General features: G+C 45.8%; 50 protein-coding genes (2 of these 50 running past the window's edge). 30 read left to right on the top strand and 20 right to left on the bottom strand.

Annotation, left to right across the window (positions count from 1 at the left end; translation table 11 throughout):
- A protein-coding gene (locus tag A8C56_RS03700; RefSeq protein WP_067752209.1) for a LysR family transcriptional regulator crosses the window boundary here: on the bottom strand, positions 1 to 484 show its 5' portion. The gene continues 413 nt to the left of window position 1, outside the view; only the first 484 of its 897 coding nucleotides appear in the window; it begins with the start codon at positions 482 to 484; its stop codon lies beyond the left edge, outside the window.
- A gap of 115 nt (positions 485 to 599) precedes the next feature.
- Between A8C56_RS03700 and hutH the strand changes: the two genes are divergently transcribed.
- The 4 genes from hutH to hutG are packed head-to-tail and all read left to right on the top strand — an operon-like array spanning position 600 to position 6,457.
- Positions 600 to 2,174 (top strand): histidine ammonia-lyase, encoded by a 1,575-nt coding sequence (gene hutH / locus A8C56_RS03705; RefSeq protein ID WP_067752212.1) that lies wholly within the window; start codon positions 600 to 602, stop codon positions 2,172 to 2,174.
- 1 nt (position 2,175) lies between these two features.
- Positions 2,176 to 3,423 (top strand): imidazolonepropionase, encoded by a 1,248-nt coding sequence (gene hutI, locus A8C56_RS03710; protein WP_067752215.1) that lies wholly within the window; start codon positions 2,176 to 2,178, stop codon positions 3,421 to 3,423.
- 6 nt (positions 3,424 to 3,429) lie between these two features.
- Complete coding sequence (locus A8C56_RS03715; RefSeq protein ID WP_067752218.1) at positions 3,430 to 5,430, top strand: urocanate hydratase; 2,001 nt, start codon at positions 3,430 to 3,432, stop codon at positions 5,428 to 5,430.
- A 43-nt stretch (positions 5,431 to 5,473) separates the two neighbouring features.
- Positions 5,474 to 6,457, top strand: coding sequence for a formimidoylglutamase (gene hutG, locus A8C56_RS03720; protein ID WP_067752221.1), 984 nt, complete (start codon positions 5,474 to 5,476; stop codon positions 6,455 to 6,457).
- A 31-nt stretch (positions 6,458 to 6,488) separates the two neighbouring features.
- On the opposite strand, the gene A8C56_RS03725 is transcribed toward hutG, so the two are convergent.
- The gene (locus A8C56_RS03725) at positions 6,489 to 8,171 is read right to left on the bottom strand and encodes a PNGase F N-terminal domain-containing protein (RefSeq protein ID WP_084490395.1); all 1,683 of its coding nucleotides are present in this window, start codon (positions 8,169 to 8,171) and stop codon (positions 6,489 to 6,491) included.
- Positions 8,172 to 8,343: 172 nt separating this feature from the next.
- On the opposite strand from A8C56_RS03725, the gene A8C56_RS03730 reads away from it, so the two are divergent.
- The gene (locus tag A8C56_RS03730; RefSeq protein ID WP_067761566.1) at positions 8,344 to 9,909 is read left to right on the top strand and encodes a Na+/H+ antiporter; all 1,566 of its coding nucleotides are present in this window, start codon (positions 8,344 to 8,346) and stop codon (positions 9,907 to 9,909) included.
- 30 nt (positions 9,910 to 9,939) lie between these two features.
- Here the strand turns inward: A8C56_RS03730 and A8C56_RS03735 are convergent, their stop codons facing one another.
- Complete coding sequence (locus A8C56_RS03735) at positions 9,940 to 11,127, bottom strand: dipeptidase (RefSeq protein ID WP_067752227.1); 1,188 nt, start codon at positions 11,125 to 11,127, stop codon at positions 9,940 to 9,942.
- A 159-nt stretch (positions 11,128 to 11,286) separates the two neighbouring features.
- Between A8C56_RS03735 and A8C56_RS03740 the strand changes: the two genes are divergently transcribed.
- Genes A8C56_RS03740 through A8C56_RS03750 form a run of 3 tightly spaced genes read left to right on the top strand, consistent with a single transcriptional unit; the run spans position 11,287 to position 13,139 of the window.
- Positions 11,287 to 11,787: a methylated-DNA--[protein]-cysteine S-methyltransferase gene (locus tag A8C56_RS03740; protein WP_067752230.1), complete on the top strand. Its 501-nt coding sequence runs from the start codon at positions 11,287 to 11,289 to the stop codon at positions 11,785 to 11,787.
- 13 nt (positions 11,788 to 11,800) lie between these two features.
- Positions 11,801 to 12,445 carry a DNA-3-methyladenine glycosylase family protein gene (locus A8C56_RS03745; protein WP_067752233.1) on the top strand — a complete coding sequence of 215 codons (645 nt, stop codon included), beginning with the start codon at positions 11,801 to 11,803 and terminating at the stop codon, positions 12,443 to 12,445.
- A gap of 49 nt (positions 12,446 to 12,494) precedes the next feature.
- Positions 12,495 to 13,139 (top strand): dihydrofolate reductase family protein, encoded by a 645-nt coding sequence (locus A8C56_RS03750; protein WP_067752236.1) that lies wholly within the window; start codon positions 12,495 to 12,497, stop codon positions 13,137 to 13,139.
- 76 nt (positions 13,140 to 13,215) lie between these two features.
- On the opposite strand, the gene A8C56_RS03755 is transcribed toward A8C56_RS03750, so the two are convergent.
- Positions 13,216 to 13,770 (bottom strand): NADPH-dependent FMN reductase, encoded by a 555-nt coding sequence (locus A8C56_RS03755; protein ID WP_067752240.1) that lies wholly within the window; start codon positions 13,768 to 13,770, stop codon positions 13,216 to 13,218.
- Between the two features lie 328 nt (positions 13,771 to 14,098).
- On the opposite strand from A8C56_RS03755, the gene A8C56_RS03760 reads away from it, so the two are divergent.
- Both A8C56_RS03760 and A8C56_RS03765 read left to right on the top strand, forming a co-directional pair.
- Positions 14,099 to 14,557, top strand: a complete 459-nt coding sequence (locus A8C56_RS03760) for a mobile mystery protein A (protein WP_067752243.1) — start codon at positions 14,099 to 14,101, stop codon at positions 14,555 to 14,557.
- On the top strand, positions 14,548 to 15,165 hold the full coding sequence (locus tag A8C56_RS03765; RefSeq protein WP_067752246.1) for a mobile mystery protein B: 618 nt from the start codon (positions 14,548 to 14,550) through the stop codon (positions 15,163 to 15,165). The genes A8C56_RS03760 and A8C56_RS03765 overlap by 10 nt, the downstream gene beginning before the upstream one ends.
- 148 nt (positions 15,166 to 15,313) lie before the next feature.
- On the opposite strand, the gene A8C56_RS03770 is transcribed toward A8C56_RS03765, so the two are convergent.
- Both A8C56_RS03770 and A8C56_RS03775 read right to left on the bottom strand, forming a co-directional pair.
- Positions 15,314 to 15,790 (bottom strand): DinB family protein, encoded by a 477-nt coding sequence (locus tag A8C56_RS03770; protein WP_067752250.1) that lies wholly within the window; start codon positions 15,788 to 15,790, stop codon positions 15,314 to 15,316.
- Positions 15,791 to 15,903: 113 nt separating this feature from the next.
- Positions 15,904 to 17,496 carry an ABC-F family ATP-binding cassette domain-containing protein gene (locus A8C56_RS03775; RefSeq protein ID WP_245645738.1) on the bottom strand — a complete coding sequence of 531 codons (1,593 nt, stop codon included), beginning with the start codon at positions 17,494 to 17,496 and terminating at the stop codon, positions 15,904 to 15,906.
- A 241-nt stretch (positions 17,497 to 17,737) separates the two neighbouring features.
- On the opposite strand from A8C56_RS03775, the gene bla reads away from it, so the two are divergent.
- Positions 17,738 to 18,646 (top strand): class A beta-lactamase, encoded by a 909-nt coding sequence (gene bla / locus A8C56_RS03780; RefSeq protein WP_071609314.1) that lies wholly within the window; start codon positions 17,738 to 17,740, stop codon positions 18,644 to 18,646.
- Between the two features lie 31 nt (positions 18,647 to 18,677).
- Here bla and A8C56_RS03785 read toward each other — a convergent pair whose 3' ends face one another.
- From A8C56_RS03785 to A8C56_RS03840, 11 genes are all read right to left on the bottom strand, one after another.
- The gene (locus tag A8C56_RS03785) at positions 18,678 to 19,337 is read right to left on the bottom strand and encodes a CoA transferase subunit B (protein ID WP_067752256.1); all 660 of its coding nucleotides are present in this window, start codon (positions 19,335 to 19,337) and stop codon (positions 18,678 to 18,680) included.
- Between the two features lie 98 nt (positions 19,338 to 19,435).
- Positions 19,436 to 19,807 (bottom strand): four helix bundle protein, encoded by a 372-nt coding sequence (locus A8C56_RS03790; protein ID WP_067752259.1) that lies wholly within the window; start codon positions 19,805 to 19,807, stop codon positions 19,436 to 19,438.
- Between the two features lie 52 nt (positions 19,808 to 19,859).
- Positions 19,860 to 20,549: a CoA transferase subunit A gene (locus tag A8C56_RS03795; protein ID WP_067752262.1), complete on the bottom strand. Its 690-nt coding sequence runs from the start codon at positions 20,547 to 20,549 to the stop codon at positions 19,860 to 19,862.
- A 461-nt stretch (positions 20,550 to 21,010) separates the two neighbouring features.
- Complete coding sequence (locus tag A8C56_RS03805; protein WP_067752269.1) at positions 21,011 to 21,607, bottom strand: DUF6992 family protein; 597 nt, start codon at positions 21,605 to 21,607, stop codon at positions 21,011 to 21,013.
- Positions 21,608 to 21,641: 34 nt separating this feature from the next.
- Positions 21,642 to 22,481: a beta/alpha barrel domain-containing protein gene (locus A8C56_RS03810; RefSeq protein ID WP_245645741.1), complete on the bottom strand. Its 840-nt coding sequence runs from the start codon at positions 22,479 to 22,481 to the stop codon at positions 21,642 to 21,644.
- A gap of 94 nt (positions 22,482 to 22,575) precedes the next feature.
- Positions 22,576 to 22,926, bottom strand: coding sequence for a four helix bundle protein (locus A8C56_RS03815; RefSeq protein WP_067752273.1), 351 nt, complete (start codon positions 22,924 to 22,926; stop codon positions 22,576 to 22,578).
- A gap of 85 nt (positions 22,927 to 23,011) precedes the next feature.
- Positions 23,012 to 24,157 (bottom strand): acyl-CoA dehydrogenase family protein, encoded by a 1,146-nt coding sequence (locus tag A8C56_RS03820; RefSeq protein WP_067752276.1) that lies wholly within the window; start codon positions 24,155 to 24,157, stop codon positions 23,012 to 23,014.
- Positions 24,158 to 24,389: 232 nt separating this feature from the next.
- Complete coding sequence (locus tag A8C56_RS25390) at positions 24,390 to 26,363, bottom strand: acetyl/propionyl/methylcrotonyl-CoA carboxylase subunit alpha (protein ID WP_067752279.1); 1,974 nt, start codon at positions 26,361 to 26,363, stop codon at positions 24,390 to 24,392.
- A gap of 44 nt (positions 26,364 to 26,407) precedes the next feature.
- Entirely contained in the window at positions 26,408 to 27,241 is an 834-nt protein-coding gene (locus A8C56_RS03830; protein ID WP_084489993.1) for an enoyl-CoA hydratase/isomerase family protein, read from the bottom strand.
- A 48-nt stretch (positions 27,242 to 27,289) separates the two neighbouring features.
- Complete coding sequence (locus tag A8C56_RS03835; RefSeq protein ID WP_067752284.1) at positions 27,290 to 28,897, bottom strand: carboxyl transferase domain-containing protein; 1,608 nt, start codon at positions 28,895 to 28,897, stop codon at positions 27,290 to 27,292.
- A 725-nt stretch (positions 28,898 to 29,622) separates the two neighbouring features.
- Entirely contained in the window at positions 29,623 to 30,090 is a 468-nt protein-coding gene (locus tag A8C56_RS03840; RefSeq protein WP_067752286.1) for a cytochrome d ubiquinol oxidase subunit II, read from the bottom strand.
- Between the two features lie 400 nt (positions 30,091 to 30,490).
- Here A8C56_RS03840 and A8C56_RS03845 point away from each other — a divergent pair, with 400 nt between their 5' ends.
- The 8 genes from A8C56_RS03845 to A8C56_RS03885 all read left to right on the top strand — a co-directional run bounded on the left by A8C56_RS03845 (position 30,491) and on the right by A8C56_RS03885 (position 40,730).
- Positions 30,491 to 30,823 (top strand): hypothetical protein, encoded by a 333-nt coding sequence (locus A8C56_RS03845; RefSeq protein ID WP_067752287.1) that lies wholly within the window; start codon positions 30,491 to 30,493, stop codon positions 30,821 to 30,823.
- A gap of 379 nt (positions 30,824 to 31,202) precedes the next feature.
- Entirely contained in the window at positions 31,203 to 33,578 is a 2,376-nt protein-coding gene (locus tag A8C56_RS03850) for a phosphocholine-specific phospholipase C (protein WP_067752289.1), read from the top strand.
- A 1,074-nt stretch (positions 33,579 to 34,652) separates the two neighbouring features.
- Positions 34,653 to 35,417 carry a type I methionyl aminopeptidase gene (map, locus tag A8C56_RS03860; RefSeq protein ID WP_067752294.1) on the top strand — a complete coding sequence of 255 codons (765 nt, stop codon included), beginning with the start codon at positions 34,653 to 34,655 and terminating at the stop codon, positions 35,415 to 35,417.
- A gap of 683 nt (positions 35,418 to 36,100) precedes the next feature.
- Complete coding sequence (locus tag A8C56_RS24630) at positions 36,101 to 36,253, top strand: hypothetical protein (protein ID WP_169818744.1); 153 nt, start codon at positions 36,101 to 36,103, stop codon at positions 36,251 to 36,253.
- Positions 36,254 to 37,322: 1,069 nt separating this feature from the next.
- Positions 37,323 to 37,730 carry a YcxB family protein gene (locus tag A8C56_RS03870; protein WP_157097870.1) on the top strand — a complete coding sequence of 136 codons (408 nt, stop codon included), beginning with the start codon at positions 37,323 to 37,325 and terminating at the stop codon, positions 37,728 to 37,730.
- Positions 37,731 to 37,901: 171 nt separating this feature from the next.
- Positions 37,902 to 38,834: a hypothetical protein gene (locus A8C56_RS03875; RefSeq protein ID WP_067752300.1), complete on the top strand. Its 933-nt coding sequence runs from the start codon at positions 37,902 to 37,904 to the stop codon at positions 38,832 to 38,834.
- A gap of 378 nt (positions 38,835 to 39,212) precedes the next feature.
- Complete coding sequence (locus A8C56_RS03880; RefSeq protein ID WP_067752303.1) at positions 39,213 to 40,067, top strand: TIR domain-containing protein; 855 nt, start codon at positions 39,213 to 39,215, stop codon at positions 40,065 to 40,067.
- A gap of 120 nt (positions 40,068 to 40,187) precedes the next feature.
- Positions 40,188 to 40,730, top strand: coding sequence for an exodeoxyribonuclease X C-terminal domain-containing protein (locus A8C56_RS03885; RefSeq protein ID WP_067752307.1), 543 nt, complete (start codon positions 40,188 to 40,190; stop codon positions 40,728 to 40,730).
- Positions 40,731 to 40,802: 72 nt separating this feature from the next.
- Here the strand turns inward: A8C56_RS03885 and A8C56_RS03890 are convergent, their stop codons facing one another.
- Positions 40,803 to 41,042, bottom strand: a complete 240-nt coding sequence (locus A8C56_RS03890) for a helix-turn-helix domain-containing protein (protein ID WP_067752310.1) — start codon at positions 41,040 to 41,042, stop codon at positions 40,803 to 40,805.
- Between the two features lie 303 nt (positions 41,043 to 41,345).
- Between A8C56_RS03890 and A8C56_RS03895 the strand changes: the two genes are divergently transcribed.
- Both A8C56_RS03895 and A8C56_RS03900 read left to right on the top strand, forming a co-directional pair.
- Complete coding sequence (locus A8C56_RS03895) at positions 41,346 to 41,846, top strand: hypothetical protein (RefSeq protein WP_067752312.1); 501 nt, start codon at positions 41,346 to 41,348, stop codon at positions 41,844 to 41,846.
- A gap of 606 nt (positions 41,847 to 42,452) precedes the next feature.
- A complete protein-coding gene (locus A8C56_RS03900) occupies positions 42,453 to 43,061 on the top strand; it encodes a hypothetical protein (protein WP_067752315.1) in 609 nt (202 codons plus the stop codon).
- Positions 43,062 to 43,499: 438 nt separating this feature from the next.
- Here the strand turns inward: A8C56_RS03900 and A8C56_RS03905 are convergent, their stop codons facing one another.
- Both A8C56_RS03905 and A8C56_RS03910 read right to left on the bottom strand, forming a co-directional pair.
- A complete protein-coding gene (locus A8C56_RS03905; protein WP_067752318.1) occupies positions 43,500 to 43,817 on the bottom strand; it encodes a GIY-YIG nuclease family protein in 318 nt (105 codons plus the stop codon).
- Positions 43,818 to 43,990: 173 nt separating this feature from the next.
- Positions 43,991 to 44,923 (bottom strand): OmpA/MotB family protein, encoded by a 933-nt coding sequence (locus tag A8C56_RS03910; RefSeq protein ID WP_067752321.1) that lies wholly within the window; start codon positions 44,921 to 44,923, stop codon positions 43,991 to 43,993.
- Positions 44,924 to 45,382: 459 nt separating this feature from the next.
- Here A8C56_RS03910 and thrA point away from each other — a divergent pair, with 459 nt between their 5' ends.
- The 9 genes from thrA to A8C56_RS03965 all read left to right on the top strand — a co-directional run.
- Positions 45,383 to 47,839, top strand: coding sequence for a bifunctional aspartate kinase/homoserine dehydrogenase I (gene thrA, locus A8C56_RS03915; protein WP_067752324.1), 2,457 nt, complete (start codon positions 45,383 to 45,385; stop codon positions 47,837 to 47,839).
- Between the two features lie 16 nt (positions 47,840 to 47,855).
- Positions 47,856 to 48,800: a homoserine kinase gene (locus A8C56_RS03920; protein WP_067752327.1), complete on the top strand. Its 945-nt coding sequence runs from the start codon at positions 47,856 to 47,858 to the stop codon at positions 48,798 to 48,800.
- 121 nt (positions 48,801 to 48,921) lie between these two features.
- Positions 48,922 to 50,220, top strand: coding sequence for a threonine synthase (gene thrC / locus A8C56_RS03925; protein WP_067752329.1), 1,299 nt, complete (start codon positions 48,922 to 48,924; stop codon positions 50,218 to 50,220).
- A gap of 1,577 nt (positions 50,221 to 51,797) precedes the next feature.
- A complete protein-coding gene (locus A8C56_RS03940) occupies positions 51,798 to 52,259 on the top strand; it encodes a MaoC family dehydratase (protein ID WP_067752338.1) in 462 nt (153 codons plus the stop codon).
- The gene (locus A8C56_RS03945) at positions 52,240 to 53,400 is read left to right on the top strand and encodes an extracellular solute-binding protein (protein WP_067752342.1); all 1,161 of its coding nucleotides are present in this window, start codon (positions 52,240 to 52,242) and stop codon (positions 53,398 to 53,400) included. The genes A8C56_RS03940 and A8C56_RS03945 overlap by 20 nt, the downstream gene beginning before the upstream one ends.
- The gene (locus tag A8C56_RS03950) at positions 53,397 to 54,539 is read left to right on the top strand and encodes a CaiB/BaiF CoA transferase family protein (protein ID WP_067752346.1); all 1,143 of its coding nucleotides are present in this window, start codon (positions 53,397 to 53,399) and stop codon (positions 54,537 to 54,539) included. The genes A8C56_RS03945 and A8C56_RS03950 overlap by 4 nt, the downstream gene beginning before the upstream one ends.
- A 1-nt stretch (position 54,540) precedes the next feature.
- Complete coding sequence (locus tag A8C56_RS03955; RefSeq protein ID WP_067752349.1) at positions 54,541 to 55,716, top strand: CaiB/BaiF CoA transferase family protein; 1,176 nt, start codon at positions 54,541 to 54,543, stop codon at positions 55,714 to 55,716.
- Positions 55,717 to 55,813: 97 nt separating this feature from the next.
- Entirely contained in the window at positions 55,814 to 56,665 is an 852-nt protein-coding gene (locus A8C56_RS03960; protein WP_067752352.1) for an amidohydrolase family protein, read from the top strand.
- 1 nt (position 56,666) lies between these two features.
- Positions 56,667 to 57,671: the 5' portion of an L-rhamnose/proton symporter RhaT gene (locus tag A8C56_RS03965; RefSeq protein WP_067752355.1), read on the top strand. Its footprint extends 30 nt past the window's final position; only the first 1,005 of its 1,035 coding nucleotides appear in the window; its start codon is at positions 56,667 to 56,669; the stop codon falls past the right edge of the window.

Genomic DNA, 57,671 nt, shown 5'->3' on the forward strand with positions numbered 1-57,671 from the left:
GCATCGACAATCCCGGGGGTGCTATATGAGAACGCACAAAACCAAAGTCCAGCTTGTTTTCCAGCAAGTATTCGATCTGCGTTTCATTGGGTAGTTCATTGAGGCTGACCTCAATGGTAGGATATTTTTTATTCAGCCGGAAAAGTAGATCAGGGATCACTGTTTGTGCTGCAGATCCGATGAAGCCGATCCTTAGTTCTGCAATTTTCCCTTCGCCGATTCTTTTTAGTTGTAATTGTATATTTTCCAGCTGGTTTAACAGGATCGATACTTCATTCTTTAGAAAATGACCCGCTTCCGTCAGCTCCACAAAACGCTTGCCCCGTTCAAACAGCTTTGTTCCATAAATGGCTTCCATTTGCCGGATCTGCCGGGTCAGCCCGGGCTGGGAAATATACAGGCGCTCTGCGGCTTTGCGAAAATGCAATTCTTCTGCCAGTATGCTAAAATACATTAGGTGCCTCAATTCTATCTGATAACTCATAGTTATTAATTATTGATAAAGTTAGTATTAATAATTATTAAACATCTGTGCTAATTTTGAAGGATGGTATATGGCTGTAATGATCGGTGATCATTACCCCTAAACCCGGTAATTTATGAGTAAACAGGTATTCAGGTATGGAGAAGACTTTTTAAAGGTTTCTGTTGCAATGGCCATTGTAAGCGGCGCAATAAAAGGGATATTGTCTGAAGCAGGGAGGGAGCGGATCCGGAAAAGCGCCGCTATAGTAGAACGGGTTGTTACGTCGGGAGAGGTGGTGTATGGTATCAATACAGGATTTGGTCCGCTGTGCACTACTCCTGTAAATGAAGAAGATACAAGACAATTACAGGAAAATATCCTGAAGAGCCATGCTGCCGGTGTAGGGCAACCCATTGATCAAAGGCTTTCAAAACTAATGCTGGTGTTAAAGGTTCATTCATTGGCAAAAGGGTTTTCCGGTATCTGTGAAGCAACCATCGATCGTATCATCTGGCATATAGAGCAGGAGGTGATTCCCGTTGTTCCGGAACAGGGCTCTGTGGGTGCTTCGGGAGATCTGGCGCCTTTATCGCATTTGTTCCTTCCATTGATCGGTTTGGGAAAAGTATTTTATAAAGATGCGGTAAAACCAGCTGCAGAAGTGCTCAGGGAGCTGGGTATGGCGCCCCTGCAGTTAGAAGCAAAAGAAGGGCTGGCATTGATCAATGGTACGCAATTTATAGCGGCGCATGCAGTAACCGGTATTGTTGGGTTTCATAAAGTGCTGACGCAGGCAGACCTGAATGCCGTGCTGATGCTGGAGGGGTTAAGTGCATCCATTAAGCCCTTTTATCCGGAGCTGCACGCATTACGCCCCTTTAAGGGCAATCAGTTTGTAGCATCAACCATTTATAATCTTTTAAAAGATTCAGCCATTGTACATGCCCATGCCAATTGCTCCAGGGTACAGGATCCTTATTCCTTGCGTTGTGTTCCGCAGGTTCACGGCGCATCAAGAAATGCCTGGCTGCATTTAAAAGAGCTGGTAGAAACGGAGATCAACTCCGTAACAGACAACCCCTTGTTGATAAATGAGCGGCTGACCATCAGCGGAGGCAATTTTCATGGTCAGCCTTTGGCCATGGCCCTGGATTATGCCTGCCTGGCTGCTGCCGAGATCGGAAATATTGCAGACCGGCGGGTTTATCTTTCACTGGAAGGAGACACTCCGGGAGTTCCCAGGTTATTGCTGCCATCAACAGGGTTGAATTCCGGGTTTATGATCCTGCAATACACAACCGCTGCACTGGCAAGCGAGAACAAGACCCTGTGCTTTCCTTCAAGTGCAGACAGCATCCCCACTTCGCTGGGGCAGGAAGATCATGTAAGCATGGGCTCCATCAGCGGAAGAAAATTATTGCAGGTACTGGGAAACGTGGAAAAGATACAGGCTATTGAGCTGATCTGTGCGGCACAGGCACTGGATTTTCATGCTCCTTTAAAGCCTACGCCAATAGTGGAGGCCGTTCACCAGGCAATAAGGAACCAAGTGCCCCATATAGAAACGGATACCGTGATGACCACTCATTTAGAGGCTGCCATGGAACTGGTGGGCTCAGGCGCATTGATCCATACAGCAAAAAAAACAGCGGAAGAAACGGGTTTATCTTATATGACGGAACTACAGGAACTTTTTGACCGATATTGATATGAATACAAAACAACCGTACAGGCTTTTAGGCCCTTTTAAAGAAATTGTTACCATGGAGGGGCTCCCATTAAAGGGCGCATTGAAGGACGAACAATTGCGTGTAATAAAAAACGGTGGTATTCTTTTAAACGGAGATATCATTGAAGCGGTTGATAGTTTTGAAAAACTGGCGCTGCTTAACAGTGCTGTTGTGGGGCCGGTTGTTAATAGCGTAGTGCTTCCCGGTTTTGTGGACATGCACACCCATATTGCTTTTGGAGGAAGCAGGGCCAACGATTTTGCATTAAGAAATTCAGGAAGCCATTACCTGGAAATTGCGGAAAAAGGCGGAGGCATCTGGAGCACGGTGGAAGCTACCCGGGAGCTTTCTCTCTTACAGCTGGCGGCAGTAACTGCCCAAAGAGCTGCTGAACTATTGCAGCAGGGTATTACAACCATTGAAGTAAAAAGCGGCTATGGGTTAAATGTGGAACAGGAATTAAAAACCCTGCGGGCGATCAGGGACGCGCAGCAGCTTGCAAAGGCAGACCTGGTGGCCACCTGCCTGGCTGCGCATATTTTACCAAAGGATTTTAACGGATCGCACCAGGCATACCTGCAATGGATTATCCATGAATTATTACCGCTGATCCGGGAGGAACAGTTAGCAACGCGGGTGGATGCATTTGTAGAAAAAGGGGCATTTGCTGCGGAGGATATCCTGCCCTACTACCAAAAGGCAAAAGCAATGGGGTTTGATATTACGGTGCATGCCGACCAGTTCACCCCTTCCGGAAGCGCTGTTGCAGCGCAGGCAGGAGCATTAAGCGCAGACCACCTGGAAAGCTCCACTCAAAAAGAAATAGACCGGTTAGCAAAGTCTGGTGTAATTGCAACGGCTTTGCCGGGTGCCTCAATGGGCCTTGGGTGCGCATTTGCACCGGCACGCAAGCTGCTGGATGCGGGCAATGCAGTTACCATTGCTACAGACTGGAATCCCGGTTCTGCACCGATGGGGTGTTTGATGACGCAGGCTTCCGTACTGGCCTGTTATGAACGGTTGACAAATGCTGAAGTGCTGGCGGCTATTACTTTTCGCGCAGCAGCAGGTCTGGGATTAAAAGACAGAGGTATCCTTGCAAGAGGCTACCTAGCGGATTTTGTGATTTATGCAACGGATAGCTATAAAGAAATTACTTACCAACAGGGCCGTTTGCAGCCTTTGGCAGTCTGGAAGAAAGGAGTATCCGTTTATACAGCTAAATAATTTGCAATGACATTTCAGGAAGAAATAGTACAGGGCATTCCTGGTGAAATGCCCCCCAAAAAAAGGCCGGATCCTGAGCTGAGCCACGCTCCCAAAAGAAAAGCGATACTGAACCGGCAGGAACAACAACTGGCTGTTCGCAATGCCCTGCGTTATTTTCCCCGGGAATGGCACGGAGAGCTGGCAAAAGAATTTTTTGAAGAATTGCAGGAGTATGGGCGTATATACATGTATCGTTTTATGCCGGAGCATCCGGTATATGCCCGGCCGATAAATGAATATCCTGCAAGAATAACGCAGGCTGCAGCCATCATGTTAATGATCCAGAACAACCTGGATCCGGCTATAGCGCAGCATCCGCAGGAGCTGATCACCTATGGCGGTAATGGCGCCGTGTTTCAGAACTGGGCGCAATACCGGTTAACCATGCAATACCTGGCGTTGATAACGGAAACTCAGACGCTGCATATGTACAGTGGTCATCCCATGGGTTTGTTTCCATCTTCCGCTGCAGCCCCACGCGTAGTGATCACCAATGGAATGATGATCCCCAATTACTCAAAACCGGATGATTGGGAACGGTACAATGCCCTGGGTGTAACGCAATACGGGCAAATGACCGCAGGGTCCTATATGTATATTGGTCCACAGGGAATTGTACATGGAACAACGATCACCGTAATGAATGCCTTCCGGAAAAAGCTGGAAAAGGGTGCCACACCGCAAGGCAGGATATTCCTTACATCCGGCTTGGGCGGCATGAGTGGTGCACAGCCAAAGGCAGGCAGTATTGCCGGGTGCATTACTGTTTGCGCAGAAGTAAACCCTGCCGCTGCGCATAAACGGCACCAACAGGGTTGGGTGGATGAATTGTTTGAAGACATCAGTGCAATAGTAGCCCGGACAAAAAAAGCAGTCAGGGAAAAAGAGATCGTTTCACTGGCCTATATAGGCAATGTAGTGCACCTGTGGGAACGTTTTTATGAGGAGGAGCTGTTTGTAACTGTTGGCAGCGATCAGACCTCACTGCATAATCCCTGGTCGGGCGGCTATTATCCCGCCGGCATCTCATTTGATGAAGCCAATCAGCTCATTGCAAATGACCCGGAACAGTTCCGGCAAAAAGTGCAGGTATCCCTGGTGCGGCAGGTAGATGCAATTAACAAACATGTGGCAAGAGGAACCTATTTTTTTGATTATGGCAATGCCTTCCTGTTAGAAGCAGGCCGGGCAGGCGCTGATGTTTTTGCAGATAATCAAACGAATTTTAAATATCCTTCCTATGTACAGGATATTTTGGGACCTATGTGTTTTGACTACGGGTTCGGACCATTCCGATGGGTATGCACTTCCGGAAAGGAGGAAGACCTGGCACTAACGGATCAGCTGGCATTGGAGGTGCTGCAGGCGATCCGGCAAACAGCGCCTGAGGAAATTCAGCAGCAGTTAGAGGATAATATTCAATGGATTGCTGAGGCTGCAAAAAACAGGCTGGTGGTGGGCTCACAGGCGCGCATTCTTTATGCGGATGCGGAAGGGCGTATAAAGATTGCCCGTGCATTTAATGAAGCAGTAAGAGACGGCCGTTTGCAGGCTCCTGTTGTATTAGGCCGGGATCATCATGATGTAAGTGGTACTGATTCTCCTTACCGGGAAACCAGCAATATTTACGACGGCAGCAGGTTCACCGCAGATATGGCGGTGCATAACGTGATCGGGGATAGCTTCCGGGGAGCTAGCTGGGTATCTGTTCACAATGGTGGCGGTGTTGGCTGGGGCGAAGTGATCAACGGTGGCTTTGGAATGGTACTGGATGGTACAGATGCGGCTGAACAAAAACTGGGATCTCTGCTGTTTTATGATGTCAATAACGGCATTGCCCGGCGTGCATGGGCGCGCAATACAGGGGCCATACAGGCTTTAGACCGGGAGCTGGAACGCAGCCCGCAATTAATAGTTACAAAAGCCAGCCTTGTTGACAATCGTATACTGGAATCTTTATTTTAAACCGGTCGTATAAAAAACAAATGTTTAAACCTATTGTAAGCATATGGCATTAACAGCATCAAAAGCATACCAGGCAGCATCCGCTGAAAACTGGGTTGGAAGAAAGGACGGGAAGGAAGCGGCGTATGAGCGCTGGGGACAGGTAGTGAAAATCTTAGATCTGAAAGAGGCGCTACCTGAATTAAAAAGATCGTTTGTAATGATTGGCTACTGTTGTGATGAAGGCGTGCGCCGTAACCAGGGCAGGGTGGGCGCGGCCAAGGGGCCTGATCATTTGAGGGTCATATTGAAAAATCTGCCGGTGCACCATCCTGCTGCTATAAAGATTTATGACGCAGGGAATATTTATTGCCAGGAAGGAGATCTTGAAGAAACACAAACGCTCCTTGCACATGCTGTCAGCCGTATTATTGCTGCGGGCGGCTTCCCGCTGGTGCTGGGTGGCGGGCATGATCTTGCCTATGGGCACTTTACAGGTATTCAAAACAGTATTGGTAACCAGAAAAAAATTGGCATCATTAATTTCGATGCGCATTTTGATCTGCGTGCTCCGGATGCAGGTAGTGGCAATTCCGGTACGGGCTTTTACCAGGTTGCCATGGAACTGAAGGCACAGGGCAGGCCTTTTTATTATTTGCCGGTTGGTATTCAGCGCATCAGCAATACTAAAAAGCTTTTTGAGGTTGCTAAAGAATTCAATGTAAGCTATATTGATACATCACTGCTAAATGCGGGCAACCTGCCGCACCTGTTGCCGCAGTTGCAGCAGTTTTTGGATAGGGTTGATGTTGTTTACCTGACGGTGGATCTGGATGTGTTTTCAGCCGCACAGGCGCCGGGTGTCAGTGCTACTGCTTTTAACGGAATAGAGCCGGGGCATTGCTTTTTTACGCTGTTGCGACTGATCTGTCAATCGGGAAAACTGCGCTCACTGGATATTGCTGAATTAAATCCTGATTATGATATTGACAGCAGAACCGCTAAACTGGCGGCAGATATCCTGTTTAATGTATTGCTGGAATTATAAAGCCTGTTTGCCGTTTAAATTGCTAAAAGCACTAATCGCCAATTAATGCGCCCGAAACATTCCAGTAGCTGAAGCTGGAACCTTCCGGCGCTCCCTGCGGAATTTTTACCTGTATGTGGTGATCGCCCTGCTCAAGGTCTCCCAGTTCTATAAAGAACGGATTGGTTACCGTACCGGGGCACCAGTTGGAACGGCTGAGATCAGAAGAAGAGAGCCCATTGCTGAAATTGCCTGAAGCTGGATTGTACAAACGGTAAGTACCGCAATCTTCCCGCCAGGGAACCAGGCTGAAAACGGTTTTGTTATCCAGGAGAATCGTATTGAGCCTGGGCACAAATTCATCGCCGCCATCCCAGCCGCCATGCCCCGTAGTAATATAACGCAGCCTTGCGTTCTTTAATGGCTGTTTCAACGTGAAGCTGACGGTAATTCCGTTTTCGTTGTTGAATAGAGTGGCATATTCCTGTCCTGCCATTTCCATAATGTTCAAGGTATTGAATAAGGGAATAATATGTTGCTGCTGTTTTCCCGCATCTCCTTTATGGATCGTTATATTGGCAGAAACCCTGTGCCCGCCTTTATCGTAATTGCCAATGAAAATGCCAATGTATACTTCCCTCTTATTGAACAATGCAGCATAATCGCTGATGTCCTGCCGGTACGGAACGGCTTCCTGCCATTGTTTTCCTTTAAGGGTAATATGGTTAAACTGCCTGACGCCGAAAGGAGTGAAGAAGCGCAGCAGCTCAACCGGCGGATCATAGTCTGCAGTTGCAATGACCCCCTGGTAACGCTTGCCATTGCCGTTTGTATAAACAGGAAGGGCGTTGATGCCCTTTTTTAATCCATCGAGGAAAGACTCCTTTTTAGTAACCGGTATCAGGAACACACTGCCGGTACGGTCATATGCATCGCCATTGGATTGTTCCGTCAGATCCAGGAAAACAGTGCTGCTGCTATCTATTGCGGGCATTTTAATTTTCTTTACCACTACGGTTCCCTTTGCAAAACGGAATACATCCGGCACTGTCAGGCTGCTGTCCGAAAAATTGACGACCTGGTTGTGAAACAGCGGGATAGTTGTAAACCTGCTTTTCCATATTTCATCGCGATAGCTCAACAGGTCTGTTTGCTGCGCCGGCGCTGTTAAAAATGACGGTAGCTGCAATTGCTGTTGTTCAATTTTTTCTGCTGCGATGGTGCTGTTGCCGTTGCGGATCATTTCTAAAACAAGGCCCAGGTTTTGCCCCAGGATGGTAGGAGCTCCTTTTACAGGAAGCTGATCTGTATACCAGAGTTCAATGGTGTTAGAGTTGACAACGGTTTTTGCTTTTTTACAGGTGTATCCCAGGATGTTCCTGGTTTCGTTGCTCAATTCAAATGTTTGCTTTCTCAAAGCCGTGTCGGTTGAGGAAATGATCTCCTGATCATTTAAAAATGCAAATAAATATTGCACATTCTTACCCCGGTCAATAAGAGAAACTTCAAAAGGATAAGCGCCTCTTCTTGTAAAATCCTTTTCTGTGGTGACCAGCGTTTGCTCTTTTCCGGCAAATACCCATATTTTATTTTGATGTTCCGGGGTTTTGCCATTAAAACCGGAAGTATAGATGATCTTATAAACGGTAGGATCATTAAGGTGGAGCTGTGCCTTGCACGGTATAGCTGCCAGTAAGAGCAACAGTAATAAAAGTTTGCAGGGTATTGGATGCATAGCTTGTTTTGTTGGGTTCAAAGATAGGGTGAATCATTTTTGATACGGGGGCATGAATAGATTTAATTTAAGCATCCATGAAATCACAGGGATAAAAAATTGCAGATCGGTGTATCGGCCCTGCTTGAAAACGTTTTTTAAAAGAAATTGCCGGATTATTGTATTTTACAGCATGCTTCATCAGTTTCCCTTATACCTGGGTATTGTTATTTTTATAGTGTTGCTGGTTATGCTGGCAAACCGCGTTAAAATAGCGTATCCCATCATACTGGTTGTAGGTGGCTTACTGCTGAGCTTTATACCGGCAATGCCGGTGATCAGCATTGATCCGGATCTGATCTTTATTATTTTTCTGCCTCCTTTATTATATGAGGCTGCCTGGAACACTTCCTGGAAGGAGCTTTGGCGCTGGCGGCGCGTTATTTTCAGCTTTGCCTTCCTCATAGTGTTGGTCACTTCTATGGTGGTGGCCTGGGTTGCCAGTAGTTTTATCCCGGGCTTTTCTCTGGCACTCGGCTTTTTATTGGGCGGCATCGTGTCTCCGCCGGATGCGGTGAGCGCCTCTGCTATCATGAAATATATAAAAGTACCCAAGCGCATGCAATCTATAGCGGAGGGAGAAAGCCTGATGAATGATGCATCCAGCCTTATTGTTTTTCGTTTTGCGCTGATTGCTGTAGAAACCGGGCATTTTGTTTTTTATAAAGCAGCGGGTAGCTTCTTCCTGGTGATCCTGGGTGGTGTTGCTGTAGGACTGCTCGTTGCCTGTATTTTTTACTGGTTATTTAAGAAATTGCCAACGGATGCAAATATGGATCTTGTGTTTACCCTGGTAGCTCCATATATCATGTATGTTACTGCTGAGTCCATGCATGTGTCCGGGGTGCTGGCCGTGGTTTGCGGCGGTCTTTTTCTTGCAGCAAGGCAACAGGTAATGAGCAGCACTTCCCGGCTGCGCAGTTCTAATGTATGGTCGGCACTGGCCTTTGTGCTCAATGGCCTGGTATTTATGCTGATCGGGTTAGAGCTGCCGGTTATTGTAAATAATCTGGATGGTGTTTCTTTGGCGGATGCTGTGGGGTATGGATTACTGATCACGGGCGTATTGATTATTGGGCGTATATTATCTACTATTGGCGCCTCTGTATTTACTACTTTTGCAAGCCGGTTTATTACAGTTGCGGATGCACGCCCGGGATTTAAAGGTCCGTTACTGTTAGGATGGACAGGGATGCGCGGAGTGGTATCCTTAGCTGCTGCGCTTTCCATTCCTACTGTTATTAAAGAAACAGGGGCGCCGTTTCCTCAACGCAGCCTTATTTTGTTTATTACGTTCATTGTAATACTGGTAACGCTTTTATTACAGGGGCTGACATTACCCTGGCTGGTGAAATTATTAAAGCTTAAGGAACGGGATCACCCGGATGAGGAAAAAGAAAACAAAGAGATCTATCATCGTTTAGCCCGGGAAAGCAAGAAGTATTTGCAGGATCACTATGCTATTGAAATAAAGTCGCATCCAGCACTGAGCCAGCTGATCACCCGTTGGGAGAATACGGAGTGGTTCCTGGAAAATGAAATCCAGCATTCCGGCTATAAGAAGATCTACCTGGATTTGATCCGTCAGCAACGGGTGTGGCTGCATGAATGGAATGCGGATATTGCTGTTGAGGAAACGCTTATCCGCCAGCACCTGCTAAGGCTGGATCTGGAGGAGGAAAAATTACGACTGAGCTAAGGCTGTAAAGTGCCGTCTTCATCTGACTGGTCAGAAGCTCGCTTTGATGACCCTTAACACGTTTCCGCCCAAAATTTTCCGGATCGATTTTTTTGAGTAGCCACGTTTAACAAGCTCAGCTGTTATAGCAGGGTAGCAGCTTACATCTTCCAACCCTACAGGCACAGAAGTAATACCATCAAAATCAGAGCCGATGCCCACATAATCGTCGCCCACCAGTTTTACAATATAGTCAATATGATCTACTACATCTGATAGTGTTGGTCGTAATAGTTCAGTCTGTTCCCTGTAATAGGTATGCCATTGTTTCCGGGTTTCCATTGAGTCGTGGGTGGCAGCATATACAGAGTCTGTGAACTGCTTCCTGTAATGCATCAGTTCTTCAGACTTTTCAGCATATTTTTTGCTGACAAAGCCCGAGAAAAAATTAATGCAGATAACGCCGCCGTTTTTGGCTACCGCTCTTATTTGTTCGTCTTTTACATTCCGGAATACGGGACAAATATTGTAAACAGAACTGTGCGAAACAATGACCGGCTTGGTGCTTGCCGCAATGGCATCATAAAAGGTCTGTTCGCCAACATGGGCAAGGTCTACCAGAACGCCCAGCTCATTTAATTTCCGGACTATTTCCCTGCCAAAGGGGGTGAGGCCTTTATGCTTTAAGGTGTCGCCATGCAGGGTTTCATCCATAGCGCTCGTGGCCCAGGGGGTACTGTTGTTCCAGGTAAGCGTAAGATAACGCATTCCTCTTTTTTGAAGGGCTTCCAGTTTATGGATGTCATTTTCGATCATATGTCCGCCTTCCACACCAATCAGCGCTACTATTTTTTTCTGGCGGATGCCTTTCAGGATATCCTGGTAGGTTCTTGCCAGTACAATAGTTCCGGGATTTCTTTGGATCAATGCGTCCAGTGAGTCGATCTGGTCATTGGCATCTGCATACAGACCCAGTTTGCTTCGTGGCTCAGGATCTGTAAACACTGAAAAGAACTGTACATCCAGCCCGCCCTTTTTCCAACGGGCAAAATCCGTATGTCCCTCAGGAACCGGCTTTGAAATGTCCTTGCCATTCCAGATGGAAGAATAGATCACGTCATTGTGCCCGTCTATAAGAATCGCTTTCTGATGGATCTTTTGGACATTTTGTGCAGACAGCAAAAAAGGTATGCTACTGAATAACCCGATTGCCAGTTTTTTGATTCTTGCCAGATTCATGCTTTGAAGATAAAAATTATATACGGGAATGCAGCTGACAAATTGTATGAACGGTTGGCTGTGACAGCGCTGTTATAGGGAAAAATAGTTAATGCTTTACTCCCAATTGTCTGCTGAAATAGTGTATTTTAGAATGTTGGGAACAACTCATTAAACAAGATGCAGCAGTATTATTTCAAAGAAATACCATCGCCTGTAGGAATATTGCGCCTGGTGGCGAATAACAATTTCCTTGTTGCTGTACAGTGGCTGCCTGTAAAGGATTTTGATGAAAACACTATACTGACTGAAGACCAGCAACACCCCTTGCTCCTGAAAACGGAACAGCAGTTAAATGAATATTTTTCCGGTAAGCGGAAAGTATTTTCGATTCCCTTTCAGTTGATGGGTTCCGGGTTTCAAAAAAAGGTATGGGAATTACTGCCCGATATTCCCTATGGGAAAACGGTGAGCTATGGGGAAATAGCTAAAAGATTAGGAGCTATGCAAATGGTACGCGCCGTGGGCGGTGCCTTAAATAAAAATCCTGTACCGATCATTGTTCCCTGCCACAGGGTAGTGGGGGCAGATGGAAAGATGGTGGGTTTTGGCGGGGGCGTACAAAATAAAATTTATTTGTTGAATCTTGAAAATCCGACCCCACAGCTGGATTTATTTTAATTGTCCTGTTACTATGATTCAAACTTTTTCCGGTCGTAATTTTAAAAAGATTTGTAACCAGCTGGCAAAGAAAGATGCGCATCTGGCGGCTGTTCTGGAAGATTACGGGCATCCTCCTATGTGGACGCGGGCGAACAGTTTTGAATCGCTGGTGCATATCATCCTGGAACAGCAGGTGTCGCTGGCATCTGCCCTGGCTGCCCTTAGGAAATTACAGAAGCATACAAAGGGCGTTACTCTGGAACGTATTTTAAAGCTGACAGACGCGGAAATGCGGGCCTGTTATGTAAGCCGCCAGAAAATGGGCTATATTCGTGGACTGGCACAAGCGATTATAGATGGTCAGATTAATCTTGAAGTAATGGCCGGGCTCCCAGATGACGAAGTAAGAAAGCGGTTGACCGCGTTAAAGGGCATTGGTAACTGGACCGTAGATGTGTACCTGATATTTGTTTTGCAGCGTACAGATGTTTTTCCGGTGGGCGATCTGGCTGCTGTAAATGCCTTTAAAAAATTAAAGTCGCTGCCTAAAACAATCACCAGGGAAGAGCTGACCACTGCATCAGAAAGCTGGGCCCCTCATCGTACCATTGCAACAATGATTCTGTGGCATTTTTATTTATCGGAGCGCTACCGGCTACTTAGAGCGACAGTATAAGCATTGACAGATCAGGAAGAGTGATTTTTTAAGGATATAACAAAAAAGTATGAGCAGCATTAAAGTAATGAATTTCACCATTTCCTTGGACGGTTTTGGTGCAGGTACTGATCAAAGTATGAAAGTGCCGTTAGGTACGGGAGGAGAGGAATTGCATGAATGGATGTTCCCAACAAAAAGGTTTCGTGCAATGAGCGGTAAGGATGATGGTACAGAAGGAATTGACAACGACTTTGTAGAAAAGGCTTTTGAAAATGTTGGTGCATGGATCATGGGACGTAATATGTTCGGACCGGTCCGTGGAACCTGGCCGGATGATAATTGGAAGGGCTGGTGGGGAGAAAATCCACCCTATCATGTCCCTGTGTTTGTATTAACACATTATGAAAGAAAACCGGTAACAATGAAAGGAGGAACAATATTTCACTTTGCCAATGACGGAATTGAAGCAACATTGGAAGAAGCAAAAAAGGCTGCAAATGGAAAAGATATTCGCATTGGCGGAGGGGTATCAACGATCCGTCAGTTCCTGCAGGGAGGGTATATTGACGAACTGCATCTTGCTGTATCACCCGTCTTTCTTGGTTCCGGAGAACATTTATTTTCCGGAATCGATATGGTAGGCCTGGGATATAATAAAATACAAAGAACTGAAGGAGAGCGGGCAACTCACTTCATTATCGGAAAAGATTAAAAGTTTATAAAGGTTGGGTTTGAATAAGCACCACATAATAAGGATACCTGATTGTTGCTGCTGGTGCAATAAGCCATCAGATAGTAGTCACTTTTTTTGAAGTGATAATACCGGCAAGCAGGTTCAGCTTGTTTTTGTACTCCTGCGAGATCTCTTTGTAATCAGGCGCTGCAAATAACGCATTGCGCACAATAGGCACCGTAAACGGTACGGGCCATGCTCTTAATGCTTTTGCAACCGCATCCATAGCGTTAATGCCCTGCATGGCCTGGCCACCATCTGCCCAGCAAACAAGGCCGATTAATTTATCAATTAAATAAGGCTTTTCTTCTTTGGAGCTTAATTCCAGCCAGTCGAGGCAATTTTTCATTACGCCCGTCATGCTCCCGTGGTACAACGGAGTCAGCCATATATGCGCATCTGCATGCCGAAAAAGATTGAGCATCACTTCTACGCCTTTGGGAGTTTTATTTAATGTATAGTCAAACAGGGGAATACCAGACTCCACCATATGGAAAACAGTAGCCTGGGAGCCCAGGGTTTCCAGGTGGTTCTTTAAATACGCAGCCAGTTTTCCGGGTGTGGATGCTTCTCTTCCGTCTAATGATCCGTTTACGATTAATATATTCATTACAGCATTGCTCTTATTGCGTTTCCGGGCATTTTTACCTAACGCTTTTTATAGGGATTACCGCCAAAGATACTCTTTTTTATGACCTGCTGTTTTCCCAAAAAATCATTATGCGTCTGTAAATTCTAAATTGGTAGGGGTAAATAAAAATCGTTCTTATAAATAGTTGATTAATAAATGTTTATTTAATGACTTTCTTTTTACATTACTATAAATTATAGCCTTTCTATTTTATTTTACAGTTAAGTTATATCTTTACTTTGTATTTATTAAAGTAATATTATAACTTTACTTTTTTTATAAATTTGTAAAACTAAAACTTTACGAAATGAAAAAGAATCATTTGCAAAGGCAGCAGCTTAATAATAAATTACAGTTTTTTGAACCGCTGAAAAATGTGGTAGCTCCACCTACCGGATGGATAAAAGCGATCCGGCTGGCCTTAGGTATATCCCTGGAGCAATTAGGCAGGAAGTTGTCTATTACTAAACAGGGTGCAATGGATGTAGAAAAACGGGAAGCGGAAGGGAGTATTACTTTAAAAACATTAAAGGAAGCGGCCAACGCACTTGATATGCAGCTTGTATATGGCCTTGTTCCAAAAGACGGATCCCTTGATACGCTTATTGACCGTAAAGCCAGGGCGCTGGCAAGAAAAATAGTTTTGCTCGCTGACAACACTATGATACTGGAAGACCAGGGCAATTCACAGCAACGGCTGGAAAAAGCTATTGAGGAAAAGGCGGAAGAACTAAAAATCAAAATGCCTAAAATGTTATGGGATTAGACCTTACTTACATTGCGGGGCAAACACCTTTGAGTGAAGATGAAAAAGAGGGATTAAAGATACCCACCATTGCTACCAAAGGGGAACTGGACGAATTTGAGCAGCAGAATATAGAGCAGGCGGTGGAATGGGCGCTGTCCCGAACCTTTAGCCTTGGGCAAATATTTAGAGAGCAATTTATAAAAAACGTTCACCGGAGGATGCTGGGTAACGTGTGGAAATGGGCAGGTGATTTCCGTACCACCAATAAAAATATTGGTGTGGATAAATGGCAGATCGCTACATCATTGAAAGGGCTGCTGGACGATGCTCAATACTGGATCAACCGACAGGTTTTTTCCCCGGCAGAAATTGCCATTCGCTTTAAGCACAGGCTGGTGAGCATCCATTGTTTTCCCAATGGTAATGGACGGCACAGTCGCCTGATGGCGGATATATTAATAAAAGCCCTGGACAAACAGATAGCGTTTTCATGGGGAGCCGGAGATCTGGGGCATAAAGGCCATTTGCGGGATGCCTACCTGGCGGCAGTAAAAGCGGCAGATAAAGACGATATCAAACCGCTGCTGATTTTTGCCAATCCACAAGCAGGGAAACCAGCCGGCTGAATGTTCCGGGAATAAGTAATAATAAATCTGAATCAAAAATATTTTTCAGATCTGGAATATAGCGTGTCAGTGTAAACTTATTGTTATATGCCCTGGCCCGTGTCCTCACAAGCCGGAATCCGGGAACCGGGGTGGGTGAATTTTATATTCAGAAATGAATGATATCTGTGTCTACAGGTGTATATCCAAGGCTCCTGCTGATGGAATGTATCTGGCCTTTATGATGAAACTCGTGTGTAATTGTGTGTGTAAAAATTTTGAGTAGCGTTGCTTTGCTTTTAACACCATTTAATTCAAATGGTATGACCGCTTCAAGATCTTCTGATTCCTGAAGAAAGCAGGTCATTAACTCATCAATAGTTGTGTACAGGGAAACGACCTGTTCAATATGATAAAACTGATCATACCCTGAGTAAGGAACGGGCTGCTTTAATGCAATATTCCCGATCCAGTGCTCATATACATTGGCAATATGTACCAGCAAATTCCGCATGCTGCCGCCGCGCCCAAAAGGAGCAACTTCCTTTATGAAATCAGCAGGTTGAATGGTGCTGCAATAAGTGAATAACTGATTACGGGCTTCTTTTACAAAATCATACTCTGTACTGCAAACGTCCCGGTTCATCTTTTACATTTTAAAAAGAGATTCAAAGATCGTTATTTTCTAAAAAATGGTTATTCGGGCCTACCCGATAATTTTTGAAAATGAATGCCTGTATTTTGATACAATCCCTGAGATCAGTTTAGTTCAATGATTTTTGCTACTTGTAAAGCATCTAGAAAATCAATATCATGCGAAATAACAATAACGGTTCCCTGGTAATCGTTGACGGCATTCAATAAAATATCTACATTCTGAATATCAAGGTTGTTCGTTGGCTCATCCAGTACCAGTACATCAGGTGCCTGGTTCTGAATGGTAAGGCAACATAACAAAAGGCGCATTTTCTCACCACCGCTTAATGTGGCACATGCGTTGTTCCATTGTGTTTTTGAAAAAAGGAAACGGGTGAGTCTTATTTTTATTTCATGTTCCTGCAGGCCGGTTTTATTAAAGGAAGCTGCCTGCTCATATATCGTGGTGTCAGGATCGATCAGCGAATAGTCCTGGTCGATATACACCGAAGTAAAGCCGGCCCTTTGAATGGTTCCATGATCCGGATTTTTTTGACCAAGCATCATTTTGACCAGCGTGGTTTTGCCCGAACCATTATTGCCTTTAATGGCAATGCGCTCACCACTTAATACCTGAAAACTTTGCGGCTGTTGCCAAAGCAGGTGTTGCAGGTATTGTACATTTATAGCCTTTGCGTTGATCAGTATTTTCCCTTTGTGCAGGCAGGAGTTGTCGAGATCCAGTTTCATCTGGGCAATGGCTTCCAGCTCTTTCCTGGATTGACTGAGTTCTTCTGAAATAGCGGTGATCTTTTCTGAATGTGTACTTTGCAGCTTTGATGTGCTTTTTTCAGCATTATTGCGCAGCGTATTCAACATAATGGTAGGAACACCGGCCTGATCTTGCTTTTTCCTGCCGCGGGCATCCTGCTTTTGTTTACGCTCAATGGCTTCCCGCTCTGTCGCTTTTGCTTTTCGAAGGTCTTTTTCCCGGGATTGTATTTTTTGCTGTAAAGCATCTGCTTCCGTGGTCTTTTGCTTTTTATAAAAATCATAATTGCCGCCATAGGTTTTTATACTATTACTGGTTAACTCGCAGGTGATGGGTAAAATATTTAATAGCGTACGATCGTGACTTACGATGAGCATTGTTTCTTTTGCATGCCGGATATAATTGTATAAAAGCTGCCTGCTGTTAACGTCCAGGTGGTTACCGGGCTCATCCATCAATACCATACCGGGCTGATGGATAGCGATCCCTGCAAGGAAAACTTTTGTTTTTTCTCCGCCGCTGAGCATTTTTAAGGGATCATTAAGGCTGTGCTTCGTCAATTGCCAGCACGCAAGCGCGGCTGTAGCTCTCTCTTCAATGGACCAGTCATCATCCAGCTCATTCATATTGGCTTCGCTGACGTCGCCTTCCAGTATGCAGTGTAAAGCACTTAATTTCCTGTCGATCTGCAACGCCTGGGCAATGGTCAGGTTATCATACTGTCCGAAATGTTGCGGAACGTAATACACGGGCTCATTACAATGCACCTGTCCGGAGACGGGAACAAGCATTCCGGCTATTATTTTTAATAGTGTGGACTTTCCGGCGCCGTTGTTGCCCACCAGGGCTATTTTGTCTGATTTATTGACTGTAAGATAAATGCCGTCAAATAGTAATTCTTTGTTGGGGTGCTGATAGGCGATATTCTGAAGTGTAAGCATCATTTCTTTTGTTAAACATTTTTTGAAAATTGTTTTTCTGTGTTTTAAAAGAAATGATCAGTTTCATTGGAGTACTGTTTATATGAAAAATATCGGTTGCAAAGATAACGGATTCTTTAACAAGTAGCATATTCATTCAGGTTTTAGTCAGGTAGGGATTAGGAAAAACACGCACGTTTGCCCTGACGCCAAATGTGTTACTATATTTTTATTAAATTTATAAATAAAAGATAATTTAAACTCCATGCAGATTAAAATTGATCATTTTCACAGGCTGTCTTTGAGTCTATGGCTTTTATTGATGCCTGTTTTATCATTCAGCCAAAACACGCTGCAAACGCAATTTGAGCACATCTCCAATGACATAAAAGGTCATTTAGGAATTAGCGCATTACTGATCGAGACCGGTGAATCGATACAATTCAATGGAAATAAAAAGTTCCCTATGCAAAGTGTCTATAAATTCCCTATTGCGATGGCAATGCTTAACCAGATTGATGCGGGCAAATTTTCACTGGAAGATACGATTCATATTGATAAATCGCAATATATACCCAAAAACGGCCATAGCCCTATACGGGATAAATTTCCTAAAGGTGCTGATCTTACCATTAAAGATATAATACGGTATAATATCGAGGAAAGTGACGGCACAGCTTGTGATGTATTATTAAGATTGTTAGGCGGGACAGACAAAGCGCAGCAACATATCCATGAATGGGGCGTAACAGCTATTGCAATTGCTACCACTGAAATGGTGCAGGTGGCGAATGATACTATTCAATATCAAAACTGGGCAACTCCGGAAGCTATGAATAAGCTGCTTCAATTATTTTTTGAGGGGAGGTGTCTTTCAAGGAATAGCCGGGAACTGTTACTCCAGTATATGTCAATATCCGAACCCTGGTTCGACAGAAGAATAAAAGGATTATTGCCACCCGGTACAAAAGTAGCTCATAAGACGGGAACTGCAGGAACAATTGATGGACTTACCAGGGCTACAAATGACGTAGGCATTATCACACTTCCGGATGGAAGACATTTAGCAATAACGGTCTTTATTGCTGATTCATACGATTCTCAAAAAGATCGTGAAATGGCAATTGCCAGGGTTTCCAGAGCAGCGTTTGATTACTGGCAAAAAACTAAATAAAAAATATAAATGCAAAGCAAGGCATTGCTGCTTACGCCACTTTTATCTCAGGTATATTATCCCTGACAACCAGCCGACCTTCTGTGGCTTTTTTTATATCTTCCACGGAAACACCGGGAGCGCGCTCTAATAAAACAAATCCTTCATCCGTAATCTCCAGCACGGCCAGGTCGGTGACGATTTTTTTGATGCAGTGAACACCAGTGAGCGGAAGCGTGCATTGTTTTAAGAGTTTGAATTGACCGTCCTTGCTGGTATGCTGCATAGCTACGATAATATTTTTGGCCGCCGCCACCAGGTCCATGGCGCCGCCCATGCCTTTGACCATCTTCCCCGGGATCTTCCAACTGGCAATATCGCCGGTATCGCTTACTTCAAAGGCGCCTAATACAGTAAGGTCAATGTGCCCGCCGCGGATCATGGCAAAGCTGGTAGCCGAGTCAAAGAAAGCACCTCCGGGCCGTATGGTTACTGTCTGCTTACCGGCGTTGATCAGGTCCGGATCGGCCGTTCCTTTTTTCGGAAAGGGACCCATGCCCAGCATGCCGTTCTCCGATTGTAAGACCACTTCAATACCTTCCGGGATATAATTGGCTACTAATGTTGGGATGCCGATACCCAGGTTTACATAATAACCGTCTTTCAGTTCCAGTGCAATGCGTTGTGCTATTTGTTGTTTTGTAAGGCTCATCTTTTTGTTTTTTAGTAAGTAGTGAATAGGAAGTAGCTAGTGGGAGTGGTTAGAGCAGCAGAAACGAATGGGATTGTGTTGCTTGCTGTTTCCACGCTCTATTTCTTGCTTCCGGATTCTAAATTTGCAATCATTTTGCTTAACATTCTGAATATAGATTCAAGATGTTCTTCAAGGTTTAAAATTTCACCCTTTTTTAAGTATTCAAGAATTAATGATAGTTCTATTTGTGTATCAACTTCTACTAATGAACTTCGGGAAATTTCATAAAATCTTTTCTTTTCAACTTTTGAATTTCTTGCAGCTCCTTCAGCGAAGTTGCTGCAAACCGAAATAGCAGCTCTGCGGAGCTGACTCACTAAAACAAATTGTTCTTCTTTAGGATAAGCCTGGGTGTGCAGATAGATTTCTTTTACTAATTGTAAAGCAAATTGATATACCTGTAGTTTTTTGTGCGATAGTTCTAACATGTGATTTATATTTAAGTTTAAAGTAACCCTGCTGGCTGCTTGCTATTACCTGCTAGCTTTCTGTCAACTGCTCGATCCGTTTCTCATAATCCACTCCCTGGAAAATCCGGTTTACATATACACCGGGGGTATGGATCTGCATTGGGTCCAGCTGTCCCGCAGGTACCAGTTCTTCTACTTCCGCAATGGTGATCCTGCCGGCAGTAGCCATAGGATGGTTAAAGTTGCCTGCTGTTTCTTTATAGATCAGGTTACCATGGGTATCACCCTTCCAGGCTTTGATGATAGCGAAATCAGCTGTCAGCGCGTGTTCCAGTAAATGCGGTTTTCCGTTGAATTCGCGAACCTCCTTGCCTTCGGCCACTTCGGTGCCATATCCTGCCGGTACATAAAAAGCCGGAATGCCCGCTCCGCCCGCACGACAGCGTTCGGCGAGGGTGCCCTGGGGGATCAGTTCTACTTCCAGCTCCCCGTTTAAAAGCTGCCGCTCAAACTCAGCATTTTCTCCCACGTAAGAGGCAATCATTTTTTTGATCTGTTTTTTTTGCAGCAGCAGGCCGAGTCCAAAATCGTCCACCCCGGCGTTATTGGAGATACAGGTGAGCTCTTTCAGTCCGGTTTCCGTGAGCGCTTTGATGCAGTTTTCGGGGATTCCACACAGCCCGAAACCGCCTACCATCAGTGTCATGCCATCTTTAATATCTTTAATGGCTGCTGTTGCGTTGGATACTACTTTATTCATAGCAATGATCTGTTTTTATTTTTTAAACCAATCGCCATAGGCGACAGAATATTTATTAGTTTGGCTGACCAAAAGGAAATGTCACCCTGACGAAGTCTGCCCGACAGAACGTCGTTCGGGCGGAGGTGATTTTTATAATCGGATCATGCTTCGACAAGCTATTAATGACAAATATCTTATTGTATTGAAAGCCAACAATATACAAGATCGTCGTCTCGACCGAGTTCGGAGAACGAGCGGAGAGATCTCTATAACAGATCAGATCCCCTCTGCGCACCCGCTGAAAGCGGGTTTGGTCGGGATGACGATTAAAAAAAAACTTGTCATCCGAATGAACTTAGATGCAACACTTTTATAGTTGCCTCAGCATGACAACCGTTTTTGTCATTTCAATGAACTTTTTATTGGTGGCTCAATAAAATGATCAGCGAGCCTTTTGGTCAGTCCTGTAGCTTTATTTTCTAAAACTGATAAACCATACCGATACCATTTTCCGTAACCGCAAATTCGGGCGCTGCTTTCTTCCAGTAACGGTGCTGTTTTTGATGGCTCAGGTACAGCGTGGCATCAAACAACAACAGCCCGGCGCCCTGAACGATCAATGAATTTCCATATCCCCTGTTTCTTGCCGGGTTCTTTGCATGATTCGCCCTGACCCTTAAAAATATCCCGGTGCCTATATACAACAGGTCGAGGCCCCCATTGATCGCATATAACTTTTTTACATTTTTGTAAGCTTTGTATTTACCGGCATCCGAAAAGGATAATCCTTTTTCCTTTTTAGCGCGTAGCAACCCTAAAACACCAATGCCGGTATTGACCACACCCCATAAGGCATTCATGGTATGGAAAGCCTTAACTTCTGTATTTTTTGTGCTGATGGCTCCTATAATACCACTGCCCATATATACTACGCCCCAGCCGGTTAGTACCCACATACCCTTCCTGTTTGTTTCAATCCGTTGTTGATGCAGGTCGTCAATAGTTAATGTGGCATTCTGCTGCGCTTGTAAAGAGCAGCACCAGCAACTCAGGAGTAGCACATATAGCCATTTCATAACCGGGGTTTTTATGTAAGTTACGGCATCCTGTTTAAGATTTCAGCATGTCAAAATTGAGGTACGCTGTGGCGATCTGTTGAATACGGGTTTCATCCAGGCCGGTCGTGATATTTTTGTTACGACAATATTGCAGCAGTTGCAGGGTATTTACATTTCCCAGCAGCTCATAACCGGTAAGCGGGCAACCGCCCAGCCCGTTGATCACCCCGTCAAAACTGCGGCAGCCAGCCTTCCAGGCCGCATCAATCTTTTCTAATGCTTCATCCGGCCACGTATGCAGGTGCAGACCCAGTTCCACATCAGGAAAACGCGGGAGCAGCGTTTTGAAAAGTTTGTAAATCAGCTCGGGCGTTCCCAGACCCGTAGTATCCGATAAGGTAATGGTCTGTACCCCTCTGCTGGCAAGGAAGTAAACAGCGTCCTGTACAATAAATTCCGACCATTCATCGCCATAAGGATTTCCAAACGCCATGCTGATATACACTCTAAGCTGCTTTCCGGTACTTTGACTGATATCGGCAATTTCATTCAATACATGCAGCACTTTGGAAGAATCGGAATGGATATTCCGTTCCAGAAAGGTATTGGAAATGGAATAGGGAAATCCTAAAACATCCACCTTGTTTTGCGCCGCCGCTTCGGTTGCTCCCCGTGCATTGCCAATAATAGCGAGTAATTTGGTGGCTGAGCCTTCCTTATTGATCCCTTCCAGCACCTTTGCCGATTCCGCCATTTGCGGTACTGCCTTTGGCGACACAAAGCTTCCGAAATCGATCACTTCAAAACCAACCTGCATCAGCTCATTAATGTAGGCTGCCCGTTTTTCCGGCGGGATGGTATAGGAGAGTCCCTGCTGCGCGTCGCGGGACATTCGGTGATTTTTAGTTCATTGTTCATGGCTTATAGATCATAGTTAAGAGTTGATAGAGCATGTTTTATATGGGACAATGCCGTGGTACTGTCTTTTATAAGGAATTACGGAGTCTGGTGATCATTTTGCTCAGTAACTCATAGTCATCGTATAATTTCTTAAACAAATCTTCTGTAAGATAGTTCCTCTTTTTTGCTAAAAATAACCCGGCTACTACTTCAATGGCTGAACGTAGGGCTATATTTAAAAATTGCTTAAATACAGGAATGGTTTGTCCTGTAGAGCCTTCGGCAATATTCAGTACAACTGAATCAGCAGCCCTTTTTAGTTGAGTAGAAAGACTATATCTTTCTTCAACAGGAAAGGTCTTTGTTATAAGATCAATTTCATTGGATTCATCAACAGCTTTATGCCATACATTTAATTCTTCAAAACGGAATGCCATAATGATCCTATTATGTGGTTGATATTTATTGATATGGTTGATGGCTATGTGTATAAGCTATGAGCCATGAACCATTGACCATGAACTATAATCCCAACTGCTTCGCAATTACGATCCGTTGTATTTCTGACGTTCCTTCACCGATCTGTAACAACCGCTGATCCCGGTAAAAGCGTTCTACATTATATTCTTTCATCAGCCCATAGCCTCCATGCAGCTGCACGGCGGCGTCGGCTACTTCTTTTGCAATTTCCGAGCAATACAACTTTGCCATGGCTGCTTCTTTTGTAAAAGGCTGACCGGTATCTTTCAGCCAGCACGCTTTATATAAGAAGGTACGGGCAAGTTCTATTTTCAGGGCCATATCTGCCAGTTTGAACTGGCTGACCTGGAAAGAAGATATGGTATTTCCAAATTGTTTCCGTTCCTGTGCATAGCTCAATGCCATTTCAAAGGCCCCCTGTGCGCAACCCAGCCCCATGGCGGCAATACTCAGCCGGCCGGCATCCAGCGTACGCAGCATGATCTTTGATCCTTCACCAACAGGCCCCAGTGTATGTGATTGGGGTACGCGGCAATCGTCAAAAAATAATTGTGACGTGTCGCTGGCGCGCCACATCATTTTGCCGTGCATGGCCTGCTGTGTAAAGCCGGGGGTGTCCCGGTCCACAATAATGGTGGTGAATTCTTTTTTGCCATTCACTTCATTGGTCACTGCCTGTACCGTAGTGCCACGGTTCAGCTCCACGGAGCCATTGGTGATAAAGATCTTGCTGCCGTTGATCACCCATTGATCGCCATCGGTCTTCGCCGTGGTTTTGGAGGCGCGGGAGTCGCTGCCGGCGCCGGGTTCTGTTAAGCCAAACGACCAGAGCTCCGTGCCGGTGCAAAGCCGGGGCAGGTATTGCAGTTTCTGTTCTTCAGTACCATAATTATAAATTGGGCCAATGCCCAGGGAATTGTGCGCCGCCAGGGTGGCCGCCTGTGATCCATCCACCCGCGCTATTTCCTCTACGGCGATGATATAAGCCAGGTAGTCCATACCGGCGCCACCGTATTTTTCAGGGAGATAAATACCCATCAGTCCCAGCTCACCCATTTGCCGGGTCAGCTCCGGCGAGAACTGTTCTTTTTCATCCAGCTCCTGTGCCAGCGGTTTGATGTTCTTTTCTGCAAACGCACGCACCATGTTGCGGATCGACTGGTGCTCCTCGCTTAACGTGTAATCCATGATCTATGGTTTGAAATTTGAATTTTTATAATATGCATTGTGGTTCGTTTATAATGGAGAAATCTCTACAAAAGTTAGAGACCCTTCGTTCCGAACCTTCGGAATCGCTATGCTCCACTCAGGGTGACGGTAAAAAAGTTTGTCATTTTAAAGAACTTAAAATATATTTTTACCTATAGCCTTATATAGACACAGATGTACAGCCCCTTCCTTATTTCTTATTAGTTATTCCTTATTTTATATGAACCAAGACGGCTGTCGTATCTACTTTATCACCTTCTTTTACAAACACCCCATCCGCAACGCCATCCGCGGGGCTCAGGATATTGTTTTCCATTTTCATGGCTTCCACAATTACCAGCAGGTCCCCTTTTTTAACGGCGGTGCCTTCTGTTACTGCAACCTTGATCACCTTGCCGGGCATGGGTGCGGTGATGCCGCCCTGTTTTGCAACAGTGGATGCAGGAGGTGGCAGCTGCTCGTCTACTATATGCAGGATATCATTGCGTTTTACCTCGTAATCAACACCGTTATATCGGATCATATACACACCCGGTAACCACTTAAAAATATACACGGGATAAACCTGCTCCTGTATATGAATACGGAACTGATGCTGACCTGCATCTTCTAACTGCGCCTGTATGGATTGTCCGTTGTACTCAAAACAAACAAACGCATCTGCAATTTTGGTCAGCGAAAGAATAAAATTTTTGTCATCCATTGTGAACGTTATTTGCGGCACCAGACGCCAGTAGCCGATCTGGTTCCAGACAGAAGAGGAGTGCTGCCCCTGTTTTAGGCTAAATACCAGCGCCGCTGCCAGGGGCACCAACGGATCATTTTTTTGCTGTTCGTTAAGATCATGAAGGAGCACCTGTAAATGCTGATCAATATATTTTGTAGAGATCCTGTTTTCAATAAAATCCGGGTGCTGTAATAATCCCCGTAAAAATGTAAGATTATTTTTGATGCCATAGATAAAATACTGTTGCAGGGCTTCAGTCATTTTTGTTCTTGCTGCTTCACGATTGGTACCCCAGGTGATCAGCTTGGCGATCATGGGATCAAAATCTCCCGTAACTGTTGCATCACTTTGCAGCAGCATACCATCAATGCGGATGCCTTCACCTCCTGGTTCTTTATAAAAAGTTATTTTACCGGGTGATGGCAAAAACTGCTGTTCCGGGTCTTCGGCATAAATACGGCATTCAATGGCATGCCCTTTTTGATGGATGTCCTTTTGCTGAAGACTGAGCGGCTCCCCACGGGCAATGCGGATCTGCTGTTCCACAATGTCGATGCCGGTCGTCAGTTCTGTAACCGGATGTTCTACCTGTATGCGGGTGTTCATTTCAAGAAAATAAAAACTAAGATCGGGATCTACTAAAAATTCAAGGGTGCCCGCACTCTGGTAACCGATCGCAGCAGCAAGCTGTACTCCTGCGTTACAGATCTTTTCCCGTACTTCCGGTGTTAAGGTGGGGGAGGGTGCTTCCTCAATGATCTTCTGATGCCTTCGCTGCAGCGAGCATTCCCGATCAAACAAGTGAATAACATGCCCCTGCTGATCGCCCACCACCTGCACTTCCACATGCCGGGGTGCTTCAATGTATTTTTCAATATAAACAGTGTCGTCACCAAAATAATTTTTTGCCTCGCGTGCTGTTGCTTCCAGGGCATCTTTTAATTCCGGTTCCTGTTGTACCACGCGCATCCCTTTACCACCCCCACCGGCAGCAGCCTTTATCAGCAATGGAAAACCAATAGAAGGGTATTGGGCCAGCAGCTCCGGTATAGTGCCGGTAATGCCCGGGGTAACCGGTACACCGGCTGCCTGGGCCGTTTTGCGTGCAGCGATCTTATTGCTCATGGCCTCCATCGCTTCCGGTGTGGGGCCTATAAAAATAATGCCCTCATCCCTGCAGGCGCTTGCAAACGCGGCATTTTCGGAAAGAAACCCATAACCCGGGTGGATGGCATCGGCATGGGTCGCTTTTGCTGCGGCAATGATGCTGCCGATATTCAGGTAGGTTTCATTGAGCGACTGCCCATCCAGCAGAACGGTTTCATCCGCTTCTTTGAGATAAGCGGCATCAGCATCCTGGGGCGCATAGATCAGTACCGTGCTGATCTGCATTTTTTTTGCGGTCCGGATAATGCGTACCGCTATTTCGCCACGGTTTGCTATAAGGATTTTTTTCATTGTGAATGGTCGATGGTGAATGGTCAATAATCAATAAAGAGCAGCTATATCCAGCTGGGTTTCCGCTTTTCAAAAAATGCCTGCATGCCTTCCTGGCCTTCGGCGGAGCTGCGGGCTTTTGCGATCGCTTCCACCGTGTATGGAATGGACGTTTCCAGCTTTGTTGCGGCTATATAGTGCAATAGTTGTTTGCTTGCTGCTATGGATTTTGGCCCTCCCTGCAGCAGTTCCTGTATCAGCTCAGCCACTTTGCTTTCCAGCTCCATTTCCTGCAGCACCTGGTTAATGAGCCCTGCCTGCGCTGCTTCCTTTGCATGGAATTGCCGGCCTGTCAGGATGAGTTCTTTCGCTTTTGTTTCCCCGATCCTTTTTACGATATAGGGGGCGATGGTGGCCGGTACCAAACCCAGCCGTACTTCGGAAAAAGCAAACAGTGTATCATCGGCCGCATAGGAAAAATCGCAGGCCGCCAGTAACCCGTTGGCGCCACCCATTGCAGCTCCGTGCACCACTGCGATCGTGGGCTTGGGTGTATTATAGACCGCCTGGAAACACCGTGCCAGTTGCCGGTTCTCTTCCAGGCTTTCTTCATAGCCGGATGTTGATGTGGCTTTCATCCACTTCAGATCAGCGCCGGCGCAGAAAACCTTACCGCGCCCGCGAAGAGTGATCACCCGTACGGTATCATCGGCACCCAGTATTTCAAATGCCTGGATCAGTTCGGAGATCATGGTATCATTGAGCGCATTCCGTACCTCCGGCCGGTTCAGCCAGATGGTGGCGATGTGGTAATGTTGCTCTGTTTCTATGGTTGTGTACATAAGTGAATAGTGAAAAGTCAATAGTGAATAGTTTATTGCTAATGGTTCATGGTTCATAGTTCATGGTTCATAGCATGAACGATCAACCATGAACTATATGCTGCCTTACATTCTAAATACCCCATTCTTTGTTTCCTCCCATTTTTTGTTTAAAGAAACGGCAATGCCCAGGGCAATGATCTTTCGGGTATCTGCGGGATCAATGATGCCGTCATCCCACAACCGGGCCGTGCTGTAATAGGCCGAGCCCTCGGTTTCATATTTTTTCAGGATCGATTGGCGCAGCGTCTCTTTTTCTGTTTCCGGAAATTCCTTACCTGCAGCTTTTAGTTGTTCTTCCTTTACGGTGGTTAATACACCAGCGGCCTGCTCGCCACCCATCACGGATATTTTGGCATGCGGCCACATAAATAAAAAGCGCGGATCATAAGCCCGTCCGCACATGGCGTAGTTACCCGCACCAAAGGAACCGCCAAACACTACGGTGAACTTGGGTACATTGGCGTTGGCCACGGCATGTACCATCTTGGCACCATCGCGCGCAATGCCTTTATGCTCATATTCTTTGCCCACGATAAATCCGGTAATGTTCTGTAAAAACAAAATAGGCGTTTTGCGGGCCGTGCACAATTCCACAAAATGCGCACCCTTTAATGCGGATTCGCCAAACAGCACTCCATTGTTGGCAATGATACCGATGGGATACCCCATCATATGTGCAAAACCGGTGACCAGGGTAGGAGCATAGTTCGCTTTAAATTCATGAAAACGGCTGCCATCTACCATGCGGGCAATGATCTCTTTCGGATCTACCGGTTTTTTCAGATCGGGCTGTACAATACCGTACAATTCTTCAGGATCATAAAAAGGTTCTTCAGCCGGCAGACGCTCCAATGGCTGCGCTTCCGGCTGTTTAAAGGTCTGGATAATGTTCCTGCAAAGCACCAGAGCGTGCGCGTCATCTTCTGCAATATGATCTGCCACACCGGAAACAGAGGTATGCACCACGGCGCCACCCAGCTCTTCAGCGCTCACTTCCTCGCCGGTGGCGGCTTTTACCAGTGGTGGCCCGCCTATAAAAATAGTACCCTGGTTACGCACAATGATCGTTTCATCGCTCATGGCCGGCACGTAGGCCCCGCCTGCGGTACAGGAGCCCATCACAATGGCGATCTGCGGAATGCCCGCGGCCGACATCCGCGCCTGGTTATAAAAAAAGCGACCGAAATCATGCCGGTCCGGGAATACCTTATCCTGCTCCGGAAGGAAGGCGCCACCGGAGTCTACCATATAGATACAGGGAAGCTGATTCTCCAGCGCAATTTCCTGCGCCCGTACATGTTTTTTTATGGTCAGCTCCATATAAGTACCCCCTTTTACCGTGGCATCATTGGCAATGATCATTACCCTGTGCCCATGCACGGTGCCAATGCCGGTGATGATCCCCGCCGAAGGAAATTGATTGTCGTAAACATCAAAGGCAGCAAGGGGGGAGAGCTCCAGGAAAGGCGTATTGGGGTCCAGCAGGTTGTCCACCCGCTCCCGTGCCAATAGTTTTCCTCTTTTTTTATGTTTCTGAACAGAAGGCTGGGCCTCATCATGCAGCACGCTTTTCATGCGCTGCCGGTATTGCTCCAGCAGTTGCTGATAGACCTTTTTATTTTCATTGAACGGGGCGGAATGAATATCCACCGCTGATTGGATCCGGTACACAGTGCTCAGATTTTTTACTCCTCTAAAGTTATGCGAAGAAAAGAAAAATAGTGCACATATGCTAACAATTGTTAGTTAAATTTTATTATTTACGATATTGTTGCTTTGAATATAATAACAAGAGGCGGTACCACCTGGAGGCAGTATTGAATAGGGCCTTTTGCAGAATGGTGCTGATTATATTTTTCTGTGTTTGCTTGTATAGCAGCTACATTGTATGCATATTTTCCCGTTTTTCCAGGACGTAATTGAAACTACTGTAGTCACCAGGTTTCTCAGCGCCTCTTTTTTACGCAACGGCTGTTTTTTATCAAACAAAATGAGCCCGTAAAAAAGCAGCGCAGTAATAACTGCACAACCGACAGGCAGCGAAGTCTACAACCTACGCTTTCAATAGCGTTTAGAGATTGCTTTTTCGATTTGAATCTTCATGTGCATGGCCGGTCAAACGGCCGGAGGCGTTCGTTTGACCAAGCCTTTTTGGCAACCTTTTGTGGCGACAAAAGGTTGAAAGAAAATTGAAGAGAAGGACACCTGCGATTACCTCAATGATTTTGTAATATAAAAATATAAATAAAAGTCAAAATTGCTGTACAGGCCTTGAAGCTTGCATAAATGGATAAAAAAGTTGTGTATAAAGGGTGGCTGAGTAGCTGGCGGGAAAATTTACCCGGCATTCTATCGTTGACGCAACAGTAGCGACCGCCATAAGTTTTCGCATCGTTTTAAAAGCTATTGCGCTCCTGTTCATTATGAGGCAGGTGATCTGCTAAAACCGGTTTCACCGGCCGTGCTGTTATTATAAAAAACACATCCGCCACACAAAAGCCGATCCAGTACAAATAAACACCCAAATGAAAACGTTCACCCAGCCAGCGGTGAGCAAGATCAGTACGGAAATTGGAATAGGTCATATACAGGCCCGCTAAAAAAATAACGAGGAATGCGCCCAGGATGCTTTTGCGCCGGATGCCCGTAAACTTCCGGTCAATAAGATACAAAAGCCCTGTAACCAGCAGCAGCAATAACAGGCAAACCAGCCCGGCCTGCCACCATACCCGGAAGAATTGGTAGCTTTTGTAAAAGGTATTGACGCCTATGCGGCCTATCAGGGAAATACCCGATGTTAAAATACCGGATAATAATGCTATTGCCAGCAGCAGGCCACACAACAAAAAATAATTTCTTTTCATAAATGGTGCAAAGCTACCATAAAACTTGCTGCCTGATGATGGGCGTATAATATTTCCGGGGCATTGATCAGCCAGAGCGTAAATAAAAACATTTTTAAGTTCATTAAAATGGCAAGTAAGTTGCTAAAGCGACTGTCATGGTGAGGCAATCATAAAAGCGTTGTATTTGTGCTCATTGAATCCGATCATTCGGATGACAAGTAAATAAAGTGTCGTCATGCTGTCCCGAATCTATCGGGAGGAGTGTAACACAGCCGAAGCATCTCCGGATAATCGGTTGGTCTCAATACCCGGGAGACCCTTTCGTTCCTTCCGCTTTCAGCGGAATACAGTCAGGGTGACGAATACTATAGTATTTGTCATTAACAGCCACAAATAAACAGAGTTTAAGTTCTTTAAAATGACGAACCTTTTTACCGTCACTTTGGATATCCTGTTTGCGGTGCAAAAGCAACGTGGTGATGACGTTTTTTTGTGGAGCTTCATCCGAACTTTCGGATGGCTGGAAAGCAGCTTCAGCCTAATTATAGAAATTCTAAAGCCGAGCGTCCCGCCCTCCCGGGTTGGTCAATTGTGGCGGGACACACCACTATATTCTAAAGCTGATAGTAGTGCCCCGCCGGAATCAGGCCGTAATTCCTGCCCGTTCGGTTCAGGCGGGGATTCCGGCTGCCCTTTTTGCGATCGTTTTTGGGCAAGCAAAAAGGATCAGAAAGAAAAAGAAGATAAGTAATCGAACTTATTAAACAAAAGCAAATTGTTTCATAAAAGATACACAGCAAATCAACAATTTGAAAATGCGTCATTGGCAGCGCAACGCAGTGGACCGTAGGTGTCATCATTTGAAGAGATGTTTCGGCTACTCCCGCTGTTGCGGGATCCGCTCAACATGACGATCGAGTGTATTTGATTCTTTAATGTGTGCCAAAGCATATCCAGCATTGCAGAGGCTCCTCCCCGTTTACCTGCCGGCAAGGACTGCTCCCGCTGTCGTGGGATGCGCCTAAGATGGCGGAAGGTTATAACGCAACGCTTCATGATTTTTTAATGATGGCAGCATTAAAGAAATTCATTATCTTTTGCCCTTTCATTACCAAAGCTTGTAGAAAACTATGGATAAGAGCAGGAGAGACTTTTTGAAAACGGCAACTATTTTATCGGGCGCAGCCGGGTTAACCAACGTGCTGCCCACTTCTATTGCAAAAGCAGCCAGCATTAATGCAACCCCGGGCAGCACCTTTATGGATGCAGAGCATATCGTTTTCCTGATGCAGGAGAATCGCTCCTTTGATCATATGTTCGGGTGTCTGCAGGGCGTGCGCGGGTTTAATGACCCCAGGATCAAAACACTGCCGGATCAGAATAAAGCATGGATCCAGAAGGATAAAAAAGGCAATGCCTATACGCCGTTCCACATCGACATTAATAAAACAAAAATAACCTGGCAGGGCGGGTTGCCGCACGACTGGCCGGATCAGAGCGCCGCGCGCAATCATGGCAAATATGATCAGTGGATCCCGCAAAAATCAGTAATGTGCATGGGGCATTACCAAAGAACGGATGTGCCTTTTTATTATGCCCTGGCAGATGCGTTTACCATTTGCGATCATCATTTCTGTGCTTCTCTTACAGGCACCACGCCCAACCGGCTGTTCTTCTGGACGGGCAATATCCGCCCGGATCTTTCCGGTAAGAGCAAGCCTGCCGTGCGCAATTCACAGGCGGAATCGAGGGATAATGTGTATGTAGACTGGAGCTCCTTCCCGGAGCTGCTGGAAGACAGCGGGGTGGACTGGCGCATTTACCAGAATGAACTGTGGACGGCCAACCTGGAAGAGGAAATCGATTACTGGCTGGGCAATTATGGCGATAACGCGGTGGAGTATATTAAGAACCATCGCGTGAAATTATCTGCTTATTTCAGGAAGCATGGGGATGCAACCGGCAAACAGAAAATACCGGCATCTGATATTCAGGAACGATATGACCGGTTATCCCAACGCGAAAAGAACCTGGTGGACAAAGCGTTTACCACCAATATCCATCAGGAGGGTTATTTAGAGCTGGAACCCTTCACCTTTACGGATGATGCGGGTGCACAGAAAACGGTAAACATCCCCAAGCAGGATATTTTTAAACAGTTCCGGCAAGATGTACAGAATGGAAAACTGCCCGCTGTTTCCTGGCTGGTAGCCCCGCAAAGTTTTTCAGATCATACCAGCACACCGTTATACGGCACCTGGTATGTATCTGAAGCGCTGAAAATTTTAACGGACAACCCGGAGGTGTGGAAAAAAACCATTTTTATTTTAACCTATGATGAGAACGATGGGTATTATGATCACCTGGCGCCCTTTGTGGTTCCCAAAAAAGGAGACCCTTCCACCGGCAAAGTGTCGGACGATATTGATCCTACTGCCGATTTTTCCTGGGAGCATGATCTGCCCATCGGCCTGGGCTACCGGGTGCCTTTTATTGTGGCATCGCCCTGGAGCAAAGGCGGCTATGTAAATTCAGAGATCTTTGATCACACTTCCACGCTTATGTTCCTGGAGCAGTTTCTTTCAAAGAAAACCGGTAAGCAGATCCGCAGTCCGCATATCAGCAGCTGGCGGCGGGCTATTTGCGGAGACCTGAGCTCTGTATTCCGCCCCTATAATGGAGAAACCTACCCGCTGCCGGAATCGCTGGCAAGAGCCACTGTTGTGGAGCATATCCAGAATGCCCGTAATAAACCGGAGCAAAAACCGCCGGCTCCGTTAAGTCAAAATGAAATAGAGGCAATCAATCAGCATCCCGCCTGGGCCGATGTAAATAAAGACCGGATGCCGCAACAGGAAAAAGGCACCCGGCCCGCATCTGCATTGCCTTACCGGCTGTATGCAGATTGTATGCTTAGTGCGGATAAAAGATCAGTGACCTTACATTTGAAAGCGGATGCAAAAGAACATGCAAATGAGCCGGTATTAAGAGGTGCACCGTTTAATGTATATACACCGGCAACCTATAATTCAGTAGCGGGTAAAACCTGGTTTTATGCGGTAGGTGCCGGTAAAGCCATAGAAGATCATTATAGCATCGATCAGTTTTCCAATAACAAATACAACCTGGTGGTACAGGGGCCTAACGGCTTTTTCCGTCATTTTAAAGGCGCAGCAACCGGTGCGTATATTACCGTGCAATGTGAGTATGTGCGGCATCGGCTGTTCCGTAAAAAAGTAAACGGGAACCTGGAAGTAATGATCCGCAACCATTCCTCGGCGCCGCAGCAGCTCCTGTTAAAAGATCATGCGTATGGATTGGAGCAGCAGGAAGTTGCCATAAAACCCAATGCAGAAAAACGGATCAAGATAAGGCTGGAGGGCAGCAATCACTGGTACGACTTTTCTGTTCTGCTAAAAGATGATCCTTCATTTGAATGGCATTATGCCGGGCATGTGGAAACAGGGAAGGCATCTATTACCGATCCGCAGATGGCCGGAAGCTGATCCATAAGCATTGTCATGGTGAGGCACAAATAATAGAGAAATTAAGTTCTTTAAATCCGATGGCTATCGGATGACAAACTTTTTTACCGTCACCCTGAGTGGAGCAAAGCGATTCCGAAGGTTCGGAACGAAGGGTCTCTAACTTTTGTAGAGATTTACCTTCGGTGAAATTGTTCTCCACTCCGCTTCGCTACGGTCGAATCCGATAGCTATCAGATGACGGAACTATATATATTCATTTCCAACAACTTGCAACACTTGTCATTAACTGCCAACCATAAAAGCGTTGCTTTTATACTCATTAAAATGACAAAAATGATTGTCATGGTGAGCCTGTCATAGTGAGGCAACCATAAAAACATTGCATTTAAGTTCATTCGGATGACAAATTTTTTTTAATCGTCATCCCGAGATATCAATTTGCGTTGCAAAATCAATGTGATGATGACGTATGTATTTATTCTTTCAAGTTGAAAGAGGTTTCTAAATGTAGGGCTATATCAGCTTAATGATAGTAATTCAACAGCTGAGCGTTTCGCTGAAAGCGGAACATACCACTATATGCTGAAGCTGATAGAAGTTCCCCCCGAAATCGTGCCGTAACCGATTTCGGAAGTCTTTTTTGGGTACCTTTTTGGACAAGCAAAAAGGTACAAATAAAAAAATACCAGGGGAGTTTTAAATAAGATATACAAGTAAATGGAAAAAAGGTATTACAAATCAGTTACTTACAAATGCGTCATTGGCAGCGCAGCCGAGGGATCTCTGTATTCTCAGAGAGATTCCTCCGCTCATTCCGCTCTGCTCCATTCGGTCGGAATGACGTTCCTTATGTAGATTCATTTCCAATAACTTACAACACTTGTCATTAACAGCTTGCCGAACTGCGAACCATGATTCGATTGCAACCATGCCCTTCGTCAATCCCGATAGCTATCGGCACGGCAAAAGGTCATGCTTTGTGTCCTCATCAAACCAGAAATGTTATACAGCCGCCGGCAAAGGTGCAGTTACAAAAAGAAATTAAAGCGGTAATTTTACCGCTAAACCTACTTAGGTCTAAAAAAATAAAACATGTCCATAACAAAAGAATCGGAGCTGGCAGGTATGCAAAACGCCGGCAAAGCCGTTGCCCATACACTAAAACAAATGATGGACTATGCCCGGCCGGGAATGAGCACAAAAGAGTTGGATGATTATGGAGCAAAAATTTTAGCAGATTTTGGCGCAAGGTCTGCTCCGTATTTAACCTATGGGTTTCCCGGGTGCACCTGTATCAGTATTAATAATGAATTCTGCCACGGCATACCATCGCACAAGCGGATCTTAAAAGAAGGCGACCTGGTAAATATTGATGTATCTGCGGAGCTGAACGGCTTTTGGGCAGACAATGGCGCTTCCTTTGTTTTGGGGCAGGATATGCATCAACATCAAAAATTAGTAGCAGCTTCTAAAGCAATATTAAAACAGGCCATAGACCATATTAAAGGCGGGGTCAAAATTGCAGACGTGGGTCACTTAATGGAAACGGCAGCAAAAAAGCAGGGCTTTATGGTTATCAAAAACCTGGGTGGGCATGGCATTGGCCGCAGCCTGCATGAGCAGCCGGAAGCGTTACTCAATTACAAAGACCGGTTTGATCAGCGGCGTTTTAAAAAGAACTCCGTTGTAGCCATTGAAACGTTTATTGCTACCCACTCCACCTATGCAACGGAGCTGAACGATGGATGGACGCTGGTAGGCAATAAAGGCGGCTATATGGCCCAGCATGAGCATACTATAATGGTAACCGGCGGCAAGCCCGTTATACTAACGGAAATGAACGGGATTTTTAATTAAAACCTGGGCTGCATCCACAACAAATAACATTTTTTTTATTGGCCCGGCTTCAGTGCTTCCGGCAGCGGTCTTGCCCGTCCGTACCGGCGCTCAGGCGGGCGTCGCACAGTACTCCCGCAATCACGGGATTTGCTCAGCCTGTGCCTACCGCAGGCAGGCATGACGTGAGCGTAATGGCAAAAAAAGTGTCGTCACCCTGACCGAAGCGCAGCGGAGCGGAAGGGTCTCATGATTGTCTGCGCTCCGTTCCTATTGAGCCGGTATCAAAATTATCTCCTCCCGGTCAGTGAGGGCACTGACCGTGGCACAGGGGCAAAGCAAGTAGGGCGGGGTGGTGCCCTTCCGGAATTGTGTCGTAATCTCCCAGCAAGCTACTGAAGTCAGGGGACTTTTTTAATCTCTTTGCGCTTGCTTCTCAAAACACCTTTTCATCGCAGCATACAAAATCTCGCCAAAGCGTAAACAAGAGTAGCAGAAGGCGGGCACAATATTGAGCCGGAGGTGATTGAACGAAGAATATATTAGAGGAATTAAAAATTTGTTCGATATTTATTTTCCAATTGTTGACGGAGTATTGATCTTTGACAATTCGGAAGGCAGACATGAGCTTTTGGCCGACAAACAAATTGACGGTGTCTTAAATATTGTAAATCACATCAAGTTTAACCTTTTAAAAAATTACTATGACAACAACTGAAATTCAAATAGACGAAAAAAATCGGATTCTTAAAGGACTTGAAAAAGTCTACGAAAAATTGATCGAATTCAAAAAAGCCAAAAACAGCGAATTGGTTATCATTCGTGATAATAAAATCGTGAAAATAAAACCCGAATAAAAGCAAGCACAAGCGTTCTCTAAATAGAGATTCAGACAGGAGCTACACCTTTATGCACCCTTACTCCTTCGTGAACCGTACCACTGGTCATAGAACGCCTTTCCTGCACCACCATCACACTGACCTGAATGCCTGACGTCCCCACACGCAACATCACCCTGACCGAAGCGCAGCGGAGCGGAAGCCCGCCCGGCTAAACGCCGTTCGGACGGGGGGGCTCTCAATTATCGGGGAGTTTGTTATTACAGGGATGCTTCGGCTGTGGTCGGGATGACGATTGAAAAAATTGTCATCCCAATAAACTTAATAGCAACGCTTTTATGATTGCCTCAGGACGACATTTTTCCCGGCTGCGTACGGCAAAATTGAAAAGTTTAAACAAGTTCAGGAACAATGCAATGTGCAGTGAGTAATACAACTCCGGAATATTCGTCCGGGGGATCATTTTTTTGGTTGATTTTTTAAGTAATGAGCGTTGAAGAAACGGGTAAACAGGTACCACCCCCACCTGCGGGGTACCCACGGGCACCTGAAATCCGGGGCCGTGCAGCTTTTACCTGCGCGCGCGAAGCAAAAACCTGAATTTTTGAAACTTTTTTCTCAGGCAGGCCACCTCCACAGGTGGACAACCCCACCCTTCTGCCTTCAGCGTCGAAGGTTAAAGGGTACCCCGGGGTATAAAAAAAGCTTTGCGCGCGCGGCTTTCAGGTAGGCTGGCAAAGCTTTTTGCTGCAACGCCGGAGGTTTTTGCTTCGGCGGTTTAGGTATTGGGTGGGTATGGGGTGCTTTTAAGTAGGCAGGGTAGGCTTTAAGGTACCTATGTATAACCGGGTGGTGGGTACGCTGCTGCCGGTGGACTGAGAAGCGGCTGTCCCGGGCCTGTAAAGTAGGTGCCCACCTGTCCTCCTTGTTCTACCAATGCAGGTACCTGCACCACCCGCCCGGCGGATTTTGCTAATCGTAAAAGAGTAAGTATTTTCGAAAAAACTGCTCCATGAAAATAGTTACAAAACTTTCTGAAAGCGACATTATCCAATTTGGTTTTTACGTCCTTTATAGAAAATGGGTTATGAAAATCGTTACAGGGCTGATGATTTTAACGGTACTCTTTTCACTCTTGTTTCCGGAAATAGTAAAACCGGATATGCCAAACGTGTTTCTATTTCCATTCATCTTCCTGGTTGTGCTCCCTGTTTTTGTATATGTAGCGTCTAAAAGGGATTTTAAGAATAATCGCCGGATGCATGAACAGGTAGAATATGTTTTTGACGATCAAAACCTGGTTATTAACGGGGAATCATTTAATATGACCATGACCTGGGATAAGATTTTCAGGGTTACTAAAACCAAAAGGTGGATACTTTTTTGGCAAACCCGGAATATGGCAAGCCTGGTGCCGTTGAAAGACATTTCAGCAGGCGACATGCTCCTGTTAAAAAAAATACTTAATGAACGTGGTGTAAAAAATAACCTATAATAAAAGATTGTATTGTATATGCTTGGTCTCCAATATACATACACTGCCTGCCAGGCAGATGCGCAAATTGGAAAGCAACCGCTGGAGTAATCAAACGAACTAAAAAGCCAAAAGACGCCAAAGCAATTCTAAATTTGTTCATTACGCCGATCTAAAAATTAAGAGTAATTAATGAAACAAACATCTATCCTTGTAATCCTTATATTTTATTTTTTTGCATCCGGCTATGCGCAGGTTGCATTTAAAGTAATTAACGGGATAACCAAACAACCGGTCAAAGAAGAAACCTGCAGCATTATAAAGGATGGAGATGCCCTGGCAGATATTGACGTAACGGATAGCCTGGGCGTCTTTACACCGCGGATCGTGCCGGATAGTAATGCCACCTATCAGTTATGGATTGATGCAGAAGGTTTCAGATCTTTAAAAAAAGAAATAGATTTACGTTCCAATAAGGTTTATACAATTTTTATTTTCCCTGATAAAAAAGCGATTCAAAAAATACCTGGTTACAGTTACGGTGGTTGTTCTACTGTTGAGTTTGGGGATTATGAACCCGGGACGCCGGAATCGCTTACTGATCTGCCGGATAGCATCCGGGAAAAACTGGAAAAACATTTACTAAACCGGTTGGGTAAAAAGTTCTATTCAAAGCTAAAGCTCAATGGCGGGCAAATTGTTGATCTGGACAGATTATATATAGTAAACCCCAGGGCCAGGTATTACCAGTGGGTGCCTTATAGCTATTATTTATGCTTTTCGTTTCAGGCTCCGGAAAAAGGAATCGGGTTATACACCGCCAAAATCGTTCTTGATAAAAATGGAAATATTGCAAAGGAAATAGAACTGCCGGATATTAGTTCTCACCCGGAAAAGGCGAATATAATAGCACGCAAATCCGCATTACTAATTGCAAAAAAGAGCGGTTTTACTGAAAAGACGGGTAAAATAACGTTGGATTATAGTTCGGACGCAGGTTCATTAACCTGGTGTTTTGAACGAACCATTAAGGACAACGGGCTTACTTTTGTGCGGGAAACGCTGAAGATTGATGCGCATAACGGAAAAGTACTGGGAATAAGTAACTCACATGGAATACGATAACCCCGTTTGTGCTGCACCAATACAGGTACACCGCCAGCCCGGTAAATGCGCAAATTGGGTAAGGGCGAATGCGCTTACGGGTTCCCGTAAAAATATGCTTTGTGCAGAAAATATATTTGCCTAAACCGCCGTAGAGGATTTTTTATAAATTGTAAAAATTGAGTATATTAGCAAAACAACCATTTGTAAAAATTGAAACTGCTAAAGCACAAATGCCAGAACGGTTGCGGAAAAAATAAATTTTTAACTAATAAAAGCGATGGCATGGCCCGTGTGTAAGCGTTTACAAACGACTATAAACGTTAGTAATTGCGATAATCGGCGAGTTGGGCGTAATTATAGAACGACCAAAGCACTAAAAAAGTAAGACAAAATAAAATGAAAATATTTTTAAGTTGGTCAGGTGACCTAAGTCATAAAATTGCCATAGAATTCAGGGAATGGCTACCTTTTGTTATTCAATCAGTAGAACCTTATGTTTCTTCAGAAGACATAGATAAGGGTTCTAGGTGGAGTATTGACATTGCTAAAGAGTTAGAAAATTCTTCTTTTGGCATTTTATGTGTGACACCATTAAATATCGACGCGCCTTGGTTAAATTTTGAAGCGGGCGCATTATCAAAAGCCTTTAGTACTAGCAATGTTTCACCTTTTTTATTTGGTTTGAAACCTTCTGACCTAAAGAAAAGCCCTTTGCTACAGTTTCAATCAACATTGTATGATAAGAAAGATCTATTAAAACTTGTCTTGAGTATAAACAATGTTCTTGGAAAAGATAAACTTGATGAAGCAAAGCTGAAAATGACATTTGACGTTTGGTACGAACAGCTAAAATCAAAACTTGACCCAATACTAAAGGAAGCAACAACCAACAAGGCTAATGCTAAAACACAAGATAAAATTGAAACGAAATCTAATGAAGCTGTTGAAGAAATATTGGAACTAACGAGAGAACAATTTAAGATATTACGAAATCCAGAAGCTATATTACCACCACAATATATTTCTTACATATTAAAAGAGTTTAGTCCAAATTTTAAAATTGATACCAAGATTGCGAGGGATTTAGATTTTGGGTTTAAGAATTTGAAAATGGCAATTTCAAAATTGCCAGAAGAAGTAATGACAGAAAATCTAGATTTAGACAGAGCACTAATGCGATTAGAAAGAGCAATTATTTACCTAATTGAAAATTATAAAAGAAGACCGACACGAAGTTTATTCGAAGAATAACTACGCCCGACATAAGTGTTTAGGAAAGGTGGGCTGACATATAAATTCTCAACTTTTGGATCGATATTTTCCGACCTTTATAGATATCCTGACCGTAGATGACAATAATTTATAAATTCTATGAGCTTAAACATATTTGAAATATGGGATGGCATAGGACGTCAGACTCCGTTTGCTGTAAGACGTGACCATTGGGGCGAAGAACAACATGCAGTTGTTGAAAGGATTGAATGTGAAAAGTTACCTTATGGAAAGGCTTTCGGCTATCCGGTAGTTAACGGACAAAATTCAGATCGTTTCGAGTATGATGAACAATGGCGTAATGAAAAATTAATTCCATGCTGTGGGTGTTACCAATGGACATTTATTGAAGATGCCGAAATAAACAAAGACAAAAAATTATCAGACCAGTATCGAAAACGTTTAAATAAGGCTTTGTCTATTTTCTCAAAGTTGACCTTTGGTAAGCATAAGGGATATACAGTTGAGCAAGCATTTCTTCAAAACAATCAGTATATTGAATGGGCATTACTGAATGTTGAAAAATTCTGTTTAACAAAGGAGGCGATACATTTATTGGAGGGAATGGTAGCAGGGTTTAAGTTTCCTGATCAAATAAAAAGAATAAATGATCAGAAGTTATTGCTGTGTTTAAAAGAGTAATGGTCAAAAATAACAGTCACAAATATCGCATTGGCAATAGGTTGGCTAACATCAAAACTTTCACCTACAAATTCATTCCTCAAACTCAAACTCAAAATCCAACAGCTTTTTGGGATGCAATTTCATTGCCAAAGCTAAAGCGACAAGAGTAGCAACGGTAGGGCTTTGTCCTTTTACTTCTATGAGGTAAATTTGCTTTGCTTCAATGCCAGCCATAGCTCCAAGAGTTTCTCTTGATAGCTTTTTTGCATTCCGCAACTTTTTTAGGTTTTCCCCAAATGCTTTTCCGTATTTTGGATTTTTTACATTCACTATTGTGAAGGTGAGATGACTTTGAAAAAAATATCACGTCAAATTTGACTTGTTTTAAAATAATTGTTTATATTTGGTATGAATTAAAATTATTTTCGCGATACTTCATAAACTCATTTGAAGCATTCGCTTTAAGTCTCGACTTGAAACCTGAGAATTTTCAATAGGAACGAGATGATAAGCAGAATGCCCACGACCTGTGCGTGGGCTCTCTTATCCGTTGCTGGGCTTCTCAGGGCCTCTAATGCGGTAAGTTGAGCACCACGCCTTTTTGTGCGGGTGCCCACCTAAAACTTTTTTGTTATGGACAACGCCGTTGTTACACCCGTACAAAACATCAACACCCCTTTTAATGAGGCACAATGGCTGCAGGTGCTGTTCCTGCTGGCAGATACGCAAACCTGGCTGCAACAACAGCAGGAGGGCCTTATATGGCAGCTGCCGGTAAAGAACCGTAAGCGCCTGCTGCGCAAAAGCTGGTACCTTACCGCTACTGCGCTGGCCCATATTCTGGAGCGCCATTATTATAAGGTGCCGCGCCACCCGCTGGCCGGCAAGTTCACTATTTCCATACCCGCTATTGCAGCCGCCATAAGGGATGCTTACCAGCAACCACCGCAGCCCCTGCCCGAACCTTCAGGGGAGGATAGCGGCCTGCTGCAACGTGTGTGGGATGCGGGCACGCCGCTGGGCTATGATACCACCGGCCGCACGGTCAGCGTGCTTACCGTTATAAGTGATGCATCCGGGGAAATTATTACGGCTTTCCCCGGTACGGCGCAAGCGCAGGACGGCTCGGGGTGATATTGTTTGTGATTTCGAATCAGGACTGGCAATAATCAGCACATTGCACAGCGCCTATTTTCTTTGTAATGAATCATTGTTTTTTGAAAAAGCATACCTCAAAGAAAATCAGCGCAGTAAGGACAGGTCGATCGTCAGGCAGCAGTGTCTTCAGCCCACGCGCCCGGAGAATGCAGCAGGTCGCTTTTCGTGTCGGGTGTTCATGTGCGTGGCCGGCCAAACGGTGGAGCATTCGTTTGGCCTTGATTTTTGGGTCCCTTTGCATCAAGGCAAAGGGACGAAAGAAGTGCTTTATGGAATCAATTTTTCTGATCCTTTTTGTTTGCCCAAAAAGGATCGCAAAAAGGGCCCCCGGAATCGGTTACGGCACGATTCCGGGAAGGAATATCTATCAGCTTCAGTGCATAGTAGTAGGCCCGCCAACTGGCGGACACTCAACTGTGGAATTTCTATGTTTGGGGCTGTTATTGTCTAACATATTCGGAGAACCCCTTTGTCGATGGACCTATTCAGGCCAAGGCATCTGAGGTCACCTCTTGGTACATGTAAGGATTCTTCCGCTCGGTCGGAATGATGAAAAAACACTTTACCCTAAAATAAAAACTCATGAAAAACAAAACCCCAAAAGACCCGTTTGAAACCCGGTGCTGGAGCTGCGAAAGCATTACTGATCCTTACCAGGTTTTTGCCGCCTGCTTTTTTTATGCGCCCATCGGTGCCTTTAGAAAAACCATCCGGCAGGTGCTGCTATCCGCCGCCAGCAGCAAAGTGTACCATAAGGAAGACCCTGCCGCTGCATTGGGTATGTTTAAGGCCGTTACTTCTGTACTGCTTGCCGCGCACCAATTATACCGGCAAAAGAAAACCAGCGGGCTGCAAATAACACCGGAGCAGTTTATGGACAGGCGGCTGTATGCCCGCTCCAATGCCCCCTGTGCGGAGTGGGATTACCTGCCCAAAGCCTTAACAGCAAAGGAGTATCAGAATCCTTATGCCGTGTTCCGGCGTTTTTTTAAGGATCAGCCGGTTGAAAAGTGGCGGCAGCAGGTGGAGCAGGCATTGGAGTATGCGCTGGCCGTTGAGGCGGATGATAGCGGCCCGGGTCTGCTGCGTCTGTATATTTACCTGGTAAAGCTGGTGGAAGCCGCCCATTTGATTGATGTGCGGGAGGTGCTGCACATTGGCGGGCATTTAAAGCCGGCTCAATCGATGTAGCAATGACAGACCTTCCTGTCGTCATTCTGAGCGTATGCGTCAACCGGCAAAGGAGCCGAGGGATCTTCTTAATTGAGGAGATGCCTCGGCTGCGCTCGGCATGACGTGAGTGTAATCATTGTTCCGTCACCCTGCGAAATGAAATGAAGCCGAAGGGTCTCTCAATTATCGGAGAGTTCGTTATTACAGGGATGCCTCGGCTGCGCTCGGCATGACGTGAGTGTAATCGTCCGTCACCCTGAATGGAATGAAGCCGAAGGGTCTCACGGATGTCGGAGAGCCCGTTATCACAGGGATGCTTCGGCTTCGCTCAGCATGACGCGAGTGTAATCGTCCGTCACCCTGACCGAAGCGCAGCGGAGCGGAAGGGTCTCTCAATTATCGGAGAGTTTGTTATTACAGGGATGCTTCGGCTTCGCATGACGTGAGTATAATTGCTCAGTATAAAAGACTGTATATCTCCTTAGAAATCTCCTCATTAAAAACCTTCCATTGTGGATTTTTTCGTGCAATCAATTGCTCTTTCTTTTTTCTGATCCATCCCTTCAATTGTTTTTCTCTTTCTATTGCCGAATTAATCGTATTGAACCACTCATAATAGATCAGTAATGTTGCATTGTATTGATCCGTAAAGCTACCGGGTGTTTCGTGCTGCTCGTGTTCCCATAACCTCGACCGAAGATTGGACGTGACGCCGATATAGAGGACCGTTCTTAGTTTGTTTGTTAGTATGTATATGAAGCCTCCTTTTTGCATGATACAAAATTATATTATTTGGATTGGCGCGTCGGATTTTTGGTGTTGTTTATGTTACAGGGATGCTTCGGCTCCGCTCAGCATGACGAAAGTATAATTATCCCATTTTCCAAAAACGCAAAAAAAAGCCGCCCGGGTTCAGGCGGCTTATTGTATAACTAATTGCTATGTCTCTATTGCTGTTGCTGTTGTTGCGGCTGTTGCTGTTCCGGCTGTGGCTGCTGTTGTTGTGGCTGTGCAGCCGGTACCGGTTCCTGTTTTGTTTCAGGTGCCTTGTCGATCAGCTCCATGAACTGATCCAGCTTCGGCGTAATAATGATCTCGGTTCTCCGGTTCCTTGTTCTTCCTTCATCGGTATTGTTATCCGCCACCGGGTTGTATTCACCACGTCCGCCAACCGTCAGGCGTTTCGGATCAACCCCATAGGTGTTTTGCAATGCCTGCACCACAGAGGAGGCCCGCAGGGAACTCAGATCCCAGTTGTTACGGATGTTGGGGCGATTGATGGGCACATTATCCGTGTTACCCTCTACCAGCACTTCGTAATCCTTATAATCCATAATGATCTTGGCAATCTTGCTTAATGTTTCACCCGCTTTTTCTGATATTTCATAGCTGCCGGATTTATACAGCATATTATCTGACAGGGAAATATACACAACGCCTTTCAGCACTTTAATATCAACATCCTTCAGCTCATCCCGGCTAAGAGATCGGGTAAGGTTGTTGGTCAGCACCATTAACAGGGAATCGCTTTTGTTCTTTTCATTCACCAGGTGCTGGATGTATTTATTGGAGGAGTTGATCTCATCCACCAGCTTGGATATGTTTACCCCACCCTGGGTGATGCTTTTATCCAGAGAGCCCTGTAACGCCGCCAGTGCCTTTTTTAAAGAGGCGTTATTGGCGCGTTCCTGTTCCAGCTGCTCCTCCAAACTTTTAACGCGTTGCTGACTGGATGCCAGGTCTACCTGGCTGGTCTGGTAACGCTGGTTCAGGTTAGCATAATCACTTTGCAGCGAGGCAAATTTTTTATTGCTTACGCAGCTTGAAAAAAAGAATACCGTACCCAGTACAGCAATTGGCAAAAATAATTTTCCTTTCATAATAAGATCCTTTAAAGTCTCCGCATCAGCTTTTGTTCAAAACTTTGTTCCATCCATTGCAAAAGCAATGCCTAATTTTTAAAAACGCAACCTGATTTTTCCTGCCTCATCAGTTACCCCTTGTATTTTAAGTAATTATTATATAAAAATATAAAAAGCAGGTATTGCTGTGAAGAAGGACGCGGCCCCGGGGCTTTTCGTTGCAAAACCAAAAACAACAGGGCAGAAATTTTTAAAAAAATGATTAAAATTGATAATATTCAAAAATTCTGTCTTATATTGCGCCAATATCTTGCAAAATGCAATATGAAGTTCAAAATATCCAAATGAATACGGGTTCCGTTAACGGAACTACCACCACTATTATCACAACCCCTTGCGGGTTGTAAGCTGCTATATCCTCCACTGGGCCAAAGGCCGTTTTTCAAAAGACTTTCTTTTACGTTCTAAAATTTTTTCATGCAGGTTTTTAAGTTTGGCGGCTCATCCGTAGCCAATGCCAATAATATAAAAAAAGTAGCTGCCATTGTAAGCAACGCGGCAAAAAAAGATTCGATTGTGGTGGTGGTTTCCGCGTTAGGCGGCATTACGGATCTGCTGCTACAGGCAGGTAAGGAGGCCGCAAATGGTCATACCGTTTACCAGGAGCAGATCAGGGAAATAGAACAGCGCCATTTTGAGGCGGTAAGGGCATTGATGCCGGTGGCATCCCAAAGCGCATTACTGAGCCTTGTAAAAAAAGCCACCAATGAAATTGAAGAGATCTGCAACGGCATTTTTTTGCTCAGGGAAATTACGCCAAAAAACCTGGACCGTTTAGCGGCCTATGGGGAGTGGCTTTCCTCACAGATCATTGCTGCTGCATTTAAGCAGGGCGACATGCAGGTATTATGGAAAGATGCCCGCGAGTTTATTTTTACCAACAGCGATTTTACCAATGCCGAAGTGGATCTGGCAATTACTGAAAAGGAGATCCGCAAATATTTTAAAGAGAACAAGAGTAATGTATTTGTAGTGCCGGGGTTTATAGGAAGGGATGGCAACGGTGTTACCACCACCTTGGGCCGGGGCGGGTCTGACTATACAGCCGCGCTCATTGCCGCCGCAGTAGACGCTACCTCCCTGCAGGTATGGAAAGATGTAAACGGAATGATGACCGCCGACCCCCGCATGGCGCCTAATGCAAAAGTAATTGAGCATATTTCCTACAGCGAGGCGATGGAGCTTTCACATTTCGGGGCCAAAGTGCTTTACCCGCCTACCATTCAGCCGGTGATGAGCAAGAACATTCCGTTGTATGTGAAAAATACGTTTGCGCCTGAAATGCCGGGTACCATTGTGGGAGGTAAATCAAAAGAATTAAAAACCATCCGGGAGCATATTGTAAGCGGTATTTCCAGTGTCAACAATATTGCACTGATCAGCCTGGAAGGCAGTGGAATGATCGGCATTCCGGGGTTTTCAAAAAGACTGTTTGAGGCGCTGAGCCAGGAACGCATCAACGTGGTGCTGATTACCCAAAGCTCATCAGAGCATTCCATTTGTGTGGCGATCGACCAGCGCTACCTGGAAAGAGCCAGGTTGGTTGTTGACAAAGCTTTTGCAGATGAGATCCTGCTGAAAAAAGTAGAGCCGCTGAAAGTAGAAACCAACCTGTCTATTGTGGCACTGGTGGGCGAACAAATGAAAAGCCTGCCCGGTGTAAGCGGCCGCATGTTTGGGGCAATGGGGCGCAACGGCATCAACATCCGGGCAATAGCGCAGGGCTCATCAGAAAAGAACATCAGCACCGTTATTGCTACCGATGATGTGCGTAAAGCCATCAATGTACTGCACGAAGAATTTTTTGAAACCTCTTATAAGCAGCTCAACCTGTTTATTATGGGGCTGGGAAATGTGGGCGCCAAACTGATGGATCAGTTAAAGCAGCAGCATGCCTTTTTAAAACAGCATTTAAAGCTGAACGTAAGCGTGGTGGGCATCAGTAACAGCCGTAAAATGCTTTTTAAGGAGCATGGTATTTCCTTAAGCGGCTGGAAAGAATCACTGGCGGCAGGGGAGCCGGCTTCTCTTTCTGATTTTACCAATGAGATCATAAAACGGAACCTGCGTAATTCTATTTTTGTGGATGTAACGGCCAATCAGGAGGTAGCAAAAGCCTATGGAAAATTATTGCAGAAAAGTATTTCCGTGGTTGCCTGTAATAAAATTGCAGCCGCATCTCCTTTTACGGAATATAAAAAACTAAAAGAGCTGGCACATGTGTATAACGCGCGCTTTTTGTTTGAGACCAATGTGGGCGCCGCGCTTCCGGTGATTGGCACACTGAACGACCTGAGAAGAAGCGGTGATGAAATAAAAAGCATACAGGCCGTATTGAGCGGAACATTGAATTTTGTATTTAATCACTATGATGGTACAAGAAAATTTGCAGAGGTGGTAAAGCAGGCCCAGGAGGAAGGTTATACGGAACCGGACCCGCGCCTGGACCTGAGCGGGGTGGATGTAATGCGTAAGATCCTGATCCTGGCCAGGGAAAGCGGGTTTGAGCTGGAGATGGAAGACATCGTGAACCATTCTTTTATGCCCGCCTCCTGTATGAAAGGCAGCGTGGAGGAATTTTATAAATGCATGGCAGCGGAGGAAGCGCATTTCAGCAACCTGCTGGATGCCGCCCGTGCAGATAACAGCCAGCTAAAGTTTGTGGCCGAATTAAAGGACGGGAAAGCGTCTGTTGGCTTACAGCATATAAAGCCCGGTAATGATCTGTACCACCTGTACGGGAAAGATAACGTGGTGCTGTTTTACACGGCCCGCTACCCGGAGCAGCCTTTGGTGATAAAGGGAGCAGGAGCCGGGGCAGATGTAACGGCCAGTGGTGTGTTTGCCGATATTATGCGCGCCGCAAACGAATAAAATGAATTTTTAAAAAATGGAAACTGTAAAAATAAAAGCGCCGGGAACCGTTGCCAATCTGGTATGCGGGTTTGACATACTGGGGCTTGCCTTAAATGAGCCCTGCGATATTATGGAGTTCCGGCTACTGGACGAGCCGAAAGTGGTGATCCATAACCGGGATGCATTTGACCTGCCAACAGACCCTGAGCAAAATGTGGCAGGCGTGGTGCTGTTAGCCGCTATTGAAAAAGCGGGCGGCAATGTTGGGTTTGAGGTAACAATTGAGAAGCACATAAAACCCGGCAGCGGCCTGGGTTCCAGCGCGGCCAGCGCGGCAGGTGCGGCAGTAGGTGCCAATAAACTGCTGGGCAATCGTTTTTCAACGGACGAGCTGATCCAGCTGGCAATGATCGGGGAAAAGCTGGCCACCGGTGTAAAGCATGCCGATAATATTACCCCCTGCATCCTGGGCGGTATTACATTGATCCGCTCTATCCATCCCATTGATATTGTTCCGCTGGCCACGCCCGATTTATACGTAACCGTTGTGCATCCGCAGATCGAAGTGCGTACTTCTGACGCCAGGCAGATCCTCAAACAGCAGGTGTATCTGAAAGATGCCATCAAACAATGGGGCAATATTGCGGGGCTGGTGGCAGGATTTATGCGTAATGACAAGCAACTGATAGGACGTTCACTGGAAGATGTGATCATTGAGCCCGTCAGGAGCATTCTGATCCCGGGTTTTGATGAGGTAAAAACAAGGTCTAAAGAAGCGGGCGCACTGGGCGGAGGCATTTCCGGATCCGGTCCCTCTGTTTTTATGCTGAGCGAAACGGAAACCATTGCCCGGGAAGTAGGCGCTATTATGAATGCGGTTTACCGGGAAATAGGCATAGAGAATTATGTATATGTAACAACGATCAGTAAAGAGGGAGTGCAGGTGGATGGGGAATCGGGAGTAGGAAGTGGCGAGTAGTGAGTGGGGAATATCCCGTATTCGGCATCAAATGATCAGTTATTAGTTATCAGATTTCAGTTCTCAGTTATCAGGTTCTCAGCTGAAATCTCAATTCTCAAATCTGAAATCTCAACTCAGCATGAATTATTATAGCCTCAATCATCAATCACCCAACGTAAATTTTAAAGAAGCTGCCATTCGCGGGCAGGCTCCGGATAAGGGATTGTATTTTCCGGAGTATTTACCGCAGGTAGATGCCACTCTCGTCCAAAATATAGAATCCCTGCCGGAAGCAGAGATCGTGTTCCGGGTGATTCAACCCTATGTAGGAGGCACCCTACCGGATGAGGTGCTTTTCCGGATCGTTTCAGAAACAGTGAATTTTCCGTTTCCTTTAGTGCCGGTTACAGAGAGCATCGCATCGCTGGAGCTCTTCCACGGCCCCACACTGGCATTTAAGGATGTAGGCGCGCGCTTTATGAGCCGCTGCCTGGGGTATTTTTTAAAAGACGAGAAAAAGAAGGTAACTGTTTTGGTGGCCACCTCCGGTGATACGGGCGGGGCCGTTGCCAGCGGGTTCTATGGTGTAGAAGGAGTAGAGGTGATCATTCTTTATCCCAAAGGGCGGGTAAGCCCGGTACAGGAACAGCAGTTAACGGCCCTGGGAAAAAATATTACCGCGCTGGAAGTGGAGGGCAGCTTTGATGATTGCCAAAGTATGGTAAAGCTGGCCTTTATGGATGAGCTGATCAATGCAAAGCATTTGCTCACCTCCGCCAACTCCATTAACGTGGCGCGCTGGCTGCCACAGCAGTTCTATTATTTCTTTGCCTACAAACAGTGGAGCGATAAAACGAACCCTCCTGTGGTTACGGTGCCCAGCGGAAATTTTGGAAACATCTGCGCCGGTCTGTTAGCCAAAGCCACCGGTTTGCCGTTGGGCCCTTTTATTGCGGCCTGTAATGCCAATGATATTGTACCGGAGTTTCTGCAAACAGCACACTGGCAGCCCAGGAAAGCCGTGGCCACCCTGTCTAATGCAATGGATGTGGGCGATCCCAGCAATTTTGTGCGCATCCTGCAGTTATTTGACCGGCAGCTGGCACAATTAAAAGAGCACCTGTCTGCCGAAAGCGTTTCAGACGCCGAAACCCTTGCCACTATAAAAGATGTATTTGAAAGAACGGGTTACCTGCTGGATCCGCACGGGGCCGTAGCGTTTCATGCCCTGGAAAATTACCAGGTACAACATCCGCATTCAAAGGGATTCATTCTTGAAACAGCCCACCCGGTAAAGTTCCCGGATGCGGTAAAACAGGCTACGGGAACGGATATTGCAATTCCCGAAGTAGTAAGCACATTAATGCAGCAACCCAAAAAAGCCGTGGCAATGCAGCCGGATTTTGCGGCGTTTAAGGAATATTTGCTGAGCAGGTGATGCGGGCAGATCCGTTTCAAAAAATTATAATAACGCAGCGATACGGAGCATGCGCTATTCTTTCCGGTACTGATGCTGCCACCGTAGTTTGTGTCCGCACAAACTACTTGATGCTCATTTCAATAAAATTGATAACAGCTTATTATTACAAGCATTTTTTAAATGCTTGCAGGCATTAAGTGGGTTTTCTGCATATTCAAACAAAAGGATAACACGAATTGGATAGATATATCCAGCAAAGCGAGATTAGCGCATTCGTGGCATTGAAAAGGTATATATGACCGTTAAATAATAGGCTGTATGTGTTATGCCTGCTGTCAGAAACTTCAGGCCGGCCGATAGTACTTAACGATCTGCCTGCATTCGTTTATCCGGGAATTATTTTAAGAGAGCAGATTTCCGGCATTACTCTTGTGGGCACAAATAGTTTCTTCAAAAAATGTTACAGGCAGCAGTCTGCCGGAGATAACCTGGAAATTGCAAATTTATATCACGCCGCGCTGCGGCTCTGTGATCGTCCTGGATGGATCTATAAGTAGTACCGGCGCGCTGCACCTTTATAACGAACCGGTATTAAAATTATTTTCTCTTCCCGGTCATTGCCGGCCTGCCTAACGGACAGCTACCCGGTATACATATCTTTTGCTAACAGGTGTAAAGGGCGCTGATTGCTATATTTTGCTTTTTTCTTGTTTTTCAATTTCGGAACGCAACTGCAACTACTGTATCCAGCCGACTTCGCAGTGCCTCTTTTTTACACAACGGATGTTTATCTTTTAACAGGCCATTCCTGTAAAAAAGCAGCACAGTAATCACTGTACAACAACCTGGCAGCGTAAGCTATGGCCTGCACTTTCATTAGCATTTTGGAATTGCTTTTCGATTAGCATCTTCATGTGCACAAAAGGCGGTCCGCCGGCAAGCGGATGGCCAGGCCTTTTTGCCAACCTTTTGTGGCGATTGACAAAAGGTTGAAAAGAGCATAGATGAGTTGAAGGCTGTCATTGTCTGAATAACTCTGCAACTCATCCGAAAGTTCGGATAGACAACTCACAATCAAAATTACTGCATGAACCTGGCAATAAGAGAAAAAGTTGTGTGTACAGCGTAGCTAACAGACAGGCAGGTTCGCTCAAACCACTTGTGCTGGTGGATATTTTAATAAAATCGATAGCCGCTTATTACCATACGCTATGTGGAAAGTATAGCTGCAGAGCAGCCAGATACTTGTAGCAGTAAACAACCTCAGCTCCAAAGGCGCGTAGCGCCGCAATATTAAAAATGTGACTGCACAGGCGCGACCAATGACAGGAGGAAATGCTTCTGACGAAGCTGAAACCCAATGCCCGTTGTTATCAGAACTATTTTCAGCAATGTGTTCACACGATAGCGGCATTACCGGATCAGCGCTTCTCTCTCTGCTTTTTAAGCCCTGAACCGGAAACCAAGAGCGTACAGTAAAATATTCCATTACTATAGTGAATCCTAACATTTTCCGGCAAAGGGATTCCTTCTATTTTCGATTTCCCGGCTAACGGATCCCTGAACCCCGTTGGCCCCGTTTTAAATGCTGTCATATGGCTGTGAAAATATATTATGAGGATTTTATAGTGGATGACCGGCGCGTAACTACCGGCAGAACCATTACCGAAGCAGATATTGTGTTGCACGCGGGGCAGACCGGCGACTTTTATCCCCATCACATGGATGCAGAATGGTGTAAAGCACAGCCCTTTAAAAAACGCATTGCGCACGGAACACTTATTTTCAGCGTGGGCGTGGGGCTGACGGCCGGCGTGATCAATGAAGCCGCCATGACCTATGGTTATGAGCGGCTGCGCTTTCCCGCACCGGTATTTATAAATGATACCATTACAGCCACGGTAACCATAAAGAGTAAGCGAGATCATAAACGGCCAGGCTATGGTATTGTTTCGGAACTGGTGGAAGTGTATAACCAGCAGCAGCAGCTGGTAATGGTTTGTGAGCATTTATTATTGGTACAGAAAAAAGAGCAACATGGAGCCGATCCTGCTTAAAGGAATTACATGGGATCATACCCGCGGTATGGTGCCTTTACAGGCTGCCGCACAGCGTTTCAGCGAACTGCACCCCAATGTGGAGATCTGCTGGAGCAAACGCAGCCTGCAGGCATTTGCCGATTATTCTATTGAACAACTTTCGGAGGAATACGATCTTCTGATCATTGATCATCCCTGGGTGGGCAGCGCTTCTGTAACGGGTTGTGTATTGCCGTTGAATGAATACCTTCCCAAAGAATTGCTGGCAACGCTGGAAGCAAACAGTGCAGGCGCTTCGCACCAGAGCTATGCTTACAACGGGCAGCAGTGGGCGCTGGCTATTGATGCCGCTACCCCGGTAGCCAGTATGCGCGCAGATCTGCTGGAGGCCCATAATGTACCAGTACCACAAACCTGGGGGGAAGTACTGGCCCTTGCAAAGAAGGGCAGGGTAGCGGCACCCGCTATTCCTATTGACCTGCTCATGAATTTTTATACCTTCTGTATAGCGCGGGGCGGGGAACCATTCGGTAATGAAAAAGTGATTTCCGATGCTACAGGTACAGCTGCGCTGGATTCCATGAAAGCATTTTATTCAGTCCTGGACCGGAGTTTTTTCAGCAGGAACCCCATTGCAGTTGCAGAGGTCATGAGCAGCACAGATGATTACTGGTATTGCCCTTTTGCATACGGGTATGCCAACTATTCAAGAAGGAATTACAGCCGCCATAGGCTGACGTATACAGGCCTTGTTACATTTAACGGGGCTCCGTTAAGGACCACCCTGGGCGGAACAGGTATTGCCGTTGCAGCGCAAAGTGCTCATAAATCTGTTGCTGTTGATTTTGTACAGTTTGTTTGCGCTCCGCGGTGGCAGGCATCAGAATATATTTTAAATGGCGGCCAGCCGGGCTATACGTTTGGTTATGCGGATGCATGCAACAACCAGGTATGCCGGGATTTTTTTAAGAGCACAGGAGCGGCGCTGGAGCAGGCCTACCTTCGGCCGCGGTATCATGGTTACCTGCATTTTCAGGATGCAGCGGGTTTTTATATACAGGAATTTTTAAAAGGAAATATACAGTCACCGCAGGCAGTGCTACGGAAACTCAATGCACTGTATGCGGAAAGTTTACAAAAACAGGCAACCCTCCTATGAACCGATTACCATTAAACGGATTAATTGTGCTGGAATTCAGCCAGTACCTGTCCGGGCCTTCGGCCGGTTTACGGCTGGCAGACCTAGGCGCACGTGTTATAAAGATCGAGCGGCCGAAAGGGGGCGATCCCTGCAGGCAGCTGCCGGTAAAGAACCTGTGGGTAGGAAATGATTCGCTGAACTTTCACGCGATCAACCGCAACAAGGAAAGCTTTACAGCCGATTTAAAGAATAAAGAAGATCTTGAGCTGGTAAAAAAGCTGATGCGTAAAGCGGATGTGGTGATCCATAATTTCCGGCCGGGTGTTATTGAAAAGCTGGGCCTGGCTTATAAAGACGTAAAAGCGATCAATGAAAAAATAATCTATGCAGAGATCACCGGTTTTGGCCGCAGGGGCCCCTGGGCACAGCGGCCCGGGCAGGATCTGCTGGTACAATCCCTGTCGGGCCTGGCCTATACAACAGGAAATGGCGGTGACGCGCCTGTTCCGTTCGGGCTGTCTGTAGTGGACAGTATTTGCGGCAATCATTTGGTACAGGCTGTTCTGGGTGCATTGGTCCGCAGGCAGAAAAAAGGGATCGGCGCTTATATTGAGCTGAGCTTGCTGGAATCCGCCATCGGGATACAGTTTGAATTATTCACCACGCTTTTTCAAAAGACGGAAGGTATCCGCCGCAGCAGGGTCAATAATGGGAACCCCTTACTGGGCGCGCCCTATGGCATTTATAAAACGGCTGATTATTACCTGTCTCTGGCGATGATGGATCTTCACCAGCTGGCTGCGGCGCTGGATAGCGCCGCATTAAAAACCTATAGCCGGGAGGAGGTGTTTCAGAAAAGGGATGAAATAAAATCACTGATCGCCGAAAAATTAAAAAAGTGCACAACTGCTTACTGGATGAACCGTTTACGGCAGCAGGGTTTATGGGCTGCTGAAATTTATAACTGGAAGGATCTTACCAATGCCGGTGGGTATAAAGTATTACAGATGGAACAATCCCTGGGCACTGAGCACGGAACAGTTATTACAACAAGGTGCCCGATAGTGCTGAACGGGAAAAAGCTGGTTTCGTCAAAAGCAGCCCCGGCATTAGGCGCACAGCGGGAGGCCATCATAAAACAATTAATAGCGGATTGAAATGCATCTTTTGGAAGATATATTGGTAATTGATTTCAGCCAGTTCCTGTCGGGGCCCTCGGCTTCGCTCACACTTGCTGATATGGGAGCCAGGGTCATTAAGGTAGAAAAGCCCGGCACAGGAGATATCTGCAGAGAGCTGTATGTATCTGATGTGGTCATTGACGGTGCGTCTTCCATATTCCAGGCCATTAACCGGAATAAGGAAAGTTATAGTGCCGACCTGAAGAACGCGGAGGATATGGCTAAAATAAAAGGCCTGCTGAAACATGCGGATGTAGTGATCCATAATTTTCGCCCGGGCGTAATGGAACGGCTGGGGCTCGGTTATGAGGAAGTGAAGGCAATGAACCCTTCAGTAGTTTACGGCAGCATCAGCGGCTTTGGGGAAGAAGGGCCGTGGAAGCAGCTTCCGGGGCAGGACCTGCTGCTGCAATCCCTGACCGGGATCACTCAGTTGAATGGCAAAGCCGGTGAAAATCCCATCCCGATGGGTGTTTCCGTAATTGATATCTTATCCGGCATTCATCTGTCGCAGGGCATTTTATCATTACTTTATCAGCGAACCTTGTCAGGTGAGGGAGGAGATGTAAAGGTCAGCATGCTGGAAAGCGCGCTTGATCTTCAGTTTGAGGTGCTCACCTGCTTTTATAACGATGGTAATGAACTACCGCAGCGCAGTAGCGTAAATGGCGGCCATCCCTATGTAGGCGCACCGTACGGTATCTACCAGACCGCAGATGCCTGGCTGGCCCTGGCGATGACCGACATTGTTCAGCTGGGCCGGTTGACCGGATGCGAAGCGTTAACAAAGTATGTTGACAGGGACGAATGGTTTGCAAGGCGCGATGAGATCAAAAGCCTTCTTGCCCGGCATTTACAAAAACGCTCAACAGCCGAATGGCTGCAGGTGCTGGAACCGGCTGATGTATGGTGCGCTGAAGTGCTCAGCTACGGGCAGCTGAGAAAACAGCCTGCTTACACGGAACTGGATATGGAAATGGTGGTGAAGAACAGCAGGGGCACCCGTATCACTACCACAAGATGCCCGTTTAAGGTAGACGGCTTAATGCTTACAAGCACAATAGCAGCGCCATTGCTGGGTGAGCATACGGCTGCCATTGACAAAGAATTTGGATTAAATCAATGGCAGAAACAGGAGGCTGTAGTATCTTAGGCCATTATATTCAGGATCAATACCTGCGTTTGATTGTTGATAAATGCATACAAAAACGGTGCACTGGTCAGAAGAATAAGAAGCTAAAAAGAACAACATGATCATTGATACGCATATACATATCTGGGATACGGGAAAATCATCTTATGCCTGGCTGCAGGGAGCGCCGGAGCTGTTAAAGCGCACTTATGCCATTGAGGAGCTGGAAGCTGCAAGGAAAGAAGCGGGTATAGATGCCGGTATTTTTGTGCAGGCAGATGTGCAGATGGAAGATTCTTTTCATATGCTGGAAGTGGCAAAGCACACCGGCTGGATCAAAGGCGTGGTAAGCTGGCTGCCGCTGGCAGATACAGCGCGTACGATAACATTGCTGGAGCAACGGCTACTGAAGGAGGATTATTTTGTTGGGGCACGCCATCTCATCCACGATGAAAAAGATCCGCAATGGTTGCTGCAACCCTCGGTAATAGAGAGTTTGAAAATACTTGCCGCTCATCAGATTCCCTATGATGTGGTAGGCGTATTGCCGGAGCATATGGAAACGGTACTAAAGGTAGCGGAACGGGTGCCGGACCTGCGTATGGTGCTGGATCACCTGAATGCGCCTCCCATTGACAGGAATAAGCAATTCGGCCGCTGGGGAGCGTTTCTGCAGGAAATGGCAAAGAATAAAAATATGTATGCAAAAATATCCGGACTGGGCACTGTTGCCGGTGCGGAAAATTTTAATGCAGAGCGGCTGAAACCTTATATAGACTTTGTGATCAGCCAATTCACCCCGGAGCGTTGTTTTTGCGGGGGCGATTGGCCGGTATCCTTACTGGCAGCAGATTATGTAAACACATGGCGTATTTATAAAGAGGTGCTGGCAGCATTACTGGAAGGGGAGCAGCTTGAAAAAGTGTATTCCGGTAATGCGCTTAAATTTTATGATCTGGAGATAGATTAGCATGCAGTTATTCAATGGTATATTCTTTCACGGGGTGGGCGCTTCATCGGCAGCGCTCTGTTATACGCCCGAAAAAAAAATAAGGGGATGGTCCTGGCAAACCTATTGGCTGGCGCAGGCGGCGGTATGCTGGCTGCTGCTGCCGGTTATTGTAGCAATGATCACCATACCCTCGCTGGCGACCGTGCTGAAAGAGGCTCCTGCTTCGGCAATGCGTAACTCCTTCTTACTGGGGATGGCGTATGGAATAGGCGGTACCGCTTTTGGTATTGCAATCCGATACATCGGCTTTTCATTAACCTATGCCATTTCTGTAGGGCTTTCCTGCATTCTGGGAACGCTGTTGCCACCCATTGTGCAGGGAACCATTACTGATGTCATCAGCGGGCGTGGAGGTGGCTGGATTATTGCCGGCGTATTTCTGGGAGCGCTGGGCATTGCCTGTTGTGGTGGGGCCGGCTGGTTCAAGGAAAAAACAGTCGGCGGAAAGCAGAATAGTTTTTCATTAAAAAAAGGATTGCCGCTTTGCATCTTATCGGGCATTCTTTCCGCATTTTATGGCTTTGCGATCAATGCCGGTAAACCGATATCTGATATTGCGGCCGGTTATGGGGCGGGCAATTTCCAGGTAAATGTTGTTTATTTATTTTCAAACTCCGGTGCCTTCCTTACTACATTGCTGTATATGTTCTACCTGCATAATAAAAACAGCACCTGGAGGCAGTATGCCCGGCCAGGGGTAAAAGGGGCTTTGCCGGTTAACTACCTGATGGCGGTGCTGACCGGCCTGTTCTGGTATGGCCAGTTCTTTTTTTACGGATTGGGGCATGTACAATTAGGGCGATATGAATTTTCCAGCTGGGCTATACATATGATCCTGCTGGTGTTCTTTAGCTCGGTTGTGGGGCTGGTATTAAAAGAATGGAAGGGCACCACCGGAAAGGCAAAAGCGACCCTGGTAAGCGCGCTGCTGGTATTGTTGCTGGCGGTCATTATATTAACGTAT

Source organism: Niabella ginsenosidivorans (genome assembly GCF_001654455.1).
Lineage (GTDB): Bacteria > Bacteroidota > Bacteroidia > Chitinophagales > Chitinophagaceae > Niabella > Niabella ginsenosidivorans.

What these genes read in the sequence shown, in the direction of transcription:
- hutH (WP_067752212.1), top strand. Translation starts at nt 600, where the DNA reads ATGAGTAAACAGGTATTCAGGTATGGAGAAGACTTTTTAAAGGTTTCT.
- hutI (WP_067752215.1), top strand. Translation starts at nt 2,176, where the DNA reads ATGAATACAAAACAACCGTACAGGCTTTTAGGCCCTTTTAAAGAAATT.
- A8C56_RS03715 (WP_067752218.1), top strand. Translation starts at nt 3,430, where the DNA reads ATGACATTTCAGGAAGAAATAGTACAGGGCATTCCTGGTGAAATGCCC.
- hutG (WP_067752221.1), top strand. Translation starts at nt 5,474, where the DNA reads ATGGCATTAACAGCATCAAAAGCATACCAGGCAGCATCCGCTGAAAAC.
- A8C56_RS03725 (WP_084490395.1), bottom strand. Translation starts at nt 8,171, where the DNA reads ATGCATCCAATACCCTGCAAACTTTTATTACTGTTGCTCTTACTGGCA.
- A8C56_RS03730 (WP_067761566.1), top strand. Translation starts at nt 8,344, where the DNA reads ATGCTTCATCAGTTTCCCTTATACCTGGGTATTGTTATTTTTATAGTG.
- A8C56_RS03735 (WP_067752227.1), bottom strand. Translation starts at nt 11,127, where the DNA reads ATGAATCTGGCAAGAATCAAAAAACTGGCAATCGGGTTATTCAGTAGC.
- A8C56_RS03740 (WP_067752230.1), top strand. Translation starts at nt 11,287, where the DNA reads ATGCAGCAGTATTATTTCAAAGAAATACCATCGCCTGTAGGAATATTG.
- A8C56_RS03745 (WP_067752233.1), top strand. Translation starts at nt 11,801, where the DNA reads ATGATTCAAACTTTTTCCGGTCGTAATTTTAAAAAGATTTGTAACCAG.
- A8C56_RS03750 (WP_067752236.1), top strand. Translation starts at nt 12,495, where the DNA reads ATGAGCAGCATTAAAGTAATGAATTTCACCATTTCCTTGGACGGTTTT.
- A8C56_RS03755 (WP_067752240.1), bottom strand. Translation starts at nt 13,770, where the DNA reads ATGAATATATTAATCGTAAACGGATCATTAGACGGAAGAGAAGCATCC.
- A8C56_RS03760 (WP_067752243.1), top strand. Translation starts at nt 14,099, where the DNA reads ATGAAAAAGAATCATTTGCAAAGGCAGCAGCTTAATAATAAATTACAG.
- A8C56_RS03765 (WP_067752246.1), top strand. Translation starts at nt 14,548, where the DNA reads ATGGGATTAGACCTTACTTACATTGCGGGGCAAACACCTTTGAGTGAA.
- A8C56_RS03770 (WP_067752250.1), bottom strand. Translation starts at nt 15,790, where the DNA reads ATGAACCGGGACGTTTGCAGTACAGAGTATGATTTTGTAAAAGAAGCC.
- A8C56_RS03775 (WP_245645738.1), bottom strand. Translation starts at nt 17,496, where the DNA reads ATGATGCTTACACTTCAGAATATCGCCTATCAGCACCCCAACAAAGAA.
- bla (WP_071609314.1), top strand. Translation starts at nt 17,738, where the DNA reads ATGCAGATTAAAATTGATCATTTTCACAGGCTGTCTTTGAGTCTATGG.
- A8C56_RS03785 (WP_067752256.1), bottom strand. Translation starts at nt 19,337, where the DNA reads ATGAGCCTTACAAAACAACAAATAGCACAACGCATTGCACTGGAACTG.
- A8C56_RS03790 (WP_067752259.1), bottom strand. Translation starts at nt 19,807, where the DNA reads ATGTTAGAACTATCGCACAAAAAACTACAGGTATATCAATTTGCTTTA.
- A8C56_RS03795 (WP_067752262.1), bottom strand. Translation starts at nt 20,549, where the DNA reads ATGAATAAAGTAGTATCCAACGCAACAGCAGCCATTAAAGATATTAAA.
- A8C56_RS03805 (WP_067752269.1), bottom strand. Translation starts at nt 21,607, where the DNA reads ATGAAATGGCTATATGTGCTACTCCTGAGTTGCTGGTGCTGCTCTTTA.
- A8C56_RS03810 (WP_245645741.1), bottom strand. Translation starts at nt 22,481, where the DNA reads ATGTCCCGCGACGCGCAGCAGGGACTCTCCTATACCATCCCGCCGGAA.
- A8C56_RS03815 (WP_067752273.1), bottom strand. Translation starts at nt 22,926, where the DNA reads ATGGCATTCCGTTTTGAAGAATTAAATGTATGGCATAAAGCTGTTGAT.
- A8C56_RS03820 (WP_067752276.1), bottom strand. Translation starts at nt 24,157, where the DNA reads ATGGATTACACGTTAAGCGAGGAGCACCAGTCGATCCGCAACATGGTG.
- A8C56_RS25390 (WP_067752279.1), bottom strand. Translation starts at nt 26,363, where the DNA reads ATGAAAAAAATCCTTATAGCAAACCGTGGCGAAATAGCGGTACGCATT.
- A8C56_RS03830 (WP_084489993.1), bottom strand. Translation starts at nt 27,241, where the DNA reads ATGAACCATGAACCATTAGCAATAAACTATTCACTATTGACTTTTCAC.
- A8C56_RS03840 (WP_067752286.1), bottom strand. Translation starts at nt 30,090, where the DNA reads ATGAAAAGAAATTATTTTTTGTTGTGTGGCCTGCTGCTGGCAATAGCA.
- A8C56_RS03845 (WP_067752287.1), top strand. Translation starts at nt 30,491, where the DNA reads ATGACGAACCTTTTTACCGTCACTTTGGATATCCTGTTTGCGGTGCAA.
- A8C56_RS03850 (WP_067752289.1), top strand. Translation starts at nt 31,203, where the DNA reads ATGGATAAGAGCAGGAGAGACTTTTTGAAAACGGCAACTATTTTATCG.
- map (WP_067752294.1), top strand. Translation starts at nt 34,653, where the DNA reads ATGTCCATAACAAAAGAATCGGAGCTGGCAGGTATGCAAAACGCCGGC.
- A8C56_RS24630 (WP_169818744.1), top strand. Translation starts at nt 36,101, where the DNA reads ATGACAACAACTGAAATTCAAATAGACGAAAAAAATCGGATTCTTAAA.
- A8C56_RS03870 (WP_157097870.1), top strand. Translation starts at nt 37,323, where the DNA reads ATGAAAATCGTTACAGGGCTGATGATTTTAACGGTACTCTTTTCACTC.
- A8C56_RS03875 (WP_067752300.1), top strand. Translation starts at nt 37,902, where the DNA reads ATGAAACAAACATCTATCCTTGTAATCCTTATATTTTATTTTTTTGCA.
- A8C56_RS03880 (WP_067752303.1), top strand. Translation starts at nt 39,213, where the DNA reads ATGAAAATATTTTTAAGTTGGTCAGGTGACCTAAGTCATAAAATTGCC.
- A8C56_RS03885 (WP_067752307.1), top strand. Translation starts at nt 40,188, where the DNA reads ATGAGCTTAAACATATTTGAAATATGGGATGGCATAGGACGTCAGACT.
- A8C56_RS03895 (WP_067752312.1), top strand. Translation starts at nt 41,346, where the DNA reads ATGGACAACGCCGTTGTTACACCCGTACAAAACATCAACACCCCTTTT.
- A8C56_RS03900 (WP_067752315.1), top strand. Translation starts at nt 42,453, where the DNA reads ATGAAAAACAAAACCCCAAAAGACCCGTTTGAAACCCGGTGCTGGAGC.
- A8C56_RS03905 (WP_067752318.1), bottom strand. Translation starts at nt 43,817, where the DNA reads ATGCAAAAAGGAGGCTTCATATACATACTAACAAACAAACTAAGAACG.
- A8C56_RS03910 (WP_067752321.1), bottom strand. Translation starts at nt 44,923, where the DNA reads ATGAAAGGAAAATTATTTTTGCCAATTGCTGTACTGGGTACGGTATTC.
- thrA (WP_067752324.1), top strand. Translation starts at nt 45,383, where the DNA reads ATGCAGGTTTTTAAGTTTGGCGGCTCATCCGTAGCCAATGCCAATAAT.
- A8C56_RS03920 (WP_067752327.1), top strand. Translation starts at nt 47,856, where the DNA reads ATGGAAACTGTAAAAATAAAAGCGCCGGGAACCGTTGCCAATCTGGTA.
- thrC (WP_067752329.1), top strand. Translation starts at nt 48,922, where the DNA reads ATGAATTATTATAGCCTCAATCATCAATCACCCAACGTAAATTTTAAA.
- A8C56_RS03940 (WP_067752338.1), top strand. Translation starts at nt 51,798, where the DNA reads ATGGCTGTGAAAATATATTATGAGGATTTTATAGTGGATGACCGGCGC.
- A8C56_RS03945 (WP_067752342.1), top strand. Translation starts at nt 52,240, where the DNA reads ATGGAGCCGATCCTGCTTAAAGGAATTACATGGGATCATACCCGCGGT.
- A8C56_RS03950 (WP_067752346.1), top strand. Translation starts at nt 53,397, where the DNA reads ATGAACCGATTACCATTAAACGGATTAATTGTGCTGGAATTCAGCCAG.
- A8C56_RS03955 (WP_067752349.1), top strand. Translation starts at nt 54,541, where the DNA reads ATGCATCTTTTGGAAGATATATTGGTAATTGATTTCAGCCAGTTCCTG.
- A8C56_RS03960 (WP_067752352.1), top strand. Translation starts at nt 55,814, where the DNA reads ATGATCATTGATACGCATATACATATCTGGGATACGGGAAAATCATCT.